The 57671-nt window shown below is 60.6% G+C and carries 44 protein-coding genes (1 of these 44 running past the window's edge); 28 read left to right on the top strand and 16 right to left on the bottom strand.

All coding sequences use genetic code 11. The features are described 5' to 3' along the window. Positions 1-174, bottom strand: partial view of a ThuA domain-containing protein gene (locus tag WAW39_RS13225; protein ID WP_422319552.1) — the 5' end (the start) only. The gene continues 738 nt to the left of window position 1, outside the view; the window shows 174 of its 912 coding nt (coding positions 1-174); it begins with the start codon at positions 172-174; the stop codon falls past the left edge of the window. Positions 175-305: 131 nt separating this feature from the next. On the opposite strand from WAW39_RS13225, the gene WAW39_RS13220 reads away from it, so the two are divergent. Genes WAW39_RS13220 through WAW39_RS13205 form a run of 4 tightly spaced genes read left to right on the top strand, consistent with a single transcriptional unit; the run spans position 306 to position 3988 of the window. Beyond that, positions 306-1325, top strand: coding sequence for a potassium channel family protein (locus WAW39_RS13220; RefSeq protein ID WP_422319550.1), 1020 nt, complete (start codon positions 306-308; stop codon positions 1323-1325). A gap of 54 nt (positions 1326-1379) precedes the next feature. Continuing rightward, positions 1380-3407, top strand: coding sequence for an FAD-dependent oxidoreductase (locus tag WAW39_RS13215; RefSeq protein WP_422319548.1), 2028 nt, complete (start codon positions 1380-1382; stop codon positions 3405-3407). 37 nt (positions 3408-3444) lie between these two features. After that, the gene (locus WAW39_RS13210) at positions 3445-3702 is read left to right on the top strand and encodes a DUF4160 domain-containing protein (protein WP_422319546.1); all 258 of its coding nucleotides are present in this window, start codon (positions 3445-3447) and stop codon (positions 3700-3702) included. 4 nt (positions 3703-3706) lie between these two features. After that, positions 3707-3988, top strand: coding sequence for a DUF2442 domain-containing protein (locus WAW39_RS13205; protein WP_422319544.1), 282 nt, complete (start codon positions 3707-3709; stop codon positions 3986-3988). Here the strand turns inward: WAW39_RS13205 and WAW39_RS13200 are convergent. Both WAW39_RS13200 and WAW39_RS13195 read right to left on the bottom strand, forming a co-directional pair. Next, the gene (locus WAW39_RS13200; protein WP_422319542.1) at positions 3978-4991 is read right to left on the bottom strand and encodes a YndJ family transporter; all 1014 of its coding nucleotides are present in this window, start codon (positions 4989-4991) and stop codon (positions 3978-3980) included. The genes WAW39_RS13205 and WAW39_RS13200 overlap by 11 nt on opposite strands. After that, positions 4988-5521 (bottom strand): DUF1990 family protein, encoded by a 534-nt coding sequence (locus tag WAW39_RS13195; RefSeq protein ID WP_422319540.1) that lies wholly within the window; start codon positions 5519-5521, stop codon positions 4988-4990. Before WAW39_RS13195 ends, WAW39_RS13200 begins: the two co-directional genes overlap by 4 nt. 131 nt (positions 5522-5652) lie before the next feature. Here WAW39_RS13195 and WAW39_RS13190 point away from each other — a divergent pair, with 131 nt between their 5' ends. The 4 genes from WAW39_RS13190 (at position 5653) to WAW39_RS13175 (ending at position 10582) form a co-directional block, all read left to right on the top strand. Next, the gene (locus WAW39_RS13190) at positions 5653-6315 is read left to right on the top strand and encodes an HAD family hydrolase (RefSeq protein WP_422319538.1); all 663 of its coding nucleotides are present in this window, start codon (positions 5653-5655) and stop codon (positions 6313-6315) included. After that, positions 6312-7664, top strand: coding sequence for a non-reducing end alpha-L-arabinofuranosidase family hydrolase (locus WAW39_RS13185; protein ID WP_422319536.1), 1353 nt, complete (start codon positions 6312-6314; stop codon positions 7662-7664). The genes WAW39_RS13190 and WAW39_RS13185 overlap by 4 nt, the downstream gene beginning before the upstream one ends. Positions 7665-7736: 72 nt before the next feature. Further along, on the top strand, positions 7737-9137 hold the full coding sequence (locus WAW39_RS13180; protein WP_422319534.1) for a DUF2851 family protein: 1401 nt from the start codon (positions 7737-7739) through the stop codon (positions 9135-9137). 23 nt (positions 9138-9160) lie between these two features. Further along, positions 9161-10582 carry a pectate lyase gene (locus tag WAW39_RS13175; protein ID WP_422319532.1) on the top strand — a complete coding sequence of 474 codons (1422 nt, stop codon included), beginning with the start codon at positions 9161-9163 and terminating at the stop codon, positions 10580-10582. A gap of 14 nt (positions 10583-10596) precedes the next feature. Here WAW39_RS13175 and WAW39_RS13170 read toward each other — a convergent pair whose 3' ends face one another. Next, the gene (locus WAW39_RS13170; protein WP_422319530.1) at positions 10597-11331 is read right to left on the bottom strand and encodes a CorA family divalent cation transporter; all 735 of its coding nucleotides are present in this window, start codon (positions 11329-11331) and stop codon (positions 10597-10599) included. 145 nt (positions 11332-11476) lie between these two features. Between WAW39_RS13170 and murC the strand changes: the two genes are divergently transcribed. Further along, on the top strand, positions 11477-13783 hold the full coding sequence (gene murC, locus WAW39_RS13165; RefSeq protein WP_422319528.1) for a UDP-N-acetylmuramate--L-alanine ligase: 2307 nt from the start codon (positions 11477-11479) through the stop codon (positions 13781-13783). Between the two features lie 6 nt (positions 13784-13789). Here murC and WAW39_RS13160 read toward each other — a convergent pair whose 3' ends face one another. Both WAW39_RS13160 and WAW39_RS13155 read right to left on the bottom strand, forming a co-directional pair. Beyond that, positions 13790-14479, bottom strand: a complete 690-nt coding sequence (locus tag WAW39_RS13160; RefSeq protein ID WP_422319526.1) for a hypothetical protein — start codon at positions 14477-14479, stop codon at positions 13790-13792. A gap of 51 nt (positions 14480-14530) precedes the next feature. After that, on the bottom strand, positions 14531-20521 hold the full coding sequence (locus WAW39_RS13155) for a beta strand repeat-containing protein (protein WP_422319524.1): 5991 nt from the start codon (positions 20519-20521) through the stop codon (positions 14531-14533). 216 nt (positions 20522-20737) lie between these two features. Between WAW39_RS13155 and WAW39_RS13150 the strand changes: the two genes are divergently transcribed. The 4 genes from WAW39_RS13150 (at position 20738) to WAW39_RS13135 (ending at position 25632) form a co-directional block, all read left to right on the top strand. Further along, entirely contained in the window at positions 20738-22654 is a 1917-nt protein-coding gene (locus WAW39_RS13150; protein ID WP_422319522.1) for an O-antigen ligase family protein, read from the top strand. A gap of 46 nt (positions 22655-22700) precedes the next feature. Then, positions 22701-23297, top strand: coding sequence for a 3-isopropylmalate dehydratase small subunit (leuD, locus tag WAW39_RS13145; protein WP_422319520.1), 597 nt, complete (start codon positions 22701-22703; stop codon positions 23295-23297). Positions 23298-23324: 27 nt separating this feature from the next. Then, a complete protein-coding gene (locus WAW39_RS13140; protein WP_422319518.1) occupies positions 23325-25079 on the top strand; it encodes a putative manganese-dependent inorganic diphosphatase in 1755 nt (584 codons plus the stop codon). A gap of 256 nt (positions 25080-25335) precedes the next feature. Further along, on the top strand, positions 25336-25632 hold the full coding sequence (locus WAW39_RS13135; protein ID WP_422319516.1) for an endonuclease domain-containing protein: 297 nt from the start codon (positions 25336-25338) through the stop codon (positions 25630-25632). A gap of 85 nt (positions 25633-25717) precedes the next feature. Here the strand turns inward: WAW39_RS13135 and WAW39_RS13130 are convergent, their stop codons facing one another. The 4 genes from WAW39_RS13130 to WAW39_RS13115 form a co-directional block, all read right to left on the bottom strand. After that, a complete protein-coding gene (locus WAW39_RS13130) occupies positions 25718-26386 on the bottom strand; it encodes an esterase/lipase family protein (protein ID WP_422319514.1) in 669 nt (222 codons plus the stop codon). Between the two features lie 23 nt (positions 26387-26409). Next, positions 26410-27039, bottom strand: a complete 630-nt coding sequence (locus WAW39_RS13125) for a hypothetical protein (protein ID WP_422319512.1) — start codon at positions 27037-27039, stop codon at positions 26410-26412. 180 nt (positions 27040-27219) lie between these two features. Beyond that, complete coding sequence (locus tag WAW39_RS13120) at positions 27220-32319, bottom strand: DUF1549 domain-containing protein (RefSeq protein WP_422319510.1); 5100 nt, start codon at positions 32317-32319, stop codon at positions 27220-27222. 123 nt (positions 32320-32442) lie between these two features. After that, the gene (locus WAW39_RS13115; RefSeq protein WP_422319508.1) at positions 32443-35946 is read right to left on the bottom strand and encodes a beta strand repeat-containing protein; all 3504 of its coding nucleotides are present in this window, start codon (positions 35944-35946) and stop codon (positions 32443-32445) included. Positions 35947-36132: 186 nt separating this feature from the next. On the opposite strand from WAW39_RS13115, the gene WAW39_RS13110 reads away from it, so the two are divergent. The 7 genes from WAW39_RS13110 to WAW39_RS13080 all read left to right on the top strand — a co-directional run bounded on the left by WAW39_RS13110 (position 36133) and on the right by WAW39_RS13080 (position 44607). After that, positions 36133-37611: a Wadjet anti-phage system protein JetA family protein gene (locus WAW39_RS13110; RefSeq protein ID WP_422319506.1), complete on the top strand. Its 1479-nt coding sequence runs from the start codon at positions 36133-36135 to the stop codon at positions 37609-37611. Positions 37612-37672: 61 nt separating this feature from the next. Further along, positions 37673-37942 carry a hypothetical protein gene (locus WAW39_RS13105; protein ID WP_422319504.1) on the top strand — a complete coding sequence of 90 codons (270 nt, stop codon included), beginning with the start codon at positions 37673-37675 and terminating at the stop codon, positions 37940-37942. Then, positions 37942-38496, top strand: a complete 555-nt coding sequence (locus tag WAW39_RS13100) for a hypothetical protein (RefSeq protein ID WP_422319502.1) — start codon at positions 37942-37944, stop codon at positions 38494-38496. The genes WAW39_RS13105 and WAW39_RS13100 overlap by 1 nt, the downstream gene beginning before the upstream one ends. Positions 38497-38530: 34 nt before the next feature. Then, the gene (locus WAW39_RS13095) at positions 38531-39184 is read left to right on the top strand and encodes a DUF4194 domain-containing protein (protein WP_422319500.1); all 654 of its coding nucleotides are present in this window, start codon (positions 38531-38533) and stop codon (positions 39182-39184) included. Continuing rightward, positions 39181-42519: an SbcC/MukB-like Walker B domain-containing protein gene (locus WAW39_RS13090; RefSeq protein ID WP_422319498.1), complete on the top strand. Its 3339-nt coding sequence runs from the start codon at positions 39181-39183 to the stop codon at positions 42517-42519. The genes WAW39_RS13095 and WAW39_RS13090 overlap by 4 nt, the downstream gene beginning before the upstream one ends. Further along, positions 42516-43718: a Wadjet anti-phage system protein JetD domain-containing protein gene (locus WAW39_RS13085; RefSeq protein WP_422319497.1), complete on the top strand. Its 1203-nt coding sequence runs from the start codon at positions 42516-42518 to the stop codon at positions 43716-43718. Before WAW39_RS13090 ends, WAW39_RS13085 begins: the two co-directional genes overlap by 4 nt. 49 nt (positions 43719-43767) lie before the next feature. Continuing rightward, entirely contained in the window at positions 43768-44607 is an 840-nt protein-coding gene (locus tag WAW39_RS13080) for an NYN domain-containing protein (RefSeq protein ID WP_422319495.1), read from the top strand. A gap of 41 nt (positions 44608-44648) precedes the next feature. Here WAW39_RS13080 and WAW39_RS13075 read toward each other — a convergent pair whose 3' ends face one another. Continuing rightward, the gene (locus WAW39_RS13075; protein ID WP_422319493.1) at positions 44649-45872 is read right to left on the bottom strand and encodes a bifunctional folylpolyglutamate synthase/dihydrofolate synthase; all 1224 of its coding nucleotides are present in this window, start codon (positions 45870-45872) and stop codon (positions 44649-44651) included. 111 nt (positions 45873-45983) lie between these two features. Between WAW39_RS13075 and WAW39_RS13070 the strand changes: the two genes are divergently transcribed. Both WAW39_RS13070 and WAW39_RS13065 read left to right on the top strand, forming a co-directional pair. Then, positions 45984-47519: an ArnT family glycosyltransferase gene (locus tag WAW39_RS13070; RefSeq protein ID WP_422319491.1), complete on the top strand. Its 1536-nt coding sequence runs from the start codon at positions 45984-45986 to the stop codon at positions 47517-47519. Further along, a complete protein-coding gene (locus tag WAW39_RS13065; RefSeq protein WP_422319489.1) occupies positions 47516-48115 on the top strand; it encodes a phosphatase PAP2 family protein in 600 nt (199 codons plus the stop codon). Before WAW39_RS13070 ends, WAW39_RS13065 begins: the two co-directional genes overlap by 4 nt. Before the next feature lie 265 nt (positions 48116-48380). Here WAW39_RS13065 and bioD read toward each other — a convergent pair whose 3' ends face one another. From bioD to cdaA, 5 genes are read right to left on the bottom strand one after another with little or no spacing between them, the layout of a single operon-like run. Next, complete coding sequence (gene bioD / locus WAW39_RS13060) at positions 48381-49004, bottom strand: dethiobiotin synthase (protein WP_422319487.1); 624 nt, start codon at positions 49002-49004, stop codon at positions 48381-48383. A gap of 2 nt (positions 49005-49006) precedes the next feature. Beyond that, complete coding sequence (locus tag WAW39_RS13055; RefSeq protein ID WP_422319485.1) at positions 49007-49177, bottom strand: hypothetical protein; 171 nt, start codon at positions 49175-49177, stop codon at positions 49007-49009. Positions 49178-49189: 12 nt separating this feature from the next. Next, complete coding sequence (gene glmM / locus WAW39_RS13050) at positions 49190-50551, bottom strand: phosphoglucosamine mutase (protein ID WP_422319483.1); 1362 nt, start codon at positions 50549-50551, stop codon at positions 49190-49192. Positions 50552-50585: 34 nt separating this feature from the next. Beyond that, a complete protein-coding gene (locus WAW39_RS13045; protein ID WP_422319482.1) occupies positions 50586-50897 on the bottom strand; it encodes a hypothetical protein in 312 nt (103 codons plus the stop codon). Further along, positions 50875-51681, bottom strand: coding sequence for a diadenylate cyclase CdaA (cdaA, locus tag WAW39_RS13040; RefSeq protein WP_422319480.1), 807 nt, complete (start codon positions 51679-51681; stop codon positions 50875-50877). The genes WAW39_RS13045 and cdaA overlap by 23 nt, the downstream gene beginning before the upstream one ends. A 105-nt stretch (positions 51682-51786) precedes the next feature. Between cdaA and priA the strand changes: the two genes are divergently transcribed. The 6 genes from priA to WAW39_RS13010 all read left to right on the top strand — a co-directional run. Continuing rightward, positions 51787-54123 carry a replication restart helicase PriA gene (gene priA / locus WAW39_RS13035; RefSeq protein ID WP_422319478.1) on the top strand — a complete coding sequence of 779 codons (2337 nt, stop codon included), beginning with the start codon at positions 51787-51789 and terminating at the stop codon, positions 54121-54123. A gap of 74 nt (positions 54124-54197) precedes the next feature. Further along, on the top strand, positions 54198-54692 hold the full coding sequence (locus tag WAW39_RS13030; protein WP_422319476.1) for a hypothetical protein: 495 nt from the start codon (positions 54198-54200) through the stop codon (positions 54690-54692). A gap of 11 nt (positions 54693-54703) precedes the next feature. After that, positions 54704-55240: an STAS domain-containing protein gene (locus tag WAW39_RS13025; RefSeq protein WP_422319474.1), complete on the top strand. Its 537-nt coding sequence runs from the start codon at positions 54704-54706 to the stop codon at positions 55238-55240. Positions 55241-55275: 35 nt separating this feature from the next. Further along, a complete protein-coding gene (locus tag WAW39_RS13020; protein WP_422319472.1) occupies positions 55276-56724 on the top strand; it encodes a PP2C family protein-serine/threonine phosphatase in 1449 nt (482 codons plus the stop codon). 30 nt (positions 56725-56754) lie between these two features. Next, complete coding sequence (locus WAW39_RS13015) at positions 56755-57321, top strand: nucleotide exchange factor GrpE (RefSeq protein WP_422319470.1); 567 nt, start codon at positions 56755-56757, stop codon at positions 57319-57321. Between the two features lie 18 nt (positions 57322-57339). Continuing rightward, the coding region (locus WAW39_RS13010; protein WP_422319468.1) for a DnaJ domain-containing protein at positions 57340-57671 on the top strand (332 nt) is incomplete at its 3' end.

Genomic DNA, 57671 nt, shown 5'->3' with positions numbered 1-57671 from the left:
ATCCGCCGCGCCCTGCTCCAGGCACTTTTTCAGCAGCTGGATGCCCGCATTGTGCTCATGCTGCCCCGGACCATGGGAGGGCTTGCCCGCGATCATGACGATGGATTTTTTGTCCGCTGAAAATGCGGAGCCGAGGAGTGAAAAGGCCAGGAGGGCGGTGAGCAGATGCTTCATAGATTGGGGTTGGAACGTGGAATGCAAACGGCCCGAGCGCACGCGGCATTTCAACCGGCAGCGACGAACTTTGACGGCTACCCCGGGGTTCTGGCACGCCTTCCGCTACTCTTTCCCGTCCGCCCAACCGCATGCCCATCGCCAAGAGCCGCCCGCAGACCAATGTTTTCTATGCCTTTGCCTTCGTCGGCGTGGTCATGGCGGTCTTCACCGTGGGCTACCGGGTCGCGGGGTGGTCGTGGAGTGATGCCTTCTACATGGTCGTCATCACCGCCTTCAGCGTCGGCTACGGCGAAGTGGTGCCCATCACCGATCCCTGGCTGCGGGCGTGGACGGTCACCCTGATTCTCTTTGGCTGCACCGGCATCATTTTTGTCACCGGTACCTTGGTGCAGTGGCTGACGGAGGCACAGATTCAACGAGCTTTGGGAGGCAAACGCATGGAAAACGAAATCGAAAAACTGAGCAACCACGCCATCATCTGCGGCTACGGCCGCATCGGCCGCATGATCGCCTCACAGCTGCAGGCAGGCGGCATACCCTTTGTCATTGTCGATCAGGCAACTGACCGCGTGGCGGAAGTGCGGGATGCGGGCTTCCTCACGCTTCAAGGCGAGGCCACCGACGAAGCCGTGCTGAAACATGCCGGCATCAGCCGCGCCCGCGTGCTGGCCACCGTGCTGCCCAATGACGCCGCGAACGTCTTCATCACCCTCAGCGCACGCAACATGAACCCCGCGATTCAAATCATCGCGCGCGGCGAAGTCCCCTCCACCGAGCGCAAGCTGCTGCAGGCCGGGGCCAACCGTGTCGTGCTGCCCGCGCACATCGGTGCCGACCGCATCGCCCACCTGATTTTGCACCCGAACACGCGCGACCTGATCGGCGGCAAGACGAAGGCCAGCATCGACTTTGACCACCACCTCACCGAACTCGGCCTCGACATGGAGGAGATCGAGATCCGTGCGGACTCGCCATGGGTTCACAAGCGCATCTCGGAAGTCGAAACCGGCACCGCCGGGCGCATGCTCCCGGTGGCGATCCTGCGCAAAGAGGGCGCCACGGATTTGAACCCCAGCCCCTCCGCGATGCTCATGCCCGGAGACGCACTGGTGGTGATGAAACGCGTGCTGCGGCGGTCGATGAGCTAGAAGACTTTATTTTCCAGTCAAGCTGGCTCGCTGCCTGCGTCTGCACTGCGGACCATGCCCAAGCAACCCGACCGCATTTTCAAAGTAGCCATCATCGGCGGAGGGTTTGCAGGAGTGTATTGCGCACGCGAACTGCTGCGGCTCACTGAAGATGTGGCGAACATGACCGTGGGCATCATTGCCAGCGAGAATCACATGGTTTTCCAGCCCATGCTGCCGGAAGTCGCAGGCGGGTCGCTCTCCCCGCAGCATGTAGTCAATCCCATCCGCATGATCTGCCGTGGCGCGGAGGTGCTGAAAGGAGAGGTCACGCACATCGATCTGGAAAACCGCATCATCACCCTGAACGGTGGCATGTTTACCCCTCAGGTCACGGTGGGGTTTGAGCACATCATGCTGGCACCAGGCGCCGGAGTGGACCTCAGCCGCATTCCCGGCATGGGAGAGCACGCTTACCTCATGCGTACCGTCGGCGATGCGATGAAGCTGCGCGCCGCGATCATCAGCCGCCTGGAGGAGGCCAATCTCATCACCAATCCCAAGCTGCGCAAAGAACTGCTCTCCTTCGTCATCGTCGGCGGCGGTTACTCCGGGGTGGAAACCGCCGGGCAGATCCAGGATTTGATCCAAGGCGCACGCCGCTTCTACGAAAACATCGAGCCCGATGAACCCAGCGTCACACTGATCCACAGCGGCGACCGCCTTCTGGGAATGCTGAGCGACAGCCTCGGTACCTACACCGGCAAATGTCTCACCGAGATGGGCGTGAAGATCATCTTCAAAAGCCGCGTGCGCGCTGTCACCGCACGCACCGTGCAGCTTGGCGATGGCGTCTCACTTTCTGCCACGCTCGTGGTCTGCACGGTGGGCAATGCGCCGCATCCACAAATCACGGCCCTCGGTGCCCATGGCGGGCTCCCCGTGGAGCGCGGCAAGGTCGTCGTCGAATCCAGCGGCCAGGTCAAAGGACTCACCAATGTGTGGTCGGCCGGTGATTGCGCCGTGTTCCCCAAAGCCGATGGCGGCAACTGCCCCGAGACCGCGCAGTTTGCCATGCGCCAGGGGGCGCTCGTGGCCAAAAACATCGCCGCCAGTTTAGCAGGGCGTCCCTTGAAACCGTTTCGTTTCACCGGCCTCGGTGAACTCGCCACCATCGGCCATCGCAAGGCGGTGGCGCAGGTCTTTGGCATGCGCTTCTCCGGCATCATCGCCTGGTTCATGTGGCGCAGCATCTACCTCATGAAGCTCCCCGGCTTTGACCGCAAGCTGCGTGTCATGGCGGAGTGGACCTTTGAACTGTTCTTCCCGCGCGACATCAACCTGCTCACCCCTAGTTTCTCCTCGCCACTCGGTGAGATGCACCTCGAACCCGGTGACTCCCTCTTCCATGCCGGCGAGCCTGCCCAGTCCTTGTACGCTGTCAAAAAAGGCAACGTCAACATCACCGATGCCCAGGGCCAGATCGTCAAAGCCGCTGGCCCCGGCGAGCACTTTGGCGAACGCGCTTTGTTGAGTGATGGCATCTGGCGTTTCGATGCCACCGCCACGGAATCAAGCGAGCTCGTCGCCATTGATGGACAAACCTTCAAGACCCTCGCCCAAAGCATCGGCTCACTGGACGCCCTCTTCCGCGGCACCGCACAGCAGTACCATCTGCCGGAGGAAATCCAGAACACGGTGGACATGATTCCCGAAGCCACCCGAAAAGCCTGCGCCGCAGATGTCATGACACGGAACATCGCCTTCCTCGATGCCAGCGTAACCGTGCAAGATGCCGTGGCGGAGTTTCAAGCTCATCCGCACAGCACCTACCCCGTCACCACAAACGGCTGCGTCATCGGCCTGCTTCGCCGCTCCGTTGCCTATGAATGGCTCAAGAATCACGGCCTCACCTGCGTGGACAAGCTGCAAGCGCTGCCATTGACCAAACCTTTCTGCGTCACCGCAGACACCCCTGTGCCCGTGCTCGTCGGCACCCTGATGCGCAGCGGCGTCAGCAAGGCGGTCGTTGTCGATGAACAAAAACGCCTCCTCGGCATGATCACCTTGTTTGATCTGCTCAAGGGTGCTCAGAACGTGTGAGGCTTGATCAAACCTGAATTTGCCGCCACTGTTCGGCATGCCTGAGATCAGCCGATTCTTCGGAATCCGTGTGGAGATGTTCTATGATGAACATCTCCCTCCCCATTTCCATGCACGTTATGAAGGAGAACGTGCTGCATTCACCCTCGACGGCACTCTCATGGAGGGGGAAATGACCGGTCAGGCATATCGGCTCGTTCGAGAATGGGCCGCCATTCATCCTGCCGAACTCAATGAAAACTGGAACTTGGCAGAACAGCATCTTCCGCTGAAACGTATCCCACCCCTTTCATAATCTCATGATCACCGCCGATTCCACCGTTTCTCTCGAAGCATGCGAGGTCGCCGCCTTGCAGATGACGGGTCCACATCGTGTCAGCCTGCGTTTTCGTGATGGGTATGTCACAGAACTCGACTTCGCCGAGTATGGCAACGAGGGCGGCCCTCTTCGGCGTGCATTATCTGATCCGACATTGTTTGCCGAGGCCTTTCTCGCTTATGGCATCGTGTCATGGCCAAACGGCTACGATATCGCACCTGAAACGCTGCGCCGCTACGCGCAACAGGGCTTCATTGGCTGATAGGCTTCGCAGCACCCCGCCACGCCAAAATACCACACAGCCCAAAGCCAAACGCATTCAGCGTCCCATGGATCGCCCACATCTGAGGCATCGTCAGCGCGAAGTTCGGGATCACGTAGCGCAGACCAAATCCGAGAGCCAGAACCATAGCAGCAAACAGCGATGCGCCTGAAATGAGAAAGCCGATGCGTGTCCAAATCGAGCGCTGCCGTTCCAGTCCCCGCCACACTTGTGAAACAGCGACACCCAACGCGCCCAGCACCAAAATTACCACGCCAAACGGTTCCATGAACCTCAACACTCCAAAGTGAGTGCCGGTGATTCCCACGGCCACCAGCGGCACACCGAGCAAAATCGCCGCACATGAAAAGCGCGTCCAGCATCCCGGATTCGCCTTGGCATTAAGTCCTGCCATCAGCGGCAGTGTGAATCCGGCGTGATGAAAATGCGCCGCCGTGAGCAGCACGATCAATGGATCGAATCCCCAAGGTGCCCAGTTGGCACGATGTGCAACCAGCCATGCAGCACCGATGGAGGGAAAGACCCGCGCAGATTCCAAACACAGGCGAGCAGGTTCAGAAATGCCGTGGCGGAGCCAACCCGTCACGACAGGAAATGCAGCACGCGCCTGGACCCAAAGCCAGGGAACTGACAGCAGGAAACCCAAGGGAACGATTCTTCTCATCGAAGGATCATCGGCAATCAGCACTCTGGGATCCACGGGTCTCACCAGCAAAGAGAGCCCCAGCAGGTAGGCCGAGATCACCTCCATCCACGGTGTTTTTGATCCACCCACTTCACCACCAAGGGGCATCAACACCAACACGGAGAGCATGAGCAATGCGTGAATCCAAATGTCCGGCTCGTTCACATGAATCATCCAAATCGGCCCGTCAGAATCAACCATCCCCATGCCACAGCACCCCGCTGGACTGGCCCACAAGACAGCATAATGCAGGACGACAATCGATGCCCATGCGATCAATCGAATCCAGACGTTCACGCAACTGCCTCCCTCATCCTCGCTTGCGAATCCCGCACAAACCGGCACTGCCACCACCGCGCCAGCGGAAAGCCAAGCCACGCCATCCAATGCCGCGGATGTGAAAACGCACGAATCGCATACCACACGCTGCCATCAGCCCGATGCTCAATGATGAACTGTTCCTCGCCACACTCTGCGTGCTCCGGCAGGGTGCCATAGACAAAGCCGTGTGTGTGCTTTGAATCGCAGCGCCGCAAAATCCGGCAGGGGTTCACCCACCACAGGCCGCAGATGCGCGTCACCATCGCCACGATCTGCCCGACCTCCTGGCCTTTGACTTCCAGTCGGCTGACCTCCGCCCACGCTGGAAACATGCCCCAAGCATCCAAAGCTTCGCACGCCTTCCGATACACCTCCTCACCACTGCCCAGCCTCACCGCATGCTCGTCGGCGATGAATCCGTCCGCCAGTGGCGGCGTGTAGCTCAGAGGCTCATTCCTCCATGACTCCAGCAGTCCTCGCAATCGTTCGGGGGCGGGTGGTTTCAAGCTGAGCATCGTGGCAATACGCTGCCATGGCCTTGGGGGCGAAAGAAACAAAAAAGCACAAAAAGTGGACCTGCCAGTTTCACAGCTTTCGAATCTTTTGCATCTTTCGCTACTTTCGGCCATCCATCCGCATGCCCCCACCCATTCGTGCCGTCATCTTCGACTTCGACGGCCTCATCGTTGACACTGAAAGCACCGGTTACCATACTTGGAGAGAAATCTTCGACCAGCATGGCCATGAGCTGCCCGTGGAACGCTATGCACAGGCTGTGGGCACCGACTTCATCACAGGCATTTACGATCCCAAGCGTGATCTCGAACAGCTCACCGGTCGAGACTTCGACTGGGTGGCCATTGAAACTGATCGCAAAACCCGTGAAAACGAACTGCGGAAGCATCTTCAGTTGCTCCCCGGTGTGGCCGACCGCCTGCAGGAAGCTGCCTCCCTCGGCCTGCGCATCGCCATCGCCAGCAGCAGCCCACGGGTATGGATCGATTCCTGGATGGACCAGCTCGGTCTGCACGCTCATTTTCACCACATCTCCACCGTCGATGACACCGGCAAGGTGAAGCCCGACCCGAGCCTCTTCCTGCATGCCGCCGAAAACCTCGGTGTTGCACCCGAGGAAGCCGTCATCTTCGAAGACTCCCTCAACGGCCTCCGCGCCGCCATGTCCGCCGGCATCCGCTGCATCGTCGCACCGGGGCCCATGACGCAGCACCTGGATTTTACTGGCGCGTGGAAGCGTGTTGATTCCCTCGCGCAAGTCTCTCTCAAGGAACTCATGGCATGAAGCTGTACACCCTGCTCTCCCTGTGTCTCATCAGCACGCTTCACGCGGCTGATCCAGCTTGGTTGAGCACCGGTGAATTCCAGTGGCAGAGCTCGCCTCCGCTCATCGGCCCCGCAGCAGATGCTTCCGATCCCGATGTGGCGCTCAAAGACCCGACGATGGTCTTTCATGAGGGAAAATGGCACCTGTTTGCCACGCATCGACGCGCCTCCGGCAAGGTGGACATGCAATACCTCTGCTTCGCCGATTGGAAGGATGCTGGCAAAGCCACGCGCCACACGCTTGAGTTCCATGATCAGTATCATTGCGCTCCCCAGGTGTTCTTCTTCACACCGCATCAAAAGTGGTATCTCATTTACCAGCTCGCCGATGAGCGCCGTGCGCCCAAGATGGGGCCGTTTTTTTCCACCACATCTACCCTCGCCGATCCAAAGTCCTGGACCCAGCCGCAGCCCATGATCGAAACGCTGCCCGAAGGCGGCGACAAGATCCGATGGATCGACTTCTGGGTCATTTGCGACGCCACCAAGGCCCACCTCTTCTACACCAGCGACGACGGCCATTTCTGGCGGCGCGAAACCGCCCTCTCCAAATTCCCGCTCGGCTGGTCCAAACCCGAACTCCTGCTCAAAGACACGAAGGACGAGCTCTTCGAAGCCTCGCACACCTACAAGCTCAAAGGCCGCGACCAATACCTCACCCTCATCGAGGCCATGCGGCCCGGACAGCGCTACTACAAAGCCTGGCTGGCAGACAAACTCGAAGGCCCTTGGAAGCCGCTTGCCGCCACACGCGATCACCCTTTCGCCTCCACCGCCAACGTCTCGCAAAAGGAGCCCTGGACCACCAGCGTCAGCCATGGCGAACTCATCCGCAGCAGCAACAACGAAACACTCGAAGTCGATCCCGCAAATCTCCGCTTCGTCTTCCAAGGCGTCGATGCCGAAGGCTACCAGGCGCAAAAATACGGCAGCATCCCCTGGCAGATCGGGATTCTCGATCTGCAAATGAGCCATCTGGAGCAGAGTTTGAACAGCATTGTCTTTCCAACACTCGACATTCAAGAGGTCGATGTGGGAGAAGCTACCTCTTACCTGCAGATCAAAAGCCGTGAATTCCAGATGGCAAAACCGGCCGGATTGAATCTCGTAGGTCGATACGATGAAAAATCCTCCGCTGCCAAAATTTCCCTGAATGCCGAAAACATCTCCTATCGGGAGGCCCTTGAGGAGATCGCCCGTCAGTCCGGCATGCGGCTGACCCTCTTTCAAAAAGGAGCGGTGCTGAGTCCCAAGTCAGAAAAAGTTCCCGAGAACCCCTGGCAAGACCGGCAAAAAACTGAACCTTGAGCGGACTCAGCCTTACAAATCCAGTGGCATTCCGCGCCAGCCCCTCCTTGGTGTCCCGCACGCCCAACCGCCATGACGCCGCTCCCGCTTGCCGACCGCTATGCACGTTTTCGCGACGCCGTGTTTTCCGGCGTGGCCGAAACGCTGCCGGGTTTTGCCGAGCCCATGACGGAGATGGAACTGCAAAGCCTGTGGTTCTCCGGTGCCTTTGGCAGTGAGTTCACCACCACGGATGGCAAGGCGGTGCGCATCGCTGATTTCGGCGTGTGGAATTCCGGGTCCGGGCCGGACTTCAACGGCTGTGCCATTGTGATCGATGGTCAGACCCTGCGCGGTGACATCGAGCTCGATCCCGATGCCCGCGACTGGGAACGGCATACGCATGGTGCCAACGAGAACTTCAACCGCGTCATCCTGCACCTTTTTCTACACGCGCCGGAAGAGCGTTTCTACACTCGCAACAGCGCCCACCACGCTGTGCCACAAGTGCTGCTGCAGGCCGGCATGCTGCCGGAAGGCATCAAGCCCAAGCGCAACCTCGCTCAAGCAAGACTGGGCCGCTGCGCCGTCCCCCTGCGGGGCATGGAGTCCTCACAGGTACAGTCTATCATCGAATCCGCCGCGCAGCACCGCCTTGAGCTCAAATCAAAACGCCTGCACCGCAGCGTGGCCGCTCAAGGGCGCGAGCAGGCGATCTATCAGGCGCTGGCGCAGACGCTGGGCTATCGCAAAAACCAGCAGCCCTTCGCCATCCTCTCCCAGCGGCTGCCGTTGAAGAAAATCACCCAGCTTGATGCCGCCAAGCGCGAGGCATGGCTCTTCGGCGTCTCCGGCTTCCTCGAAAGCGTCCGCAGTGACGACACTGAGCCAGCCACACGTTCCTACCTGCGCGAGCTCTGGAGCGAATGGTGGAAGCTGCGCAGCGGTGTGGAGCGCTGGCTGGATGACCGCCAGCTTCTGCGCTGGAAGCTCAATGCCATCCGCCCCGGCAATCATCCGCAGCGCCGTCTCGGCGCGCTCGCCGCGCTGCTGCGTTCCTGGTCCTCCATCGTCACCCCTCTGGCCGATGCCACACGCTGGAGCCAGGCCGCATGGCGCGAGTCCCTGCTCGCTCTCTCCCATGATTTCTGGGCCACTCATTACACACTGCTCTCAGAAACGGCGGAGCGACCCGTCGCATTGATCGGCGAAACGCGCGTGCAAGAGATGCTAGCCAACGTCGCCTACCCGCTGCTGGTGCCGGAGCGCACACGCCTGTGGGCCGAGTATCTCGAACTCCCCGCCCTGCTGGACAATCAAAAGGTGCGCCGCGCCGTGCTGCGGCTGTTTGGCGAGGACCCGCGCAGCCGCGACTTCACCAAAAAGCTGCACCACCATCAGGGCCTGTTGCAGATCTATGAAGACTTCTGCCTCGAAGACGACTCCGCCTGCGCCGACTGCCCCTTCCCGGAAAGATTGAAGGAGTGGAGCTAGAGCCGACGTTTTCGCGTCCAACCATGCGCTCGCTTCTCGTTCTCGCCCTCTCCTCGTCGTTCGCTCTCGCTGCAGATCTGCCTGATCCCGCCGTCATCACAGCGGCCATGAAGAAGGCCGTCACTTACGCTCACACGAATCTCGCCCGCGAAGGCGGCTATGCCTCCTCCTACGACAAAGAGGGCAAGATCGGCGAAGTCGAGCACGCCAAATCGCCCACCATCATCTCCATCCAGCCTCCGGGCACCACGACGATGGGACTTGCTATCTTGAAGGCGTATCAGGCCACAGGCGATGAAGTGTTCCTCACCGCAGCCAAAGATGCGGCCAAAGCACTGCTCAAATGCCAGCTCGCTTCCGGTGGCTGGGACAGCGACTTCGATTTCGATCCTGAGAAGGCCAAAAAATACTACCTGCGCAGCGATCTCGAAGCCGGAGACAAGGAGCCCGGCAAACGCCGCAACAGCACCACCCTCGATGACAACAAGACCGAATCCGCGCTGCTCTTCCTCCTCGAAATGGTCCACGAGCCCGCCTGCAAAGACGATGCCGAATTGAAGCGCTGCACCAAGTTTGCCTTCGACGCCCTGCTCGCCGCCCAGGCCCCCATCGGTGCCTGGCCGCAGCAGTTTTCCGGCCCGGCGGACACAACCGCTCCGGTGCTCAAAGCCAGCTATCCCGAAACATGGAGCCGCACCTTCCCTGCCATCAAATACACCAGCTTCTACACGCTGAACGACGACAACCTGCAGCAGATCGCGAAGGTGCTGTTCCGTGCTTACGACCTCGAAAAGGACGAGCGCTACCTCGCCGCCCTGAAAAAACTCGGCGACTTCTTCCTGCTGGCGCAAATGCCCGAACCGCAGCCCGTTTGGGCCCAGCAGTATGACCGCGACATGCATCCGGTCTGGGCGCGCAAATTCGAGCCACCATCCGTCACCGGCAATGAAAGCGTCGGCGTCATGGAAGTACTCCATCAGCTCTGGGTGCTCACCGGGGATGATAAATACCTCAAGCCCATCCAGCCCGCCCTCGCCTGGTTCGAACGCTCCAAGCTGCCCGACGGCACGCATGCGCGCTTCTACGAACTGCAGACCAACAAGCCCCTGTTCTTCGTCAAAGACACCTACGTGCTGACCTATGACGACAGCAACATGCCCACGCATTACTCCTTCAAGGTCAGCCAGCAGAGCAACCTCGACACCTTCAAGAAACAGCTCGCCAAAGGCCGCGAAGAACTGCAGCTCAACTTCGCCGGCCCCCAGAAGCCGAAGGACTGGGCCAGCCGCGCCAAAGCCGCTGCGTCAAAAGCCAAAAAAGCCGCCGAGTCCCTCGACAGCGAAGGCCGCTGGATCAAAAACGACGAGATCGACGGCGCGGAATTCGTCAAAGGCATGATGGCCATGGCAAACTACGTCGAGGCGCGGAAGAAAAGCGGAGAGTAACCAGTTGCCAGAACTTATCGTCTTGCCACCACGAATGCGCTCATCACCAGACCGATGACAACCCCCACCGCCGCGATGAGCCAGAAGTTCGTTGGCGTATCGGCCACATCCGCCCGCACATACATGCTGAACAGACCCGTCAGCGCTGTAAGCGGCAGAAACAGGGCGGCCATCACATTCAGTCGGTGTGAGGTGTTCGCCATGATCTTCGCGCTTTGCGCCTGCGCCTCGGCTTGCTTCGCCACGGTGAAGTTCAGGCCAAACTGCGCGTCCTGCAGCAGCAGTTCAGCAGTGCGCTCCACACTCGCCGCCTGATCTCGCAGATTGATCACATCGCGGTCGGCTTTAATGAATTCACGCGCCTGCTGCAGCGCACGATGCAGACCGCGCGAGCTCCGCAGCACAGGTGCGATGGCTTCGAGCACCTTGTGGTACTCGGCGGCCGTTTGAGCCGCGTGCTCCTGCTTGTCCAGTTCATCCAGCCTCGCCACATACGCCGTCAGATGATTTTGCAGCGCGAGACTGCCCCCGCTCTCTGGGCTGGATTTCCAGGCACCGTCCGGCTGCCGCCAAAACAATGCCGGCCTCCGATTTAGCTCATCAGGGCCGGGGATCTGGTGAAGAATAAGCAGCAGGTGCTCCTCCTCATAGATCGCACGCTGCGTCCCGGCTTCCCGGCCCACCCGGTTGCGAATGGCCTCCGGAATGCTGGCCCAAAGTTTCGGAATGATTTGAATGTCTGGTTTCATGATTGGGATTTTTTCAATCCCGCCACCATGAGAGCAGACCCCGCTCGTGGAGGCGATGACAAAAAGCGGCCAAGATTTCAGGCCCCGAGTAGTCCCCTTCTTGCCCCCACGCGAATCACGGCCTAGCTTCTGCGTTCATCCCATCATGACCCACGCCGTCCTCAGCCTCCTCAAAGAAAGCCGTCACCCTATGCGCATCGACCTCATCGGAGTCGCGGGCTCGGGCATGAGCGGTCTGGCGCTGCTGCTGCTGGGTCTTGGACACAAGGTCAGCGGTTCGGACAAGGCGACCACGGTGGAGACGGACCGCCTGCAAAAGCTCGGCCTGCAGTTCTTCCATGGGCACACGGAGAAAGAGGTCGAGGACTGCGACATGGTCATCTACTCCAGCGCCATCAAGCCCGGCAACGTGGCCTACGAGGCAGCTTACAAGCAGGGCATTTCTCTCATACGCCGTGCGGAAGCGCTGGCTGCCGTAATGGCGAACAAGAAAGGCGTCGTCGTCTGCGGCACCCATGGCAAGACCACCACCTCCGCGCTCACCGCCCATGTGCTGCGCCAGGGTGGCCTCAAGCCCAGCCACTACGTCGGCGCGGAAATTCCAATCCTCGGTTCCAACGCTCACTGGGACACCGAGGGCGAGCTCTTTGTGGCCGAAGGCGATGAAAGCGACGGCACGCTGGTCAACTTCCATCCGGAACACGCCATTGTGCTGAACATCGAGCCCGAGCATCTCGACTTCTATGACGGCATCGAGGCCATCAAGACCGTGTTCCGCCAGGTCCTCAGCCAGACACGCACCCACTGGGTGTACTGTGCCGAAGATCCCGTCGCCAGTGAAGTCTGTGCCGGGCCCCAAGGCGTGAGCTACGGTTGGAGCCGCTCGCACGATTTCTCGGCCAACATCCTCTCGATGAAGCCGGATCATTCCGAGTTCGAAGTGTACCAAAAAGACCAGCTTCTCGGCTCGGCCACTCTCGGCATCCCCGGAAAGCACAATGTCAGCAACGCGCTCGCGGCCATCGCCCTCGCCACTCGCTGCGGCGTCACGTTTGAGGCCATCCAGCACGCGCTGCGCACCTTCCGCGGTGCCAAGCGCCGCTTTGAAATCCGCCACAGTGGCGAGCTCTTCACCGTCGTGGACGACTACGGCCATCACCCCAGCGAAATCGCCGCCACTCTGGCCACGGCGAAGGGCTTGAATGCAAAGCGCATCGTCTGCTTGTTCCAGCCGCATCGCTACAGCCGCACGCAGCTCTTGAAAAAGGAGTTCGGTGCCAGCTTTGGCGACGTGGACGAGCTGTTCGTCACCGATGTCTATCCCGCCAGCGAAAAGCCCCTCCCCGGTGTCAGTGGTGAGACAATCCTCGAAGAGGTGAAGCTGCAGAACGATCACACCAAGACCGGCAGCACACCCACCATGCCCATCGCACGCGACAAGGTGGGCAACGCCCTCCGCCCCGGCGATCTGCTCATCACCCTCGGTGCTGGCAACGTCCACGAAGTCGGTCGCTGCATCGCCCGCGATCTGCCCGTGCTCGAAAAACTCTGCGCCATCCTCGATGCCAACGGCGGCGGCGTGGCACGCCTCTATGAGCCCATGAACCGCCACACCACCTGGCTCATCGGTGGTCCCGCGCAATTCTGGATCGAACCGCGCAATGAAGCCTCCTTCGCGGAAGTCGTGCGCTACCTGCGCTCGGCCTCGATTCCTATCCGCGTCATCGGCCGCGGCTCCAATCTACTGGTCAAAGACGGCGGCATCCGCGGCGCGGTGATTCACACCAAAGGCGATTTCGAAAACGTGACCGTGAACGGTGACCTCATCACCGCCGGAGCCGGAGCACGGCTCAAGAAAATCGCCAGCGCCGCCCGCAATGCCGGCATCGGCGGCTTTGAATGGATGGAAGGCATCCCCGGCAATCTCGGCGGTGCCATCCGCATGAACGCCGGCGCGATGGGCTCCGAAACCTTCGACCAAATCGTCAGCGTGCGCTTCATCGACACGGACGGCAGCATCAAGGAAAAGCCGCTGGCCGAGATCACCCACCACTACCGCAGCGTGCCGGAGTTTGAGGAGCGCTACGTCGTTTCCGCCGTGTTCAAAGGCACCCCTGCCCCACAGGCCGAGATCGACACCAAGCTCGCCGCCTCGCACCAAAAACGCCGCACGTCCCAGCCCGTCGGTGCCAGCGCCGGCTGCACCTTCAAAAACCCCGAAATCTGCGGTGCAGGCAAACTCATTGACGATCTTGCCCTCAAAGGCCGCAACGTCGGCAAAGCGATCGTCAGCGACGTCCACGCCAACTTCATCGTCAATCAAGGCGGCGCCACCGCCCGCGAAGTCCTCGACCTCGTGGCCCAGATCAAAGACACCGCCATGCACGAGCGCGGCGTGACTCTGGAGATGGAAGTGAAGGTCATCGGCGAAGACCAGCCGCTGCCGCTTTGATACGGTTTAGCCCAGAATTTGACCGGAAATTTGATCCGTAGAGACAAACTCCCGCACCTGCATTGCAGGGTCACTACCCACGAAGCATGCGGGAGCGATCATCGTTGAGTTAATGATACGAGATGCCTGCTGGTCTGGCACCGGAATCAAAGCACCATGTAGCACACCATAGGTCGCCCCATGCATTCCTGGCTCTGCAATGCTGTTGTTGATGAGGACAATGCGGGGGCAGTCCTCATACCAGTTCGTGGTGTTGGAGACGTAGTTGCGCAGCAATTCAGCACCGGCGCTGAACATAGGATTATGCTGGCTCATAAACTCCGCAGGAGACAGCCCCATGTCACATGCGCAGCGGCTGAAGTCCGCAATTTGAAACTCACTGCGCACTTTCGTGGGCTCGTAGCCGAGCATGAGAAACGATCGCTCAGGAGCACCGTCGAGGTGCAGCTTGGTGCTGTTCTGCTGGTCGAAGCGGCCCAGTGAAAGGTATTCAAGCGCCTCGCCCCATTTCATCGCGTGAAGCTCGGAAAGTCGTTCTTTGAGCACTGTCATGGATTGGCGCAGCTCCTGGGAACTGAGATCCTGAGGCATCACCAAAACAGCAAATCCGGGCTGACCAAGTTCGGTGCGGAACACGCGTTCAAAGACCGCCTCAGCGATTTGAAGAACGTCAGTGCATTCGATAAGATGGTTCAAGGCTGATCCCATGAAAGACGAGAGACCTCTCACCGCCCATTCGCAAGATTTTTAAGCACCAGTGGAGCTCCGCTTGCGCTTAAGCCCCACCATCACCAACCCGGCCATCAACAGAAACATCCGGCCAGGTTCAGGAGCGATGGCAATGTAACCGGTCTGCCCAAGCTGGGAGGTGTCCCAGGTAAGACCTCCACTGAGGGTGGGCATGACAAAGGTATCAAAGACTACCGTCCGGTCGGAGAGCAGCACAGTGCCCCAGTCGATGAGCTTCCAACTGTCGCCAACAGCCCAGGTGCTGATGCCAGTGCTTGAGACTTGCAAGGTGCCGCTCAGGGTCACAGCTCCCCCACCCACGATCAGGAGATCGGCATTGGTGCCGGGATTGACTCCGCCCGCGTTGCCCCAGAGATCGAACTGCAAGGTGCCCGCAGAGAAGAGACCGCCGTTCAGGGTCATCGTCTGTCCCGCGCTTCCATTGTAACCCACCGAAAGCGTACCTCCGACGTTAATGTTCGTGGCACCTCCCACCAGACCCGTTCCTGAAAGCGTCGCCCCATTGGCAATGGTGACAGCACCCGTGCCCGTGGCTGAGCCAGAGCTGTTCATGACACGCAGTGTGCCCTGATCCACAATGGTGCCGCCGCTGTACGTGTTGCTGTTCCCGGAGAGCACCACCGTGCCACTGCTGCCGAGAATCAAGGAGCCTGTTCCCGTCATCGCCTGCGCCAGGGTGGCCTCGCTCGTGCGATTGATGATCAGCGTGCCGTTGTTCACCACCTGCCCGCTGCCAACGCCCCCAGTCACCAAGGTACCCGCATTGATCGTGGTGCCTCCGCTATACGTGTTGTCGCCTGACATGACCTGGACACCCGTGCCGCTTTTCACCAACGCCAGCGCGCCGTCCGTACCGACGCCATCGCCATCACGCACGACACCGGTGAATGTCTGAGTGGTGCTGTTGGCCACGTTCACTGTCAGCGTGGCTGTTCCGGCCACACCAGACTCGTTTTCCACCACCCCGCCGCCCACCAGTGCATTGCTGCTGATTCCTGCCAGGGTTTCGCTGTTGCCAGCCAGCCTCAACACGCCCGCCGTCGCTCCTGTTCCCGCCAGCGTGGCAATCGTGGTGTCGGCAATCTGATTGGCTGCTGCCAGCAGCACCATGGAGGAAGCGGTGCCATCACCAATGCTCAGGCTGCCCGCAATGGCATTGACGCCTGCCGTCTTGTTCAGCCTCAGCGTACCGCCCAGCACGGTGGTGACACCGGTGTAGGTGTTGGCCGCAGTGCCCGCCAGCGTCTGCTGTGCTGCCCCCACCTTGGTAAAGACCAGAACCGAAGAAGTACCCGTACCATTTTGCATCACTCCAGTGAAGCTTTGGTCCGTCGTGGTGTTCACGATCAGTTTTCCGGTCGTGCTGGCCAGCGCGTTTTCCACCACACCGTTTTGAGTGCCTCCGGCACTGGACAGACCGCCGATCGTTTCGGTGTTGCCATTGAGCCTGAAGGTCCCGGTTCCGGCGACAGTGCTGTTGCCTGTCAAAGTGACCACGGCGGTGTCCTGAATCTGCTCGCTTCCACTGAGCAGCAGGATGTCAGCCGTCGAACCACTCCCATCTCCGACAGTGATATTCCCAACGACAGCAATGGCACCGCCAGTCTTCGCCAGAGACAGAGTGCCAGCACTGATGGTGGTGGTGCCGGTGTAGGTGTTCGAGAGCGAACCATCCAATGTAAGGACACCCGTTCCCGCCTTGGTGATGCCCAGCGTTCCCGTGCTGCCATCTTGAATCAGGCCGCTGAAAATGCTGGTCTCATTGCCATTGCCGGCCGTCAGCACAGCATTGCTGCTGCCTCCATTGCGGAGCGTTCCAAGTCCGGAAAGTCCTCCCAGCGTCTCATTGGCGCGCACCTCGAAAGTACCCGCCACGGCCACATCAGTACTGTCCGCAATGGCCTGCGCAGCATTGGTGCTGTTCACACGCAGCGTCGCTCCGGTACCCACTGTGATGTTTCCCGCACTGGATGACAGCGTGCCCGTCCCGCTGATTTCCAGCGTGCCGCCATTCACCGTGGTAGCCCCTGTGAAAAGGCTGGCTCCAGTGAGCACCAGCGTGCCATCTCCCGCCTTGGTCAAACTGCCAGCCGTGGCCGTGCTGCTGACCACCGGATTGGCAATGCTCAGCGTCCCCTGGCTGACCTGCACGATGAACTCATTGGCAGTGCCCGCGCCCACGACTCCGCTGCCAGTGATGCTGTAGGTGTCGCTCGATAAGGTGGGCGCATACAGCAGACCGCCGCTTGTGCCGGTGAAGGTGATGGCCCGCGTGTTTCCATCCAGCGTCACTCCCGTGCCAGTGATTTTGAGACTGTTGACCGTGAGCGCACCCGTCAAGGAAGTGCCGGAAGTGAGAAGGTAGTTCGTTGCCGTATCGCCCCCCGTGGTGGGCAGGGCAGTGTAGTTGGAAAACGCCACCAGATTGCCCGAGACATCCCGTGTAGCCCAGTCGGCTCCGTTGAAGACCGCGTAGCCTCCCAGAATGCCTGCCGAATTGTTGAGTGCATTGGTGGCGGTAAAAGAAGCCGTGCCGGAGGCCACCAGATTGAGAGTGCTGCCCGCAGTCCGGCTGATGCTGGCACCATTGAGCGTCACGACCAGACTGGTGGCTCCATTGGGTGTCAGAGAAAGAGTATTGGCTCCGGCCGTCAGCGCCAGGCTTGCCAGCGTCTGGGTGGGCGAACCGCTGCCACCACGGATGCTCAGCGTGCCACCGCCGAGAGAGATGGCGGAGGAACTGCTGAGTATATTGGAAGTCGGCGCGCCCGCCGCGCTAAAGTCCAGCATCAGCGTCCCCGCATTCACCGTCGTGGTACCAGCGTATGTGTTGGCCCCCGTTAGCACCCAGGTGCCTGTCCCTGTTTTAGTCACCGAGGTGAGTCCGCTATTGTCACCTATGACAGCCGCGATGCTGTTTTCCCCCGTGTTGGTGCCCGTCAGTGTCAACGTCCGCGCTCCCAACTGCGCATTGAACCCCATGCTGCCGGTGTTGGTGAATTTCACCGTGCCGCTGCCTGACGCATCGATCACGCTGCCCGTGGCTGTGCCCACACTAAACAGACGATCCGTAGTGGTCGCAGCTCCCGTGTATTGCAGTGTGCCGCCATTGAGCACCAGATTGGCCGCCGCATTGCTGGAACTGCCCAGCGTGCTGGCCGCGCCTCCATTCGTGAGTGTGGCGACTTTCAAAGTGCCGGCGCTGATCACCGTCGCGCCGCCATAGCCGTTGCTGCCTTGCAGCTCCAGGATGCCCGTTCCGGTCTTGATCAGTCCTCCCGTAGTTCCATTAATGGAGGCCACGTTTTTGAGAATACCTGACTGGGCAGTAAAGGTGATCGTGTTGGAAAGACTGCCTATCGCATTACCTCCCATGTCCAGCGTGGCACCGTTGAGTGTCACTGTGGCAGTGCTGGTACCCGCGCCCCCCGCACGCGTGATGGCACCATTGAGAGTGATGCTGCCGCCATTTAAGTTGAGAACCGCAGTGGCGGTTCCACCCGCAATGGTGGCAGACGCCATCGAAATGCTGCCGATCGTGGTCGTGTTGTTCCCGCTAAAGGTCAGAATCGCGGAGGCGGTGCCAGTGTTTGTGGTATTGCTGGCCAGATTGACAGTACCCAGAGCAATAGTTCCTCCAGCCAGGGTCATGGTACCAGCGATAGCACCAGAGGCCGTGTTGGCGCTGAGCTTTTGCGCGAGGTTGACCGTGGCGGCCTCCAGCGTGCCAGTGTCGAAGTCAAAAGTGACTGTCGTTATCCCGGTGCCTGCGCTGCGACCGGCAACATTGAGTGTGCTCAGTTTCAGGTCCGCATTGTGGCCGCGTGAGTCAAAGGTTGCCCCGAGCGATCCAGCGGTGGTCGGCACCACAGAGTTCCCCACATTCAATACGGCTGCCCCGACGCCATCCGCCGCACGAATCTTGAGCGTTCCGGAGCTGGTGGCAAAACTGAGCACGCCAATGGCCCGCGCTCCTCCCCCGATCGGACCAAGGTCCAGCGTGTTTGCGTTCAAGACCGTGGCCCCAACCCCGAAGGAGATTGTCTGAGTTCCGCTGCCTGATTCACCGCCGACAGAAATACGGTTCGCGGTGATGGTGCTGTTCACCGCCAGTTTCAGCACCGAGGTGGAAACATTCCCCGTCGTGTTGTTGTCTCCCACTCGAAAAACGCCGCTGGCTGTCCCCATGTTTGCTGTGAATGAAGACATGCCGGTGAGATCCAGAATGGCGGTGTTGTAGCTGATGTTGCCCGTGGCCATCCCCAGCTGAAAGGTGCCGCCGGAGTCATTGATGACCAGCGATCCCCCACCGTTCATCGTGGTGTTGGTGACGCTTGCAGCCACGTTGCCACCGATGCTCACGTCCCCATTGATGGTCAACGTCTCGCCAGAGGTCACGGTGATCGCATTCACAGCAGTGGTGTTTGCCAGCACCTGCAGTCCGCCGATGGCCTGGCTGGTGCCAGTGGTGTCCAGCGCGGCTGCCGTGCCGGAGCTGTCCCCCAAAATTAAGGCCGAGCTGGAGGAAAGACCACCGCTCACGCCCGTGCGCAGGCTGCCTGCATAAATGTAGGTGGCCCCCGTGTAGGTGTTGTCCTCCATGAACGTGAGTCCGCCCGTGCCCGCCTTCGTCACGGTGACCACTCCCGTACCATTGTTGGTGATGCGCGCGCCAAGGGCCAGCATGCCGCCGCTGTTTTGATGAATGACCAAATTCCCCGCCGCATTCGTGCCCTCGCCTGCGCTCAGCGTGCCATGCTGCACCATCGCCGTCTGACTGCCACTGAAGAGGATGCCCCCGCTTTCCACCCGCAGGGTGCGTCCGCCCAGATCCATCGTGAATGCACTCCCCGGGGCGAGGTTCAATGAGTTGATCTGCCGGCTGGCACTCAGCATCGAAGGGCTCGCCGTCAGTTTGACATTGGACGTCGCTGTCCAGGTATCCTGGTCCGTTGTGATGTAATCACCTGCCTGCATGGCGCGCACCGAACCCACCGTGGCGTCATATTTCGCAAACTCATTCCCCACCGTGGCATAGCCGCCCATGATGCCATCGTTGTTCGGGGCTGAGGTGAAAACAATACGGTTGCGTGTGTCGTCGCCGAGGCCCGTACCGCTGAAATTCAACACACCGTTGGTCCGCGACAGGGCACTGAAGGTGATCGCCGAAGTCTGTCCGCTGTCCGCCTGGCTGCTCGTCAGCGTGTTCACTCCTCCGGCAAGCGTCAGCACCCCGACGGTTTCACTGTAATTGGCCGCTCCGCCCGTGTTGATGAACTGAATGTTGCCACCGTTCAAAGAAACAGCCTGAGTGTCTGCCAGTCGGGCAGTACTGTTGGCGGCGGCGGTGTTGGAGAGGCGGAAAGTCGCCCCATTGGTGACGGTGATGCCGGTGCCCAGCGCCAGACTTCCGTTGGCACCGCTGATCGTCAGCGCGCCATCCAGCACACTGGTGAGTCCGTTGTAGGTGTTGGCTCCCGTCAGTGTCATGGCACCTCGGCCGACCTTCACCAAATTTGCCGTGCCAGAGACGACTTCGATCCCCTGGCTGATCTCCAATTCTCCCGCAGCATTCACAATGTTGAAATTGCGACTGGTGCCGCTGCCTAGGCGCAGCACAAGATTGATGGTCTCCTTGGTGGCCGAGCTGTCAGTGGCATCACCTCCCAGCACCACCGCATTGCCACTGACCACAAACGCACCGGCTGTGGAGGAAAAGTTGAAAGTAGCGTAGCTAGTACCCGCCGTAGTATCGTTAAAAGGGGTCAGCCTTGTCGTGCCTGTGAAGTTGATGCTGGTGGCAGCGGGCGGTGAACCACTGCTCCAATTGGCGGCTGTGCTCCAGTTGTTGTCCGCACCTCCCCCAGTCCAGTTTTGGGCTCGAACCAGGGAGGGGCATAGCAAGCTGCTAAGAAGCAGGAAAAAAGCACAGGTGCAGGCGTACCTCGCGGAGCCGCTCCGCAGGGCGTTGGGGGACTTTGAGGGCATTTTCGAAACAGGGGTTTGCCCTCAGGTTCCAAGCATAACACCGGCCATAAACAGTGCTGAACCCATCAAATGTCCGCTTTGATCATAATAGTATCACAACGCGGCATCCTCTAATAACCGCCTCTCCATGAGCTTGAGTCAGAAAACTTTTCAGTGTCCAACATCGGAGAATCGGTGTTCAGTTTCCGCTTGTTCCGTCTCCGGGCGGCCTTTTGCATGCAGAAACTCGCTCTCATTCTCTTTCTCCTTGGCCTGTTCGTGACCGGATTGCTCGGCACGGAGACACGTCTGCTGTTCTTCTGGCCCGGGTGTCTGCTGCTGGGTCTCGCGGGTTTGACCGCCGTCCTGCGCTGGAAATTGCGCGTGAGTTTTCAACCCAGTGACTGGTGTTTGCTCACTATGCTCCTGCTGGCAGGCTACGTGGGCTGGCGTGCCTGGGCTTCCCCCGTGGAGATCTATGCACGTGAGGACGCCGCTGTGCTGCTGGCAGGTTTCGTGGCCTATTTGTTGACGGTGACCGCTGTCAGCGACTCGAAATGGCGGCTGGGCATCGTCTGTGTGCTGCTGGTGCTGGTGGCAGGAAATCTGACCGCCGGCTGGCTGAACTTCAAAGGCCGCTGGGATTTCCATCTGGTGCCGGGTTTCTCGCGCTCCTTCCCGCCCGGGCGCATCGGCGGCTTTTTCAACAATCCCAATCATCTCGCCGCGTTTCTGTCCTTCACGGCCTTCCTGTCGGCAGGCCTGATGCTGTTTGCGCGCATTCACATTGCCTCGCGGCTGCTGCTGGGTTTTGCCATTTTATCAATGCTCGCAGGAGTGGCCCTGACAGCCAGCCGGGCGGCGATGCTGGGTTTTGCCGTCGGTGGCGTGGTGTTTGTGCTGCTCACGCTATGGATCGTATGGAGCACCAAGCGGTCACTCTTCAAATGGCTGATCATCGCCCTGCTGCTGGTGGGGGGCACCGCAGGCGGCGCTCTCTACAAAGTGAATGAGGACTCCATGCTCAGGCGGCAGCTGACCAGCCCCCTGGGCGAGGACATGCGCGTGAACATCTGGCGCGCCGCGCTGGCACAGAATGCAGAGTCACCCTGGATCGGCGTGGGATCACGCATGTTTTACGAAGGCAGCATCACGCATCGGGATCCAGAATCTTCGCCATACATGGGAGATGCGCTCTTCGCTCACAATGAATACCTGCAGACGCTGGCGGATTACGGCTGGGCCGGGCTCGCGCTGGTGCTGCTCGTAGTGCTGGCACACCTGCTGAACGGCCTGCGTTTCCTGCGCTGGTTCACGGTCGAAAAATTCCCCGCCACAGGCATGCTCAGCAGCAATGCGCTGGCGCTCACGCTCGGCGGCATCGCCGCACTGCTGGCCACGCTGGTGCAGGCGGTGTTTGAATTTCAAGGACACATCCCGATCACCGCCCTGGTCGGCGCCATCCTCCTCGGCCTGCTCGCCAATCCCGGCATCGAGAGCGAGGTGTTCAAATCCCGCCGCATCTGGGGGCTGCGCTCCCTCATGAAAATCGCCATGCTGTCAGCCTCCGCCGCTCTGCTGGCTGCCGCCGCGATCTTCGGCACGGCGGATGGTTATGCCGCCTATGCCCGGCTCCAAATCAAGGATGGCGAAACCGGCAAAGCTCTGGGTCATTTCGCCCGCGCCACGCTCATGGACCCACGCAACGCCGTGCTGGCCTATCAGCACGGCGTGGCCTTGATGGACTCCATCCATTCCCACATGACCAAGGATGTCTACCTCCGCACCGTGGACTCCTCGCTGAAAGAACTCACCCGTGCGACCACGCTCAATCCCTACAATTACCTCTACCACCTCGCCTTGGCGGATGCCCTGGATGCCGCTGGCAAAAACGACGCCGCTTTTCAGGCCATCCAGCGGGCGCTGATCCTCGCCCCGCTCTACGAGGAGCCCCGCCTGGCCCTGGGCATGCACTATCACCGCATGAAGCACTATCAGGAGGCTGAATTTGCCTACCTCTGGGCCGGAAAAGCGAAGGCCCTGAACCCCGAAGGCACCACCAACTGGCTGGACAGCTACCGCGAACTCCTCCGCCAGACCGCCTTGGAGGCCGATCAGGCACGGACCGCCCTGATCCAGCAGCAAGGACGCTGAGATGTGCATTGCCCTCACGCCGAATTCCGTTACTGTCGCACCCCTCATGGCACTCGCAAAAATCACCCAAGTTACCGGCTGCGGCGTTTACGTTCCTGGCTCGGACATCGACACTGACCGCATCATTCCGGCACGCTTCATGAAATGCGTGACCTTTGACGGACTCGGTGAATTCGCCTTCTACGACGTGCGTTTCGACAAGGACGGCAAGCCCACCGGCCACCCCCTTGACGATCCTCGTTTCAAAGGCGCCAACATCCTGCTCTCCGGCACCAATTTCGGCTGCGGCAGTTCCCGTGAGCACGCCCCTCAGGCCCTCTATCGTTTCGGTATCCGTGCCGTGATCGCCGAGAGCTTCGCGGAAATCTTTTTCGGCAACTGCACCACACTCGGCATCCCCTGCGTGTGCGCGAGCGCTGCAGACATCCGCGTGCTGGCCAACGAGATCGAGCGCAACCCGAAGCTCGAAGTCACCATCGACGTCGCTGCTGGCAAGGTGTTTTTCGAAGACCAGGAATTCGCCATCACCCTGCCAGGGTCCGCGCTCGAAGCACTGACCACCGGCAAGTGGGACCCCATCGCCGAACTTCTTGAAAACAAGGACGCTGTGCATGCCCGCATCACGGCACTGGGTTTCGCCTGAGTTTGTCCCATCCTTACCGCCTGACGCATGGCCGCCACTGAAACAGCCGCGACGGATAATTCGTCATTAATCGTCCGCATTTCGTCGGCCTTGCGTCCGTCCCCCTCTCCGGACACAATCCACGTCATCGGGCATCGCAATCCCGATACGGACGCCATCTGTTCCGCCATCGGCTATGCGGCCTTCTTGCGGGATGTGCGCGGGATGAAGGCCGAAGCCGCCTGCTGTGGCGAACTCAGTGTGCGCACCAACTGGGTGCTGCAAACCGCAGGCGTTCCCGGCCCCAAGCTCCTGCTCGATGTCCGGCCCACCGCCGCCTCCATCTGCCGGCGCGATGTGTTCACCGCCAGCCCGCACCAGACCTTCCTCTCCGTGTATCGGATGATGATGGATCACAACTTCCGCAGCATTCCCATCGTCGATGACGAAGGACGCCTGCTCGGTATGCCGGCCATTCAGGAGCTCGCGCAGCTCTTTCTGCCGGCGCAGACAAATGACAAAACGGACCAGGCCAATCGTGAAGTCCGCAGCAGCCTGCTGAACATTGTCAATGCTCTCGACGGCATCCTGGGTGGTGCCGCCGCCGATCTGGAAACAATTCAGGATTTCGTGCTCGTCGTCGCGGCATCCAGCTTGGAGACCACGCACAAACGCACCCGGCAGTTCCCGGCAAACCGCCTTGTGATGATCACGGGCGACCGCCCGGAGATTCACGAACTGGCGATCGAGATGAATGCGCGCTGCCTCATCATCACCGGCAAGTTCAAAGCCACCCCCAGCATCCTGACACGCGCCGCACAGCAGGGGGTCGCCATCATTTATTCCCCCTACGACACCGCCAGCACCTCGCAGCTGCTGCGTTTCTCACGCCCCATCGGCGAGGCGCTGACACACGAGTTCCTCTCCTTCGGCTCACGTACGCCGCTGCGCGAAATCGTCCCGGCAGCACAGCATTCCGGCCAGCCGCTGTTTCCTGTGGTCGACGAAGAAACTCAGAAGCTCCTCGGCGTCTTTTCCAAGTCAGACCTGATCGACCTGCCACGCATGAAGCTCGTGCTGGTGGATCACAATGAATTTGCCCAGGCCGTCGCCGGTGCCGATGAGGCTGAAATCATCGAAGTGATCGATCACCATCGTCTCAGCGGCAATCTCCGCACCAAGGAGCCCATTCGTTTCATCAACGAGCCCGTGGGCAGCAGCTGCACCATCGTGGGCATCATGTACCGCATGCGCTCCGCCGCCCCTGACAAGGCCACCGCCATCTGCCTTTGCGCCGGCATCATCTCCGACACGCTGCACCTCACCAGCCCCACCACGACGAGCACCGACAAGGAAATCCTCGAATGGCTCAGCGCCATCGGCGGCATCGACAGCGCCCAGTTCGTCAAAGACTTCTTCGCCGCCGGCTCCATGCTGCGCGAGCACACCCCTGACCGCGCCCTGGAAAGCGACCGCAAAGTCTTCGAAGAAAACGGCTGGCACATCAGCATCTCCCAGATCGAAGAACTCGGCCTCGACGAATTCTGGAAGCGCGAAGCCGATCTGCAGGGCGCCCTGCAATCCCTGCTCACCAAGCACAATCTCCACTTCGCCTGCCTCATGGTCACCGACATCACCCGCCACCACAGCGTCCTGCTCGTGGCCGGAGACCAGCGTGTCATCGACGCCATCGACTACCCGCAGGCCAAAGAACACGTCTACGACATGGCCGGCGTCGTCAGCCGCAAAAAACAGCTCTTCCCCTACATGAGCCACGTCGTCACCAAACTGGCAGCTCCATAAGGTAAGGCCCAATTTGATCGGAATATCGGCCCCTCACCCAGCCTCTCCCCGAAGATTTTCTTGGAGCAACGAAGTTTCGGGCGGGGAGAGGAGAAGCGCGTTAGACCGCTTTGAAAGTGAGTCAGAGCCGCAACGCATTCCTCCTCTCCCCGTCGAGAGTCTGCATTGCTGAATGTGACCTTCGGGGAGAGGTTGGGTGAGGGGGCGGCCCAAAGCATCCTTGACGCCCTCTTACACCTTATGATGTATTTCCCCCATGCTCACGCGCTTGGAAGAAATTCGCCATGAAATCACCGGCGAACACCTCACCCTGATCGATTTCGCCCGCAAGCTCCGTCAAGACGCCACAGATCCCGAAGCTCTCCTGTGGGCTTGTCTGCGGGCCCGCCGCGTGAACAAACGCAAATTCCGCCGCCAGCATCCGGTGGAACCTTACGTTCTCGATTTCTACTGCGCGGATTTGAAGCTCGCAATCGAACTGGATGGCGGACAGCACAACACCACCGAAGGAAAGCAGCACGACAAAACAAGAGAAGCCTTCTTACGATCTTAAGGCATCGAGACGCTAAGATTCACGAATGACGAAATGATGAGGAATACCGACGGCGTCATGAGCGTGATTTGGAATCGCACCACCCTCACTCTGCAAAACTCCCAGTCCTCAAAAACCGGTGCACCGCCCGGAAAACCGCAGGCTGCAGAATGATCGTGGCATGATTCGTCGGCAGCAGCGTGAAGTCCGCCTCGCCCTCCCCATGCGAACTGGCAATCGTGACGACCCCATCAGATTCAGCGCCCAGCAAACGCCGAAAAACCGGCAACGTGTCCTTGTTTCCCATGATGACACCCGTCTCAGGCGGCAGCGGCCCCAGCGTGTTCGGCGTGCTGTTGACATCGGTACCCAGCTCCGCTGAAACCGGCCCCAGCAGCCAGCGCACCCAGCGCCACTGGCCCAGTTCATCAATGATCTGGCTGCCCTGATTCGGCGGTGCCAGCAGCACCGCACGCCCCAGCGGAAAGGCCGGATCACGCTGCGCCGCCCAGGCCCGAAACACAATGCCCCCGAGCGAATGCGTCACAAAATGCACCCGCGCCCCCTCGGCAATCTGCAGCCGCTCCAGCGCCGGGTTCAGATGCTTCCCCACCGCATCCGCAATCGAAACACGGTGCGACGGATAGCCAATGCTCTTCACCCGATACCCGCAAAACTTCAGCCACAGCCCCACCAGCCACATGCTGCGCCGCGAACGCCCGAGACCGTGGATGAGGACGACTATGGGAATGGAGGAAGATGCGGCGGCGGGCATGATTCAATACAGTTCGGTTAGTTTCAGTCGTCGCAAAGGATCACATAGGTTCCCGGCAACCAGACAAATTGGCGACCCAGTTCCATGTCAGGCCTGATTTCCGATACTGGTTGCTTGAAGACCACGAGTTCGTGATGTCCTACCAAGGCACCTCCCCACGAGAGCAGTACATAATAATAATGTTGATCGGCAGGTCCACCTAATCTGATCTGGGCATGACCTGGCAGCCCCCAGGGTGAGTCTCCCAATCTAGCTGGCAGTTCATTGCGTTCTAGATCGATTATGTATCGACCATCATTCGGATATTTGGAATTTTCGAAGGCTAGATGCCTGAGTTTTTGGATGGTTTCGGCGCTGCTAACGCTCTGAATATGATGACGCAGACCCCAATCGTTGGCGAATCCTAGGAAGCTAATGGGGGTGATCAATGTAAAGGCCAGCATCAGGAGCCTGAACATCCAACGCACCCCTCGTCCAAGGCCGCCTCCTTTCCAATGTAAGACGAAGGCAATGCCGCAGCCCCATGATGCAAGCACCCCAACCAGCGGGACCGGGACGGGTAAAAATAAATAACCCCATCTTGCGGTGATATAAGCAAGCAGCCATGTCAGCGGTGGAAGAGCCAGCAGCAGCGCCCCTATCGTTCGATCCACGCGAGTGAAAGTGTCCAGGAATGATCGCCGCATGGTTCCAACCAAGAGCGGTTTCGCTTTGGCGCAACTTGTGAACATCTACTTGTCCGCGTCTTCGGCCTTCCGGTGTTCGATCCGGAAGATGCGCATGGCAGAGGGGAGTCCAGTTGCTGAGCAACTGGGCTGTTTTGACAAAGCGCCTTAGTGATTAAACAAGAACGCCGGTGAGTTGATCAACGCCCACGCCAGATCCTGCGCCGCCGTGAGCCGCTTGTTGCCCAGCTGCTTTTGACTCAGGTCGGCATCACGTCGCAGCTGCACCAGTTTGGGATCAATCTGGACCGGCTTCTGCGTATCGATGTGCTTGGTTTCCAGCGCCACGAGCTGCTCATCCACGGGCAGCGGCCTGCGAGCGTTGGCCAGCACCTTTTTCTGCGTCTGGTAGTCCTTGAACTGGTTGAGGAAGTGCTGGGTCAGCAGCGCATTCTGCTCAGGCGTACGCTTGGCGGCCTTCAGCGCGGCGGCGACAGCGGCGGGAGTGCCAAAGCGAACGGTCGGGCTGGTGGTGACCCACAGGCGGAAACGGCCCGGGTTGTATTTGCCGTTTTGGAAGTTGGAGGTCATCACGATGGTAAATTGCGAACCGCCGTCATTTGCCACAGGCTTGGCGAATTCAAAGGTGGCCTCATGGCGGAATCCACCCTGAGGGCTCACAGCCCAGCCGCGGTCACGATTGCCTTTCTTGAGAGCTTCGGTCACGACAAAGTTGGTCTGCTCAAAGTCGGCCTTCGGATTCTTCAGCAGCTGCTCTTCACCACCGCGCTTGCTGCGCTTGGCGTCCATGGGATCCGTGCGGACGGTGAGTTCACCGAGCACAAAGTTGCCATCGGGAGCAAGGCCGGGACCGTTGCTGGGCAGGCGGTCATCAGGCAGCATCTCCAGCTTGATGGCCGTGATGTTGGTGAGTGTCGTTTTGCCGATGAGCATGTAGTTGCCTGCGGTTTCGCGGCCTGCAGGCAGCGCGGTGGCAAAGAGGCTGCCATCCGGCTGTACTTCGAGTTTCTCCACGCCTGCGGCACGCTGCACCTTGATGCTGTCAAACGGCTGCCATTCCGTGGTGAGATCGAGGTAATTTTCCCACGCCGGCTGATTCGCAGCGGCGGTGTCCTGCACCGTCTTCACCTTGGCTTCCGCAGCGGTGATGGCGGCCTTGCGTGCAGCCTCCTTTTTGGCGATCTCCGGAGCCATCTTGGCTTTGTAGGCTTCGAGTTCTTTCTTCGCGGCATCAATGGCGGCCAGGCGCTCCTGCTCGGCTTTGGCAATGATCGGCTGCTGCTCCGCCTCCTTGGCCTGGAGCGCGGCGGCGAGCTGCTTGTTCTCAGGATCAAGCTCCTGCATGGAGGCCAGCGCGGCGTTGATCTCCTTCTCATTCGCATGGCTGTTGAGGATGCGCAGGAAGATCGCATCCACGAGCTGGCGGTCGTCTTTGATCTCGCTGGTCAGTTTGGCAATGGCGTTGCCCGGATCACTGATGGCATCACCCACGGTCGGGCCGCTCATCAGCGCCATCACAGGGCCCAAGTTCACCTCGTTGCTGCGTTCGCACTCGCACACGGATTCGCGGGCAGGTTTGCCGAAGTTGGCCAGGAATCCGTCCTGCAGCTTGACCTGGCCATCGGCCAGAGCGGCGGCGCGGGTGCCTTTGGGCATGCCAGGGATGTTCGGCATGCTGCCGGTCACGGCAAAGACGGAGTCAAACAGCACTTCAGCAGGCAGGCGGCGTGCCTTGGCGTGGCTGTAGTTGGTCTTGTCGTCCTCGTTCCACTTGTTGGTGGCCAGGCTCAGGTTGTAGGTGCGGCTGGTGGCGATGATCTTCATTAGGTGGCGCACGTTGAAGCCGCTCTGCACAAATTCGTTCGTCAGGTACTGCAGCAGCTCAGGATTGCTCGGCGGATTGCCGGCGCGGATGTCATCCAGCGGTTCGATGACGCCAGTGCCGGTAAGATAGCCCCAGATGCGGTTGGCATAACTCATGGCAAAGTAATCATTCTGCGGGCTGGTCATCCACGTGGCAAACTGCTCACGCCGGGTGCTCGCCGTTTTGCTGACGAGTTCCGTTTCAAACGGCACCTGAGGCGCGACGGGCTTGTTGGTGCGCAGATGCAGCACGTCACCGTCTTTCTTGTCAGCCACGATTTCAAACAACGGCTTCGCGCCTTCAACGGCCGTGCCCCCGATAGTCTGGCCTTTGGCGGCAGGATCACCCTTGAGATCAATCTGCGCGAAGTAGGACGCGGTTTCATAGTACTGGTCCATGGTCCAGCGCTCGAAAGGATGGTCGTGGCACTTGTTGCAGTTGAAGCGGGTCGCAAGGAAGAGGTGCGTGGTGTTTTCGCTGATCTCTTCGGCGGTGCGTACCGTCTTGAAGTAAGCCGCAGGCGGGTTGTCCTTGTTCGAGCCCGTGGCGGTGATGATGCGATACGCGAAGCGGTCGTACGGCGTGTTGTCCGCGACCTGCTGCTTGATCCAGGTGCGCAGACCGCCGGCACCTTCGGCACCAAGGAATTTCGCGTTCACCTGCAGCATGTCGGCCCACTTGTTGGCCCAATGCTCGACGAAATCAGGATTGCCGATGAGCTTGTCCACCACCTCGCTCCGTTTGGTGCGGGTGTCACGCTTGTCAGCCAGGAAGGCGTTCACCTCCTCAGGCTTCGGCGGCAGGCCGGTGAGATCGAGATGGACACGGCGCAGGAAGTCCTCGTCGCTGCACAGGCCGCTCGGCTCGATCTTCATGCGCTGCCATTTCTGCGCCACGAGTTCGTCGATCTTGTTCCACTTCTCCGGCTCCTTCCAGGCAAAGCCCGTGCGGTCGCCCATCACCGTGATGGTGGTGGCAGCATAGGCTCCTTCAAAGCGCGCAAGGATCGGCGCCTCACCACGGCGCAGACTCGTCATGAGCCCCTTCTTGTCGGCCTCGATCACATCGCCATTGCCGCTGTCCAGGAAGGCCTCGGCGGTAACGTCTTTGACATAGCCATCTGCATAACGCGCGATAACACGCAGCTGCTGGCGGCCGCCAACACGCTCAATGACCGGATTCTTCGGCGACAGTTCGATGCTGGTGACGCGTGGAGTCTTCAGGTCAAGCTTGGCCCCTTGGCCGATCCAGGCTTTGAGCGACTCATAGTAAAGTTCTCCCGGAACGGTGAGCTGTCCCCCTTCATGCGGCACGCTGCCGCTGGCCTTCAAAAGCATCAGCGAATGCTCCGGCGAGGCGACGTTCGCACGGCGGCTGGAGAGATCATCCGCAAAGGCGAGCACATCGTAAACGGGATCATAACCACGCAGCGAGAGCTTGAAGCCCGCCTTGCCTTCCTTCGCGCCGTGGCAGGTGCCTTGATTGCAGCCCAGCTTCGACATGATGGGCATCACATCGCGCACGTAGTCCGGATGGAGCGCCACGTTCATGCCGCTCACATTCACCGGGATGTTCGCCGTCTTGCCCTGGAAGGAGATCTTCACATTGGTCGCTCCATCCTTGTCCGGACGCACCATGCCGCGTGTGTTCACATCCACGACTTCGGCATTTTCAGAAGTGATCTTGGCCATCCGCGTCACATCCGCGCGTGTGCCGTCACTCATGCGGGCGGTGACCAGCAGCTGCGCGTATTCGGTGGGCTTGCCGATCTTGATCGTGGTCGGTTCCACGTCAATGGAGGCAACCGTCGGCCCCGCGTGCAGGGTCTCGATCTTGTTGTCCTTTTCAATCACCACACGCACGCTGTCATCCACGATCACGTCCGTGGCGGCGAGGATCTTTTCCTTTTCCAGTGGCACCGAGACAAACTCCTTCGCGATGGCACCCGTCGTCGCATCGATAAGACGAATCTGTCCGTCCTGACCCGCAACCGCGACCGTTTTGCCATCCGGGCTGAAGGTCACGCTGAAGATGCCGCAGGGAATCGCCGTGCTGCTGAGCTGCTTCACATCTTTGGTGACCCAGGCATCCAGCTCCGGGCCCTTGCCGCTCACCGTTTCGACGATCTTCTTCACCGCCTCAGGCATCTTGCTGTCGTAATCGCTGGCATAAATGTTCACCGCTCCGGTTCCTTCATACGAGGTGCCCGCTGCGATGCGCTTGCCATCAGGCGCAAAATCAACGCCAAAGATGCGACCCTGCATCGCGGGGAATTTGCGGATGAGATTCGCATTGTCGCCGATCACACGCTTCGTGATGCGCTCCATGCGGTAGATCGCAGGCACGCCATCCGTGCCACCGATGAGCACTTCATTGCGCAGCGGATGCCGCGCCAGCACCTGCACCCCACCTTTCAGCGCGCCAGGAGTGATGGAAGTCACGTTATCAACAAAACGCTGCGTCGCCACTTCGGTGAGCTTCACGCTCATGTCACGACCGCAGGAAACGACATGCTTGCCATCTACTCCCCACACGGTGTCCAGCACCCAGTCGCTGTGCCCGCCCATGAAGAGCGTTTCTTTGCCAGTAGCCACCTCGATGGCACGTACCGCATTGTCTCCACAGCCAAATGCCAAAAATTTGCCATCGGGCGACCAGCTCGCGCCATACAGCGTGTCAAAGGTCAGCGACTTGGAGAGCTCCAGCTTCTTCGCCGCCACGTCCCAGATCTGGATTTCACCCATGCGCGCCGGGCTGCCGCCAGTGAGCGCGATCTTCTTCCCATCCGGAGACCAGGCCAGCTTCTGAATGCGCTCCGCCAGACCGACGAGACGTGAAACAATGCCGCTGCCGTCCGCCTTGTGCACCAGCACTTCATGATAACCCGCCACCGCGATCATGCTGCCATCCGGCGAATAATCGATGGAGGTGATGGCCGGTGCCTTCACGTACACCGGCGGGTGCGCCATGTCATATTGCGCCTTGGCAGACGCCGGCGTGTCATCCTTCGCACCTTCCGCGATCCAGCGCTCGATCAGGGCGATCTGCGTTTCATGCAGCGGCTCCGCCTTCTGCGGCATCTCCACCTTGCCCTTTTCATCGGGTTTGATCAGCTTCAGCAGATTGGACTCCGCCGCCTTGCCCGGCACCACCGCGTGGCCCTCCTCGCCCCCTTTGAGCAGCGCCGCGAACTCCGTCATGATGTAGTCGCCCTTCTTTTTCGCCGGCTGATGGCAGCCATTGCACTGCGCCTGAAAGATCGGGCGGATGTGCTTGTAAAAGGAGACCGGCTTGTTCGGGTCGATGCCCTCGTCCTTCTTCGGCGGTGCAGCATGCACGGCGGCGGCGAGAAAGAGTGCAGGAATGAGGAGACGTGTCTTCATGGGTTGGCAGGCGTTTTTTGACAAAATCAGGGCAGCCCAGCACAACGCCGGTCCAATGGGCCGTCTTGCGCACCGCCCTCCTCAGGGTGGAATCGTCCATGCCCCAGAGTAGCCGATCACATGTCACCTCCCGCGGCGGTTCCGCCTGAGGGCGAAAAGGACCAGAGAAAACATCAGGCAGGTAGCGCGACCGGGCTCAGGCACCACAACAAGCGTCCCGTGGCTCAGAAAGAGACTGGTGTCCCAGACGTACCCCGAGCCGAGCGAGGGCAGGATGAGATCCCCTCCAGTGGCAGAGGCATTGAAACCGTTGTTGGTGAGGCTGCCCCAGTCGAACAAGTTGAAAACGTCTCCGAAAACAGGGGTGTAGCCCGCATTGGTGACGCTGATGGTGCCGCCAGCGTTGAGGGTGAGCGCACCGGTGATCTCCACGTGGTCGTGGTTCCCTGGGCTGCCAGTCAGCAGGCTGGCATTCGTGGTGGGCAGAGCCGCCAGCCAGGTGGTCAAGTTTCCACTGTAGCTGCTGGCCGCGTTTCCAGTGCTGCCCGTGATGGTGAAATCCAGGCGTGTGGCACCCGTGGCGAGCGTGAGATTGTTGGCAAAAGTCAGCGTGCCATTCTGGTCCCCTGCCGTGGCGATGCTGGCGGCATCGCTGCTGCCTCCAGCGCGGATGATACCGCTGCCGCTGACTGCCCCGATGCCGTCGGTGACGGTGAAGTTCCCGCTCACCGTGCCGCTGCCGGAGACGGTTCCATCATACGAGTAGGTGCTGCCCGTGTTGTTGTTGAAGGTGGCACCGCTGGCGACATCCAGCCACACCGAGTCATTGATGGCCCCCGTGATGGTGGTGGCCGTGGGTGTGGTGGCAATGCTGGTGCTGCCGAGTCGAAGAATGCCGGCCTGCACGGTGGTTTTCCCGGTGTAGGTGTTGTTTTCGTTCAGGATGAGGATCCCCGCGCCAGTCTTGTTGATGCTTCCTGCGGTGGCGGTCGCCGTGGTGGTGGCGATGGTCTCTTCAAGATTGTTGCTCACGATGTTCAGGTTCACCGTGGTCGTGCCTCCGGTGATGGCAAAGGTGCGTTCGGCACCGTTGAGATTGAGATTGGTGACGCCGATGGTGGAGGTGTCGCGCGTGATGAGGCTTGTGCCGGAGGAAGTGAGCGTGCCTTGGAGAACGAATTCACTGCCTTGATTGCCGGTCGCCGAAGCACGATTAAAGGTAAGCGTGTTACCCAGCAGGGTGATGCCACCGCTGCCGACCACAAAGCGGGTGATGCGGGTGGCACCGTTCCCGCCCACCAGCAGAGCGCTGGTGCCTGCCCCTGCAAAGGTCACGGTATTGGCGGTGGTCACGCCGTTGGAATTGATGGTGTAGCGGTTTCCTGTCTCTAAGAGAGTCGTAAAATTGCTGCCGCCACCGGTGACATTCATGATGCCGTTGATGGTGATGAAGCCAGCGGTGCTCGTTACGGTGCCGCCGCTTTTGGTGAAGTTGTTGAAGGTTTCGGACTTGCCGTTGAAATCCACAAATCCGCCGGTGGAAATGATCACGTCAGAATTGGCGTCATTGAGCTGGTTGTTCTGCGTCCACTGCACATAGCCGCCGTTGTTGATGTAAAGGTCGCCAGCCAGGGCATCGCTGCCAGCCGTCTTGCTGAGGTAAAGCCGGCCCGCGTTGACGTTCGTGTCGCCGGTGTAGGTGTTGGAATTGACACCGGTAAAGATCAGATTACCCGCTCCCGCCTTGGTGATGCCACCGCTCCCGCTGATGACGAGGTTGATGGTCGTTGCATCGCTGGCATCCGCGGTCGTGGGCGGGGTGGTCGGTGTGGGGTCGTTGAGAGTGAAGGTGCGGGTGGAAGCGCCCAGATTCAGCGTACCCACTGAGCCTGCCACCAGCACACCATCCGAGGTCTGATAGCTGATGGAATTGATGCCGCTGGCCGTGAAGTCACCACCAAGATTGATGCTGGCACCAAACTGACCCGCAGCCGCACGGCTCATGTTGATGGTCTGTCCGTTCATGGTCAGCCCGCCGGAGCCGATGTTAAGCTGGCTGACGCTCACCGTGCCGACACCGCCAATGAGAACGGCCACACCAGTCGCGCCCGTGAGATCCACCGACGCAGCGCTGAGACTGGAACTGGAGCTGATCGTGATCGCGGAAGTGGTGTACCCATTGCCTGAGACCTTGAGGGCGCCGGTAAAAGTGACGTTGCCCCCAATGCCGGTGAGCAGGCCCGTCGTAAGGCTGCTCGGATTGGCGGTGGTCGTCGTCTGCGTGTAGGACGCCAGGGTTTCCGCCTTGGAATTGAAATTCATCTGCCCACCACTGTTGGTCATGTTCAGGGTGTCCTGAAACTGCTCGTTGTTGTTCAGGCTCACGGTGCCTCCGGTGATGCTGAGGGTCGCAAGCTTGATGGCATTGGTGCCGGCGGTGACACCGAAGTTCAGGGTGCCGACGCCGCTTTTCACCGTGGTGCCGGTACCGAGCACGGTGAGGGAGTTGCTGATGGTCAGGCTGCCACCACTGATGTCGAGAATTCGGTCTGCTCCAAGATCCACCTGCGCCACGCTGCCTGAAAGCGGAGTGGTGGCGGCGTCCGCCTGAATGATGCTGGTGCCACCCGTATTGCTCAAAGTACCTTGCAGGTTGAGGCTGTTCCCCACTCTTCCCGCAACACTGGCCAGATTGAGCTGGATGGTGCGGCCATTGAGCGTCAGCCCGCCGCTGCCCACGGTCACTGTGGTAAGCGTGCTGCCATTGCCGCCCACCAGCAGCCCGTTGCCGCCCGTCAGACTCATGCTGCCCACGCTGAGCTGACCGCCGCTGTTGACGACATACTGGTTGCCGCCGGTGACGCTGAAAGCTCCGCTCACGGAGATGCTGCCCGCGTTGCTCCCACTGGAGAGCCAGCCACCGGAACTCTGCGTGTAGCTGGCAAACGTCTCGCTGGCATTGTTAAAGTTCAGCTGCCCGCCTGAGACGAGGATATCCGCAGCATTGGCGATCTGGTTGCTCGCATTCCAGACCACGGTACCGCCCGCTATCGTCAAGTCGTCGGCGATGGCATCAATCCCTGCGGTCTTGTTCAGAGTCAGCGTCCCGGCATTGACCACAGTGGTTCCCGTCAGGGTGTTCGCACTGCCACCACCCAGAGTGAGCGTCCCCGCTCCCGCCTTCGTCACGCCCACGGTTCCTGCAAGTGCGCTGTTGATGACTGCCGTGGCGCTGTTCACGGTCAGTGTGGGCGTGGTGCCGTCCAGCGTGATGGTGCCGCCGCTGAGCGTGTAGCTGCCGGCATTGGGTGTGTTAAACGTGATGCCATTGGCCAGCACGGAGCCCACCGTCACAGTGCCCGCCGTGCCCGCACCCGCCCCGGCTGTGCCGCCGCCAAAGATCGCGATGTCCGTGTTTTGCCCCGGCCACGCGATCAAACTCCCGCCGTTGTTCCACACGGCGTTGGTGCCGTTCCAGCCCAGCGTTCCTTCGGTGATCACCCCGCTGGCAGTGCCATCCGTGTCATAGGTGTAGGATGTGGCCATCAGTTCCCCCACGCTGCTAGCAAGCAGTGACAACAGCAGCATCTGCCGCATACGTGTGGTGAGCAAGGTCGGGATCATCATCAAAATAGAGGGGGAGCAGGAAGGAGAGCGGCTTAGACGCTCAGGGGGCGGTTATGTTGAAACCGCCCAACGCTCACGCAATGCTTGTTCTCCATTTTTTCGCATACGAATTTCCTTTATTCCGGGGATCGCAGCTCATCGAAAAAGTTGCCCCTGCATGGTGCCTCCCCATGATGCGCAGACTGAATGCTCCCCGAATCTCTCAGCACCCGACTCAGCCGCAGCGTGTCGGCGGATTTCTTCCGCCCCCTCGCACGGCCCTCTGCGCCGGTTTATGTGGATTGCGCGGACCGCTTGATCGCGGAAGCCGGTGAGGCCGGACGGCTCTCCCAGCGCGAAACCAACGAGATCATTCGCGAGGTCATCGCCCGCCATCCCCTGTCCTTGCTGTCCGAAGATGAGGGGTCAGCCCTCCGCGATGCACGCCAGCGCGCCGGTCAGTTTTTCAATCGCCTCATCGCCGCCGGCTGGCTGGAGGATCAGACCCTCGGCCTGCATGAGCGCTGGGCCGTCATCACCCCCGGCCTGCGCCCGCTTCTGCGCATGCTGCGCGACCTCGCCGAGGACCGCGTGGCCGAACTCAAAACCTTCGCCGACACCCTGCGCGGCCTCTGCCAGACTCTGGAGGAGCGCGGCGTGCTCGATCCCGTGCTCCAGCAGCCCGATCAGCTCCGCTCCACCGTCACCGATCTCTCCCAGCGTCTCGAACGCGCCATCGAGCAGCTCCACGCCGTGGAAAAAATCGTCACCAGCTTCGAGCAGCGCCAGCGCCAGAGCGCCACCGCCGCCGACACGCTGAGCCTCCTCTACGAGGAGTTCGGCCAGGGCCAGCACATGGTCTGCTACGATGCCCTGCGTCGCGGCGGCTTGCTCATGCGCATCGAACAGGCCCGCAGCATCATTGCAGAGCGCCATGACGATCCGCTCATGCGCGAACGCCTCTCCGAAGGCCTGCGCGAGCACTACGGCTACGACTCCACCGAGTCCTACGACCTCGCCATCTCGCTCCTCACGCGGCTCGACCGCGATCTCGGCGGCCTGAAGCGCCGTGCCGAGGCCATCGACCTGCGCATGGCCGCCTTCAACCGCCTCAGCCAGCAGCGTTATCGCTACCAGACCGAGCTGCGCGGCCGCCGTCCGGAGATCATCAAAGCCTACTGCGACTCCATCAACACCGCCCACGCCGGCGGTCGCTTCTCCGAACTCGGCGCCAAGCCCGCCGACTTCGCCCCGCGCTGTGTCGAGACCCGCTTCTTCTTCGGCACCGAATCCCTCTACAAGCCCCGCCGCACCAAAGCCCCCGTCGATCTCACCTTCGGCCAAAGCGGCGCCGTCAAACAAAGCGAAGACGACGTCCTCGCCGCCTGGAAGGAGCGCCAGCGCCTCGCCCTCACACCCCAGCGCGCCGCACGCCTCGTCGCCAAGCTCATCCCCAATAAAAAAGGCACCACCAGCACCGAAGACATCCACCTCGAAACTACCGACGACCTCCTCGACCTCCTCGCCGTCGTGGCCTACGAGCACGCCCCCGCCCTCGCCGGCAAACGCGTCCGCTGGAGCGTGGACGGCCTCCGCCGCCGCAACGGCCTGGAACCCCACATCATTGAGCACGACACCCACGCCGGGCATCGTATTGAGCGGTTTTCAGTGAAGCGGGAGAGTTGAGCTGGCTGATCAATTCCGGGCTTGGCAGCCAATGGTGACGGACTATTTTAATGCGACCCTCATGACTACCCTGCCGACATCCACCTTAGATCTCCAGCGGTCCATCCGCAGAGAGAAGGTGATGCGCGCGCGTTCCATGAGCGAGGAGGAGCGTCTGGTGGCCACTCTGGATCAGATCGACCTCGCGTTTGAGTGGATGCGGGAAGGAATACGGCAGGAATCGCCGGGTATCACGGATGAACAGGTTTGCCAGATTCTCACGGAAAGGCTGGACCGCCAGCGCCGACGAGAAGATCGCGGGCTGTATGTTCTGGCCACAACCAGCGCCTGATGGAACAGCATTTTGTCATTGCAGTCATCGAGGCACTGGAAGCCGAGCATGTGTCTTACATGCTGGCAGGCTCATTTGCCTCCATGGTTTACGGCATCCCGCGCTCCACCAAGGATGTGGATTTTGTCGTGGAGCTGGAAGAGCCCGCTTTCAGCCGCTTGATCAAAAGGCTGGAGCCAGGATTCGATCTTGATCCCCAGCAGTATCTGGAAACGTCCACCTGGACGCGCCGCTACATTCTCAAAGCAAAACGCTCGGCCTTTAAGGTCGAGTTCTTTTTGCGGAACGATGATCCACACCATCTTAGTCAGTGGTCCAGAAGGCGTACCGTATACAATTCCATTCTCCAGCATCACGTCACCATGCCCACGGCAGAAGACGTGATCGTGCAAAAGCTGCGCTGGGGCAGGCCTCAGGACCGGATAGATGCTGAAAATGTGATGGATGTGCAGTTCCCACAGTTGGACTGGTCCTACATCGAACATTGGTGCGGACAGCATGATCGCCTCGGATTGCTGCAAGAGATTCGCTCAGGTCTTGAACCATTGCCTTGAGCAGTCCTGCAATCGTTGCATCCTCTCCTCCCCCATGTCCGCCTCCACCTCCGATCCCCTCTGGCCGCGCTCCTTTTGGAGTGATGTGCCGGATGCTGACCGCGCCGCGCTGCGCGAGGTGCTGGCCGAGCTGCTCGGCCGTGGTGTGCTGCTTGGCGATGAAGGCAGCGGACGCGAACTCTACATGCTGGCACGCGATCACTACCGCACCCATGTGGAGGATTACCTCGCACCTCTCGCGCTGGAACTGATCGTCGATGACGAAAATTCAATGCTGCAGGCCAGACCGCGCACGGAGTCCTGCCTCCTCCTCGGTCGTTTCGACAAGGACGAAACCCTGGTGCTCCTCGCACTGTGGCGGCTCTACGATGATGAAATCAGCAGCGGCAGCCAGGAGGCCGTCATCGTCACCGTGGATCAGCTCTGGGCCGCGCTGAAAGTTTACTTCGACAAGGTCGCCACGCCGGAAAAATCCCAGATCGAATCCTGCCTCGTTCGCCTGCGTCGGCATCGCCTCGTGCGCACGCTCAAGCCCGAAGGCATGACGCAGGCCGGGGAGATGCAGATCGAAATCCTGCCCAGCCTCTCCCGCGTGATCCCGTTTGATGACATCGCCGCATGGCAGGCGCGCGCGGAGACCTTTCAGCCGCCCAAAGACGGCAGCGCCGCTGAGGAGGTGCCCGCATGAGCCAGTCACGCATCACCTTGAGCCGCATTCTCGCGGTCAACTGGTACGGCTACCGTCAGATCATCGACGTCTCCGGCCTCTCACTGATTACCGGCGCCAACGGCAGCGGCAAAAGCGCCCTGCTGGACCTCATTCAGTTCGTCATGCTGGGCGAACAGCAGAGCAAATTCAACAAAGCCGCTGCCGGTGCGGGCAGCGGACGCAGCCTGCGTGGCTATTGCCTCTGCGACACCAACACCACCGGGCGCGACGGCCACGAGCGCTACCTGCGTCCCAGCAGCGTCACTCTCGCCGCACTCGAGTTCACCTGGCCCGCACAACCCGGTGAAGAAGAGCCGCGTCGCGAGACGTGGGGCGCACGCATCGAATACGAAAGCCCCACCGCCAAGCCCTCGACCATCTGGTTCTGCGCCGGCCGCCGCCTTGCATGGCAGGACTTCCTCAACAGCGAAGCCGGACCTCAGGCCATGCAATTCCTGCAGGAGGACGAATTCCGCACCCGCGTGAAACGCGAGCTCGACGGTGACGTTTGGGACCGCCAGAAAGCCTATCTCGATGAGATGGCCATGCGCAGCCACCTCGGCTTCGATCCCGAGCAGATGGGCAAGACGCTGCCCCGAGCCATGGCCTTCGAGCCCGAGAGCAACTTCGAGAAATTCGTGCGCGAATTCCTTCTCGAACCCGGCATGCCGGACGTGAAGGCCGTGAAAGCCAGCGTGGATGCCCACCGCCGTGCGCAGGAGCGGCTGGAGAAAATGCACGATCAGCTCGAGCGCCTGAAACGCATCTCCACGCATCATCAGGACTGGATCAACTCCAAGCGCGAGTCCGCCCTCTACACCCACCTCAGCGATGCTTTGAAGCACGAGGAAGCACTGGAAAATCTCCAGCGCAGCCGCGCCGAACTGGACGAAAAACAGGCCGATTACGAAGACAATCGCAAAACGCACGAGCAGACCCTCGAAGAGCGTGACCGCCTGCGCCGCTCGGTGGAGGCAGCACGCGCTGCCCTAGGCGACAAAGCCGTGCGCATGGAGGAAAACGACCGCCGCCGCCGCGAGGTCTCCAAGGAGATCACGCGCCTCGAAGCCGCTGCAACCAGCCTGCACGAGCAAATCCGCTCTCATCTGCGCCACTGGCAGGACTGGACGCTGCACGCCGCTCGTCTCGGCCTGCAAGACACCACCGATGCCTCCGCCGCCATCTCCGGCATGCAGAGCAAAGACGAAAGCAAAGCCCTCGCTGCGGCGCGTGATTCCTCCCATGCCTTCATCAAGCTGCGCGACGAAGCCATGGAGCAGCTCCGCCCCGTCGAAGCGCGTCTGGCCGAACACGAAATGCGCAAATCCGCGCTGCACAAAGATCTCACGCAGCTCCGCGAAGGCCAGGCTTCGCCCTCCCCTCTGCTCAACGCCTTGCTGTCTCGCGGTCAGAAAGCCGTCGCGCTGGGCCGCGTCGTAGAAGTAAAACCCACGGCCGAAAAATGGTGGCCGCTGCTGGAGAGCGTGCTCGGCGTGAACCGCCGCGCCGTCATTCCCGAAGACTTCCGCGCCGCCTGGGATCAGGCCCAGCAGACACCCAGCCCCAACGAACTGCTCATTCATCCCGAGGAAGCCGCCAAAACGATCGCAAAGGTCGAGAAAGGCTCCCTGCGCGAGATGCTGGAGACCCAGCACGCAGTCGCAGGCAAAGTGCTCGATCACCTCCTCGGCGGCATCGTCGCTGTGAACAAAGCATCACAGCTCGACAAGCACGAACGCGCCCTGTCACTCGACGGCTGGCTCAAAGACCCACCGCGCCGCCTGCGGCTCACACCAGAAAAAGAACTCACCCTCGGCGAAGAAGGCCTGCGCCGTCTCCGTGACGTGCGTGAGAACGAACTCCGTGAAACCGACGCCGTCATTGAAGAAGTGCGCCAGGATCGCGATGACCTCCGCGCCTTCGTCAATCGTGGCATGGAGTGGCGTCTGGACCGCTTCAGCGTGCCAGACGGCGCGGACGAAGTACCTCTGCTTCCCAAATTCCGCAAAGAACTCGGCGAACTCCAGGCCACCTGGGATCTGCTGGCCACGCCGGACAACGTGAAGGCCATGGAAAACCTTCGCGTGGAAAACGCCTCGCTGGAAGGCATCCACGAACGCATCGGCAGCCTCAAATCCGCCATCACCGCCTTCGAACTCGCCAAGGCCCGTCTCGAAGAATCCATCAGCGAAGACATCTTCCAGGAAGAGCAGACCCGCATCGCCCGCCAGGCCTCGCGCACCCTCGTGCGTGGCTCATCCGACGATGAGATCAACACGCGCATCAATGCTGAACGCCAGAAATCCACCTCCTGGCGCAAGTCCATCGAGATGGCCGCTGCCTTGGCCATTCAGCTCGATACGCACGCTCAGGAGGCCCGCCGCCTGCGCGATGTGCAGCGCCAGGAACTCGTCGCCGCCCACGCCGATCTCAGCGACGCTCTCGATGCTGAAGCCGAGGACAACGAAGCCTACGACAAGCGCCGCGAAGATCTCGAAACCCACGAACTCGAGCGCTACAAGACCGCCGCCCTCGAAGCCAAGCGCGAGTGGGAAGACCGCCTGCAGCACCAAGTTCTCGACGTGCTCCGCGAAAAACTCAGCGAAGCCGACCGCACCAAGCGCGAGCTGAACCGCGCCATGGATCACGAGATCGGCGGCTGGCGCTACCAGCTCACCAGCCGCGCCGACAAGGCACACACCGCCATCTGGACCCTCGTGGAAAAAGGCCTTCCCAGCGGTTCCGAGATGGAGCTCTTCAACGCCGCCGGCCGTGAGGACATCGAGCGTGCCAAGAACGAACTCATGGCCGCCATCGACGCCGCCGACAATCCCGAAGACAAACGCCACCAGCGCGCCCTGGATTACCGCTACTACCATCACTGGGACATCGAAGCCAAGCCTGCCGGTCGTGGCGATGCCGCCGCCATCAGCTTGAACAAGAGCGCCAAGAAACAAAGCGGTGGCGAAAACCAGGCACCCTTCTTCGTCGCCACCCTCGCCGCCTTCCGTCGTGTGTACGATCTCGGCCGCCGCGACGATCCGCAGAACCTCGGCCTCGTTGTCATGGATGAAGCCTTCAGCAAGCTCAGCGGCGACCGCATTGACGACTGCCTCGCCATGGCCCGAAACTTCGGCCTGCAGCTCATCATGGCCTTCCCCGAGGACCGCCTGCCCACCATGTTTCAGCACGCCGACACCGTCGTGCAATGCCGCGTCGAACGCACCTACGACCCGGATACCGAGCAAATCCAAAACATCGAAAACTGGGTCGTTCGCGTCGAAGGTTCACGTCTCGCAGAACTGATGGAATGAAATGGCTCGCCCAGTTGCACCAAGACTGGATGACCGCCCGAAAACGGCGCGTGACAGCATCGGTGCAGCCATTCCGTCGCGACTGGGAACATCTGCTTGAAGATGCCGGCATTCGTTCAGCGGAAGATCAAAAAGCCGCTCTGCGCGAGGCACAACAGCTTGCCAAATTTCAACTGATCCCCCGCAAACGAAACCCACGCTTCATCGACAAGATCGTCGTGCCATTGGAGTCAGAAGCCTGGCTGCACGATCAGTTCGGCACCCAGCCCGGCGCAGCATCCCAGCAGCAGGCGCTCGATGTGGTGCGCGCTTGGTCAGCGAAATCACACCCTCTCATGCCAGAGGTATGGACCTCCCTATGCCAGCGCTTGGAAGCCGCCTTCACCATACCACGAGTCCTCGAACCCTTCCGCTGGCTGGAACCGGCACGTGTGGATGAACTGCTGAACTTGTTGTTCCAAATCACCAGCCGCGAATGGCCCGCCGGCACACTGATTCGCGATGCGAGCACGCATCTCGGGTACGACTCCAAACACCTCGAAGAGCAGCAAAGCTTCCTCGAACGCGCCTTGGAAACACTCTTCGGCCGCGAGACACCGCTGGAAGCAGTCGGCATTCAAACGAGCAACAGCACCCTGCACTACTGCGGTCCGCTGGTCCTGCATTTCGCCGACCACTCAAAGCCTCTCGACCTCCGCTACGAATCCACGCTGTCCATCGCAGAACTCGAACAAACCACTCACATCACCACCACCGCACAGCGCCTGCTCACCGTCGAAAATCGCAAAACCACCTTCCTCCAGCTCGCACATGCAGATGCGCAGCGCAGCACCTTGATCGTCGCCACCTCCTTCCCCACGCAGGCGGTGAAACTCCTCCTGCAAAAACTGCCACGCGCTCTGCCTCACTACCATTTCGGCGACACCGACCCCAGCGGCTGGGACATCCTGCGCAAACTGCGGGAACTTGCTCCTCACCCCGTGCTGCCCATTCACATGTCATGGCGGCGTTCCACCCAAGCAACGCCCCTGACCCAGCGCGATCACCAGATCATCGAGCGCCTCCTCGCCGACCCAAGCATGGCAGACTGCCACCCAGCTTTGCAAGCCATGCGAAACTCTGGCACGAAAGGCGACTTCGAGCAAGAATCCCTCGGGCGCCCCTCCTTGCCGGAGTGGCCATTTTATGAGAACACGTGACTGGAACGCCAGTTGACCCGGAGCCTCCGCAAGCGGACGATCTCGCACCATGGCCACCCCCTCCACCGATCGCGCTCAAACGACCGACCGCACGCACACCATCGCTGTTTTCTGCGACTTCGAAAACCTAGCCATCGGCGTGAAGGACGCCCAGTATGACAAGTTCGACATGAACAAGGTGCTCGATCGCCTCCTGCTGAAGGGCAGCATCGTCGTGAAGAAGGCCTACTGCGACTGGGACCACTACAAAAGCTTCAAGGCCGGCATCCATCAGGCTTCATTTGAGCTGATCGAAATCCCGCATGTGCGCCAGTCAGGCAAAAACTCCGCAGACATCCGCATGGTCGTGGACGCCCTCGATCTCTGCTACACCAAGCCTCATGTGGACACCTTCGCCATCGTCAGCGGCGACTCCGATTTCTCACCTCTCGTGAGCAAGCTGCGCGAAAACAACAAGACCGTTATCGGCGTGGGTGTGAAGCAGTCCACCAGCGGCTTGTTCATCGACAACTGCGACGAATTCATCTTCTACGACGACCTCGTGCGCGAAGAAGAAAAGACCAAAAAGCGCATCGCCCGTGCCAAGCCCGCCCCCTCCACAGCCAAACCATCCGCCACTCAGGAGCGCAAACCCGGCGGCGATCCCGAAAAGGCGATCCAGCTCGTCGTGGAAACCGTCGAAGCCATGCTCGGCCGCAGCGGCAGCGACACCGTCTGGGCAGGCCCAGTCAAACAGGCCATCCGCCGCCGCCAGCCGCAGTTCGACGAACGCTTCTACGGCTTCAGCACCTTCAGCGCCCTTTTGGAGGCCGCCGCAGATCGCGGCCTGATGAAGCTCGAGAAAAACGAAAACGGCTACCGCATCAAAGTCTCAGCCTCCGAAGAATAGTACGACAGACACTCCTGTCTGTCGATCAGCGGCACCGCACCTCATTGCGCACTCTTCTCAAATGCGGCAGCCTTGTTCTCCATCAGCGCCAGCGCCTCACCCGCCAGATAAAGCGAACCCGCGATCAGCACCCGCCCCTCCGCCTTCACAGCGCCCAAGGCATCAACCACACGCGCATGCGTCGTCACAGCTCGGGCCTCAAGTCCAAGCCCATTCCAAATCTCCCGCAGCGCCTCCGGAGTCAGCGCACGCGGTGACTCAAATCCCGTGAAATGCCAGCTCGCAGCAATGGGCGCCAGCTCTCGCAGCACCGCAGCGGTATCCTTGCCAGCCACAGCGCCAAAGATGATCTCCGCCTTCTCATTCGGAAACTGCTCGCCCCAAGTTTGCGCCAGCACTCGCGCAGCATCGATGTTATGCGCCCCGTCAATAATGCAGCCGCCCACTTTTTGAAACCGCGCCGGCCATTGCACCTCACGCAAACCGCGCGCGATCACCTCCTCATCCAAGTTGAATCCTGCCGCCCTCAGTGCCGCCACCGCCATGGCCGCGTTCCAGCGCTGATGCGGACCCGCGAGCCCCGTCTCTCCACGCCAGGGCGTTTCGACAATCGTGAGCGGCGCTTCACGCTCGGCAGCAACGCGTGAAATCACATCCAGCACCTCAGCCTCCTGCCTCATCGTCACCACCGGCACCCCCGGCTTGATAATCCCCGCCTTCTCCGCAGCAATCTTCGCCAGCGTATCCCCTAGCATGTCCATGTGATCCCAGCCGATGGGAGTAATGACACTCACCGCAGGCGTGACGGCATTCGTCGCATCCAGGCGCCCCCCCAGCCCTGTCTCCAGCACCACCCAGGAATTGCCACGCTGCACGAACCATTCGAGGGCAAGCGCAAGCGTCAGCTCAAAGAACGTAGGATGCGGGTCCCACCCCGCCACCCGTTCACGCAATCGCACGACACCTGCCGCAATCTCCTCCGGCGTGATCATTCGCTCAGCATCACGAATCCGCTCACCAAACTGAATCAAGTGCGGTGAAGTAAACAACCCCGCGTTGATGCCAGCCGCCTTTAAAATCGAATGCATGAAGGCGCAGGTGGACCCCTTCCCGTTAGTCCCCGCCACGTGAATGAACTTCTGCCCCGCCGCAGGCAGCTTCAGTTCGCTCAGCAGCCGCTGCACATTGTCCAGCCCCAGCTTGATGCCGTAGAACTGGGTACTGTAGAGCCAGTCGATTTCTTTTTGCGCCGTATCGTTCATCATTCCTTTTCCGCACGGTGCCTGCGCCGCAGCAGGGTGCAAGCAGCCAAGAAACAAGATCGACAGATTGGATTCCCGTTTCCCACCCGGCACTCACGGCTATCATGCACACGCATGTCTGTGACTCCCGCTTCTGACTCCTCGACCTGGCTAAAACGCTTCTGGTGGCTGCTCGCCGCCGTTTTCATCGCGCGCATCGGCGTGATGCTGCTCTTCGTCCATGGTGCGGATCTCGCGGGAGACGAAGCCTACTACTGGGACTGGGGCCGCAGGCCGGACTGGTGCTACTACAGCAAGCCGCCCATGATCGGCTGGATGATGGGCGTGATAGGCGCGCTCACGGGCAATGCCGAGTGGGGCATCCGCTTCGCGGCTCTGCTGCTGGGTACGGCCACTCTGGTCATCATCCACCGTATCGCTCTGGTGCTGTTTGATGCACGCACAGCTTTCCTCACCGCCGTGCTGGTGCTTCTGACCATTGCCAATGCCGGGTTGAACCTCCTGTTCACCATCGATGCTCCCCTTCTTCTGTGCTGGACGCTGGGCCTGCTGCTCTTCTGGTATGCCGCGCAAAAACCAACGTGCAACACGCGCTGGCTGGCACTCGCTCTCGTGATCGGCGTCGGCACCCTGAGCAAGCAGATGATGCTGGCCTTTCCGGCGCTCATGCTGGTTTTCGCCGCCGTTTCACGCGAAGACCGCGCCCTGCTGCGCAATCCGCGCATGTGGCTCTCCATTCTCCTTGGCATGGCCTTCATCATCCCCGTGCTGCAATGGAACCAAAACCACGCCTGGATCACCTTGGAGCACACCAAGCATCACTTCGACACCTCAAACCTCAGTTTCGGCCGCTGGTTGAGCCGCACCTTGGAAAACGTCGGCCTGCAGGCGCTCATCTACACCCCGGTGACGTTTGTCGCGCTCGTTGCAGCCATGAGAGCAGCGGTGAAGCAGCGCAAAAATCTCTCCCGCCCGCTCCTGTTCCTCACCCTGGCCTCCGCTCCGGCGCTGGCCTGCTTTGCGGTGCTGGCATTGCGTCAGCGTATCAATCCAAACTGGCCCGCCGCCTTCTTTGTGCCTGCATTCGTTCTGGCGGCGGCATGGCTGCGCGGGGCCGCGCCGTTCAAGCTGCATCCCGGCTGGGAACGCTGGTCCCTGCGGATCGGCGGCGCCTTGGTTCTCATCGTGCATCTCGCGCTCGTCATCATCTTCACCACGGAGCTGAAAGGCATCAACAAGCTCGCCAGCCTGCGCGGCTGGAATGAAGCGGGCATCGAGGCTCAGAAGTTCCTCGATCAGGTGCCAAGGCCGCAGAACACCTTCGTCATGGCCCTCGGCCATCGCTACCACGCAGCAGAGATGGCCTTCTACATGCCCTCGCATCCTCGCCTCTATCGCTGGGAGCCCAGCGACTCGGTGCAGTCCCAGTATGAAATCTGGCCCGGCCCCGAAGAACGCATCGGCGACGATGCCCTGATTCTCGAACCCGGCCCTGTTCCCGCTCTTTTGCAAAACACCCTCTTCACCACCGCCTTCGAAAAACTCGAATTCCGTGGCAGCATCCGCGTCCCGCTGGGGAAAGAAGTGCGCGAGTTCAGTGTCTATCTCGGACACAATTTGAAACAGTGGAAGCCTGTGCCCACAAAATGAACGCCTGGGATCTCAGCCTTCTGCATCAAATCAACGCCGCCTGGTCGCACCCGGTGCTCGACTGGTTGATGCCCGCCCTTTCCGCCATCGAGGCATGGCTGCCCCTCATCATCGCCGCCGTGCTGATCACCGCATGGCGCGGCGGCAAACGTGCCCGCATCATGCTGCTCTGCCTCGGCATCGCCATCGGCCTCGGCGACGGCGTGATCTCCAACACCCTGAAAAAGACCATCGGCCGCGTGCGTCCCCGCGATGCCCTCGCTGACATCACCATTCGCGATCTCGGCACCGCTTCACCCGCCTTCATGCGTCTGTTCGAAAAGCCGGTGGTCAAACCCAGCGAACCAAACGGCGCAACCACTGGCAAGTCCTTTCCTTCCAGCCACACCGTCAACATGTTCGCAGCCGCCACGGTTATCGCCTGCTTCTACCGCCGCGTCGGCCTGTTCATGTATCTCCTGGCAGCCGCAGTCGGCTATTCACGCATCTACTGCGGTGCCCACTGGCCCAGCGACATCCCGCCCTCGATGGCCATGGGCGTTTTGGTGGGCCTTGGTGTTGTGCTCATTTCGAGGCGCTTCCTCCGTCAGACGTGACTCGCTGTCACCGCGCATTCATGCAAACAGCACCCACGGCGCCTACGGATAATTTTCCTCCGCCGCCTCCATCACTCCAATGTCTACGGCGAAGCCTTGGTGCAGGACCTTCCAGCCACCCGTACCGTCTTTGGTGAAAACGACTTCCCGCCCGACCTCCGCACTCACAGGTGCCCGCATCGCATTTGCGCTCGGCGCTTCCAGCCTTCGGCTCGTAGCTCTACTTTGGTAACTATGTGCGGCAGCCCCTGCTGTGATCGGCTCTTCACAACGGCCACTCGATCTCCGTCTCGCCGTGCATGATTTCTGCAAGGACAGGCACGTCCAGAAAATGCTCCAGCACCATCCGGTTGCTGATGCTGGCGGCATCGCGCTCTTCCTGCACATAGTTCAGAATCACACCAGCGCATGTAAGCCCGCGCGCCTGGATGTTGCGCACGGTCAGAATCGTGTGGTTCAGGCAGCCCAGCTTGTTGTTCACCACCACGATCACCGGCAGCGCCAGCCGCTGCGCAAAATCTGCCATCGTCGAAAACTCATTCAGCGGCACTTCCCACCCCCCGGCACCCTCGACGAGCACATGCTCATGCCGCTGCGCGATTTCCTGAAAACGCGCAATGACCTCGTTCAGCTCAAAGCGGCGGTTCTCCATCAGTGCGGCGGCATAGGGGGCGGCAGGCACCTTGAACCACACCGGATTCACCTCCTCGACCGTCAGACCTTCGCTGCTCGCATTGGCCAGATGAATCGCATCATCACGCGACCCACAGACAAAGGGCTTGAAACCGGCCACGGTTTTCCCGCTGCGCTTCAATGCTTCGAGCAGCAGACACGTGACGTAAGTCTTGCCTGCGTCCGTGTCGGTTCCGGTGATGAAATAATGGCTCACACTCACTCTTTGTTTGAGATCTCCCACGCCTGCTTCAGCAGCCATCCTCCGCTGGCTATGGCGATGAAGGCGCCGATCAAGCCCGCATCCTTGCCGGAACTCATGGCGATGATCCCGCAGCCAAAAATGATGCATGCCCCAATCGCCAAGGCCGCCGCGAAGTGGTTTTTCATAGCTCGATGAGTTTAGCCGATCTGAGCAAGAACTGCAGACGCAATCTTATCCGCCTGCGCTTCAAGATACTCCACATCGCGGCCTTCAACCAGCAGGCGGATCAGCGATTCCGTACCCGAGTAGCGCAGCAGCACACGACCGTAGTCGCCCAGTTTCTTCTCCGTCTCCTTGATGATCTTCTGCGCCTCGACGAGCTGGTCCACCGGCGGCTTCGTGCGCACGCGCAGGTTGCGCGAGCACTGCGGGAATTTTTTGAGGCACTTGCGCAGCTCGCTCAGCGGCTCGCCCGTTTCCTTCATGATGCGCAGAATCTGCAGACCCGCGATCAATCCGTCCCCGGTCGTGGCCCAGTCGCCAAAGATGATGTGGCCGCTCTGCTCGCCGCCGAAGTTCAGTCCGCGTGCGCGCATTTCTTCGAGCACATAGCGGTCGCCCACACCCGTGCGGATGACACGGCCGCCCAGACGCGAAACGAGATCGTCCAGCCCGTAGTTGCTCATCACCGTGACGGCCAGCGTGTTCTGCTTCAGCGTGCCTTTGCGCAGCATGGATTCTGCGGCGATCGCCATCAGTTCATCACCGTCCAGTGCGATGGCTTCTTCATCGCACAACGCGCTGCGGTCCGCATCGCCATCATGCGCGATGCCGGCCTGCGCCTGGCACTGGCGCACGATGCGTTCGATCTCATCCGCGTGCGTGCAGCCGCACTCTTCGTTGATGTTAAAGCCATCCGGTTCGGAGTGGTACACCTGCACGTCGGCACCGAGCTGCTCCAAAGCGAGCGCGCTGGTGAAGGACGAAGCGCCATGCGCGTTGTCCAGCGCGACACGCATGCCGTCGAGCCGCACGCCTGCCATCGAGGCAATCGCGTGCGCCACATATCGGTCCACGCCGTCCGCCAGCTTGGTGATGCGGCCAATGCCCCGGCCTTCCGGACGCGGCGTGTCTTCATTGCCAAGCACCAGGCGCTCAATCGCGACCTCCGTCTTGTCATTGAGCTTGTGACCGTCGCCATGCACGAATTTGATGCCGTTGTCCTTGAAAGGATTGTGCGAAGCCGAAACGATCACTCCAAAGTTCGCGCCGAGCTGCGCGCTGAGCATGGCCACCGCCGGCGTGGGCACCTGTCCCACGAGGATGACATCCACCCCCGCGGAATTCAGACCCGCCGCCAGCGCGGACTCAAGCATTTCGCCAGAAGCACGCGTGTCGCGGCCCAGCACGGCTTTGGGGCGTTCACCGCCCTCCGGTTTGCCGCCGAGCACCACGGCGGAAGCCTGCGCGAGGCGCATGACAAACTCAGGGGTCATTGGGTGACGATTGGCCACGGCACGGACGCCGTCGGTGCCGAAGAACTGGCGCTTTTCAGACATAGGACGGCGCTTCTAGCGCAGGACTTCCAGAGTGTCAAAGCCCGGCGCTGCCACTCCCTGCCGTCCCCGGCGTGCGCGCAGGCGGAATCGAAGCATTCGGCGGCGAAAGCATGGGCTCCAGTTCCGAGGGGAGCTGCACCGGCGCAGGAATCACCGGCGTGAGCTGGGAAGGCGCCGGAGAAGACGGCACGGGAATCCTCGCGGGTGGCGGCATCGAGTAAGACGGCATGTTGCGGGCGTCCTGCGCCTTGATCATGAACCAGAACAAAAAAGCCAGCACCAGGGAGATGATCTTCTCCCGCCAGTTCCGCATGATGAATTCTTTAAGCTGATTTCCCCAGTTCATGACTGCCCTCCGGTGCGGATTCTGAACCTGTCGCGACGCCGTTGTTGAGAATTTCATTGATGCGCTGGCGCAGTTTCATCGGCTCCAGATCATGCTCCAGCCTGCCCTGAAAACACAGCGAGAGCGCCCCGGTCTCCTCGGAAACGACCAGCGCGATCGCGTCCGTCTCCTCCGAGATGCCCATGCCCGCCCGATGTCGCAGGCCGATGGCTCGGTCCTGAATATCACGCTGGCTCACCGGAAAAACACAGCCTGCGGCCGAGATGCGGCCCTGGTCAATGATCGCCCCTCCATCATGCAGCGAAGTCTTGGGCTGAAAAATCGTGGTGACCAGTTCATTCGAAATGACCGCATCCAGCTCCACGCCAGACTCAGCATAAGGCTTGAGATCAATGCCACGCTTCAGCGCAAACAGCGCCCCGCAGCGGCGTGACGACAGCTGCTGCATCGCCTCCAGCAGCACATCCAGCACCTCGGGATCGGGACGATTGAAGGAAAAAATACGGCTGCTGCCCAGCTCCGCCAGCACTCGGCGCAGCTCCGGCTGAAAAATGATGACCAGCGCGATCGCAAGGAAGACCGAGAATCGTTGCAGCAGGCTGCTGATGACGGACAGCTCCAGCAGCAGCGAGATCAAGGCCAGGCTCAGCAACAGCACCAGCAGCCCCGTCAGAATGCGTGCGCCACGCGTCGCCCGGAAAAACAGATACCCATGATACGCCAGGGCGGCGAGGATCAAAATCTCCACGCCGTCGCGCCAGTGTGCTGTCAGAAAGTTCCACATGCCGTTCGCTCCGTCCTGCTCCGTGAAACTATCGCACGGGGTGAATTGTTTCTCAAAAGAAGAATCGTTTTGGCCTGTGATTCACGGCAGCTAGGATGCACCCGCATGTCACGCACCAGCCCCAGCGCCACCCCCACGCCAAAACAGAGTGATCTGTTTGGCGCGCCTGTTGTGGTTGAGGCGCCCGCTCCACAGGCAGCCGTGCCAATTGCCCGCGTGCAGCTGGAAGGTGCCGCCGCCATGGAGCTCGACTACGCCATTCCAGAGAACCTTTCGGGCGAGATCGTCGTCGGCTCGCGCGTCATGGTCCCCCTGCAAAACCGGCGCATGAATGCCGTGGTGCTTGAGCTGCTGAAGGAGTCACCTCATCGTGGCCGGCTCAAGGAGATCGCCTCCATCGTGGCCAAGCGGCCCATGTTCACCCCCGGACTGCTCAAACTCGCACGCTGGATCGCGGAGTACTACCTCGTCTCCGTTCACACCGTGCTGCGCACCATGCTGCCGCAGGCGGTGCGGGACAAACCGGGCAGTTTCGTGATGGACAGCCATCTCAAACTCCTGCGCGAACCACCGCCGGACGCATTTGAAAAGCTGCGGCACAAGGCACCGATGCAGGCACGCGTGCTCGACATCCTGCGCAGTTGCAAAGGTGAGGCGACGCTCAGCCAGATCCGCAAAGACGTGCCCCGTGCCGCCTCCATTCTCCCCTCCCTGATCAAAGCAGGCTGGATCACCCGCAGCGAAGTCCGCGTGGAACGCGATCCGTTCCACGACGAGGCCTTCCTTCCCAGCCAGGCGCTGACATTCACGGATGAACAGCAGGCCGCCTATACCCGCGTCGCCGCAGCGATTGATTCCACCGAGCAGACCAAGCCCATCCTGCTGCACGGCATCACCGGCAGCGGCAAAACCGAAGTCTATCTCCAGGCCATCGCCCGTGTGATCGAGCGCGGTGGCACAGCACTCGTACTGGTCCCGGAAATCGCACTGACGCCTCAGACCATCGAGCGCTTCAAGGCCCGGTTCTCCGATCGCAGTGATCGCATCGCCGTCCTTCACAGTCATTTGAGCGACGGCGAACGCCACGATGAGTGGTACAAGATTCACGAAGACCGTGCCGACATCGTGATCGGTGCTCGCAGTGCGATTTTTGCCCCACTGGAACGCCTCGGCATCATCATTGTGGACGAGGAGCATGAGCCCTCGTTCAAGCAGGACGAAAAACCACGCTACCATGCGCGGGATGTCGCCGTGGTGCGTGGCAGCATCGAAAAATGCGTCGTCCTGCTCGGCAGCGCCACGCCGAGCCTCGAATCCTTCGAAAATGCTACGAGCGGCAAGTACGAACTGCTGAAGCTTTTGAGCCGCACGGACGGCCGCACTTTGCCACTGATCCGCATCGTCGATATGCGCATGGAACGGCGCAAAGGCACCGGCACCAGCGTGGCAAATACTGGCATCCTCTCTGAAAAACTCCGCACCGCGATCACCTCACGCCTGGAAAAAAAGGAGCAGACCATCCTGTTTTTGAACCGTCGTGGTTTCAACACCTCCCTCGCCTGCCTCGCCTGTGGTGAGACCGTGCAGTGTCAGGATTGCAGCATCCCCATGACGTTGCACAAGCACGAGAACCGCCTCGTCTGCCACGTCTGCGGTTCGCGGCGCCTGCCGCCGTCGAAATGCCCTTCATGCCAGGAGCCCGGCCTGAAATTCGCCGGTTATGGCACCGAACGCGTCGAAACCGTGGTGCGCGAAGTGTTCCCCCACGCCCGCATCGCCCGCGTGGATACGGACACCATCCAGCGCAAAAACCAGCTCCGCGACCTCCTGCGGGATTTCCGTGCGCAGAAAATCGATCTCATCATCGGCACCCAGATGATCGCCAAGGGCCTCGACTTTCCCAATGTCACTCTCGTCGGAGTCCTGAATGCCGATCTCGCGCTCAATCTGCCGGATTTCCGCGCGGCGGAGCGCACCCTTCAGCTCCTCGTTCAGGTCGCCGGCCGTGCGGGGCGTGGCGAGGTCAAAGGAGAGGTCGTCGTGCAAACCCACGCACCTCACAGCCCGGCGGTGCAGTTTTCCCGCCACAACGATTTCGAGGGCTTCGCCCAGCAGGAATTGGAGCAGCGGCGCGCCTTTCATTACCCGCCCTACACCCACGTGGTCATCCTCGCCAGCCGGGGAAAACACCAGGCCATGGCCGAATTTGCCCTGCAAACACTTCACAAACGCCTCTTGGAGGGCCTGCCCGAGGACGTCCTCATGGGCGAGCCTGCCCCCTGTGCCATGGCGAAGGCGCACGGGCAGTTTCGCTACCAGCTCCTTCTACGGGCGGCCAAAATCCGCCCCCTCTGCCGCCACATCCAGCAAGTTCTGCAGGCCACCACCCTCCCCCAGGACGTCATTGTGACCTGGGATGTCGATCCCGTGTCACTTTTGTAAATTATCCTTTGTCGATTCGAAGAATCGAAGGGAACGTTGACATCAAGCGTCCCGATTCAATATTGCCCCCCTACATGACGACAGAGAAACGCACCTCCTGCCTCCGCCTCGGATGTCTAGCCATCCTGGCCTTTGCGCTTTCTGCCTGTTCGAGCACGACGAAAGGTCCGGGCGGCCAGATCTCCAAGGTGAAGTACTACCACCTGATGCCGTTCTTCACGCCACAGACGACGAACCCGACCATTCTGTTTGAGCGCCAGCACTTCATTTACGGCGCAGTGACCAAGAAGGACATCATTGACCGCTTCGGCCACTACTACGCGTTTTTCTGGAAGACTACGGACCGCACCGGCCCGGTGACGGTCAAGTTCGAATACCAGCAGGCGAAGTCAGGCCTCAGCAAACGTGTTCAAGAGCAGGTCGTCGAAGACATTCACCGCAGCAACGTTTCCAAATTCCAGGTCGTCGGCCCAGAATACCAAAAAAGTGGCCGGGTAATCGCATGGCGCATCAGTATTTTGCGCGGCAAGGAAGAACTGGTCAGCCAGCAATCCGCGCTCTGGAACTAAAACCGCAACGCATGACTCCTCCCACTCATATTCTTGTTGGCACCATCGGCCGCGTTTTCTGGATGAGGGTGGATGGACGAGGCACCTTTCAAAACAGCCTGCAGGCAAAAAAGGCTCTCCAACGCGTCGTTGCCCAGGGCATGCGCAATCTCGTCGTCGATCTCGAGCGCTGTCCCATGATGGACTCCACCTTTCTCGGCATGCTCACGGGTGCTGCCTTGAATCTCCGCGAATCCGGTGGCGGCTCCTTGAGCGTCGTCAACGCCAACCAGCGCAATCTGCAGCTGCTCACCAGCCTCGGACTGGACCACATTCTTGAGCTGGACCGTGACGGCAATCTCTGGGAAGCCGAACGCAAGGAAGTCTGCGACGCGCTCCAGCATTGCGGCGAATCCACCGCTGAATGCAAGGAAGTGCAGACCCAGCACGTGCTCTCCGCTCATCAGGCCCTCGCTGAAGTCAGCGACGCCAACGAAAGCCGTTTTCACGATGTGATCGAATTTTTGGAAAAAGAGCTGGAGGCTGGCACATCTGCTGTTCCTGCCTAGGCGCCCCCGGATGAGCCGGGCCGCCTCCTACCCCCATGATCATCGCTCTTCTTGTCCTGATCGTACTGCTGATGACGGCGGGACTGGTAATGCTGGCAAAAATTGCACGTCAGCAAAAGCACGCCATCGCGGCGCTCCGGGCCGAGGAAGAGGCCATCGTGGCCGAAGAACGCCGCATGTTTCACTACCTGCACGATCTCGGCGAGGCCATCTGGCGCGACGATCAGCAGGCTTCCATGTACCGCTTGATTGTTGAAGGCGCCATTCGTGTGACTCAAAGCACCGGCGGTGCCCTTTACCTCTACGACGAAGCCACGCAGCAGCTCGTGCCCCGGCACTACTCCGATTTTTGTGCACCCCTCATCAGCCTGCCCGAGCGCGTGCGGCAGCAGATGAAGGAGAATTCAGCCACTCTCCTCAGCACCCTGCGCATGCATGCAGAAAAAGTGCAGTCAGGTCTGCTCGGCAGCGTTTTCATGCAGCAAAAGACCGAGTTGATGCCCGATCTCGGCACGGACAAACGCCTCGGCGAGCACTTGGTGCCTTCCCAGCAGCACGTCACCGCCATGATCGGCCCTCTGAGCTTTGGCGTCCGCAGGCTCGGTGTTCTGGCCGTCACCTCTCCCAAAGAAGGCCGCAGCTACAACGCCAACGACTTCGAAGTCTTCAATTCACTCATCGAGCAGTCCGCCTTCGCCCTGGCCAATGCCATGTCTCACCAGGAGGCGGCCAAGAACCGCATGGATCAGCAGGAGCTCCAAAACGCCAGCCAGATCCAAAAGGTGCTCCTGCCAGATCGCGATCCTCAGGTCCCAGGCTTCATCATCGCGGGCAAAAACATCCCCGCCCGCACCCTCAGCGGTGATTATTTTGATTATTTCACGCTGCCAGACGGTCGGTTCGGTGCCGTCATTGCCGATGTTTCGGGCAAAGGCCTCGGTGCTGCCATGATCACGGTCATGTGCCGTACCCTGATGCGCGCCAATGCCTCCAGTTCCGCCTCCCCCAGCACCGTCCTCGGCGCCGTCAATCGCCAGATCGCTCCGGACATCCGCGAGGACATGTTCATTACCATGTCCTACCTCGTGGTCGAGCAGGACGGCTCGAACCTCACCCTCTCGCGTGCCGGCCACAATGCCGCGCTGCTCTGGCGCAAGGCCACCGGCAAGGTCGAGGCCATCCACCCTCCCGGCCTCGGTGTTGGCATCGACAAAGGCGCAGTCTTTGAGCGCGTCACCAAGGACGCCAGCTTCGAAATGCAGACCGGCGACTGCCTCCTGCTCTACACCGACGGCGTCAACGAGGCCATGGATCCCAAAGGCATCGAATTCGGAGAGGAACGCGTGGAGGAGGAACTCGCCAAACATGCCCCGAACGGGCCCAAAGCCGTCATCGGCGGCATCATCCTGGATTTGGAACACTTTTTGAAGGGGCGGCGCTCCCATGACGACATCACCTTGATTGCTATCCAGAAGACGGCATAGTCGCGGCCCCCCAAATCACCGCGAAAACTTATGACCGAGCCGAGTCCCGATACGACCCAGCAAGCACCTGTTGAAGAAATCCCCAATCCTGAAGCCGCCGCTCCAGGGGAGGAGGCAGCCCCGCTTGACCCCATCACGGCACTGACCCAGGAAGTCGAGCGCTGGAAAGACATGGCCTACCGCAGTCAGGCCGAGCTGGACAACTTCCGCAAACGCTCCGCCCGCGAGGCCCAGGAAACCCGCGCCTACGCCAATAGCGATCTCCTCCGCGCCTTGTGCCCCATCCTAGATAATTTCGACATGGGTCTCGAAGCCGCCCGCCAGGAGTCCGAAAAATCCATGGTCTTCATGGGCATGAGCATGGTCAACCGCCAGCTCCAGGATTTCCTGCGCGACAGTGGTGCGCTGGAAATCGAAGCCCAGGGCAAAGTCTTTGACCCCAATCTTCACGAGGCCGTGGCCCAGGAAGCCAGCCCCACCGTTCCCGAAGGCACCGTCATCCGCGTCACCCGTCGTGGCTACAAGCTCAAGGACCGCCTCCTGCGTGCCGCCAGCGTCATCGTTTCCAGTGGTCCAACGCCCCCTGCAGAGGCGTAACCCCTTTTTCACACAGCTATGGCCGATAAACGCGATTATTACGAAGTCCTAGGCGTCTCCCGTGACGTCTCGGCCGAGGAGTTGAAGAAAGCCTACCGCAAGCTCGCGGTGAAGTTTCACCCCGACAAAAACCCGGACGACAAGTCGGCCGAAGGCAAGTTCAAGGAAGTGGGCGAAGCCTACGACGTCCTCAGCGACGAACAAAAACGCGCTGCGTACGACCGCTACGGCCATGCCGCCTTCGCCGGTGGCATGGGCGGGCCTTCCGCCGGTGGTCACGATCCCTTCGACATTTTCCGTGAAGTCTTCGGCGGCGGCGGTGGCGGCGGTATCTTTGAGCAGTTCTTCGG

Origin of the sequence: Prosthecobacter sp. (assembly GCF_049294395.1) — a bacterium.
Lineage (GTDB): Bacteria > Verrucomicrobiota > Verrucomicrobiia > Verrucomicrobiales > Verrucomicrobiaceae > Prosthecobacter.
Note: the sequence above shows the minus strand (reverse complement) of the source record. Positions and strands in the feature narration are given on the sequence as shown.

Bases quoted from the DNA above. Each gene is read 5' to 3' on its own strand.
- priA (WP_422319478.1), top strand. From the start codon at position 51,787: ATGTCACGCACCAGCCCCAGCGCCACCCCCACGCCAAAACAGAGTGAT.
- WAW39_RS13205 (WP_422319544.1), top strand. From the start codon at position 3,707: ATGATCACCGCCGATTCCACCGTTTCTCTCGAAGCATGCGAGGTCGCC.
- WAW39_RS13190 (WP_422319538.1), top strand. From the start codon at position 5,653: ATGCCCCCACCCATTCGTGCCGTCATCTTCGACTTCGACGGCCTCATC.
- WAW39_RS13140 (WP_422319518.1), top strand. From the start codon at position 23,325: ATGGCCGCCACTGAAACAGCCGCGACGGATAATTCGTCATTAATCGTC.
- WAW39_RS13030 (WP_422319476.1), top strand. From the start codon at position 54,198: ATGACGACAGAGAAACGCACCTCCTGCCTCCGCCTCGGATGTCTAGCC.
- WAW39_RS13135 (WP_422319516.1), top strand. From the start codon at position 25,336: ATGCTCACGCGCTTGGAAGAAATTCGCCATGAAATCACCGGCGAACAC.
- WAW39_RS13025 (WP_422319474.1), top strand. From the start codon at position 54,704: ATGACTCCTCCCACTCATATTCTTGTTGGCACCATCGGCCGCGTTTTC.
- WAW39_RS13055 (WP_422319485.1), bottom strand. From the start codon at position 49,177: ATGAAAAACCACTTCGCGGCGGCCTTGGCGATTGGGGCATGCATCATT.
- WAW39_RS13080 (WP_422319495.1), top strand. From the start codon at position 43,768: ATGGCCACCCCCTCCACCGATCGCGCTCAAACGACCGACCGCACGCAC.
- WAW39_RS13100 (WP_422319502.1), top strand. From the start codon at position 37,942: ATGGAACAGCATTTTGTCATTGCAGTCATCGAGGCACTGGAAGCCGAG.
- WAW39_RS13075 (WP_422319493.1), bottom strand. From the start codon at position 45,872: ATGATGAACGATACGGCGCAAAAAGAAATCGACTGGCTCTACAGTACC.
- WAW39_RS13015 (WP_422319470.1), top strand. From the start codon at position 56,755: ATGACCGAGCCGAGTCCCGATACGACCCAGCAAGCACCTGTTGAAGAA.
- WAW39_RS13185 (WP_422319536.1), top strand. From the start codon at position 6,312: ATGAAGCTGTACACCCTGCTCTCCCTGTGTCTCATCAGCACGCTTCAC.
- cdaA (WP_422319480.1), bottom strand. From the start codon at position 51,681: ATGTGGAACTTTCTGACAGCACACTGGCGCGACGGCGTGGAGATTTTG.
- WAW39_RS13095 (WP_422319500.1), top strand. From the start codon at position 38,531: ATGTCCGCCTCCACCTCCGATCCCCTCTGGCCGCGCTCCTTTTGGAGT.
- WAW39_RS13180 (WP_422319534.1), top strand. From the start codon at position 7,737: ATGACGCCGCTCCCGCTTGCCGACCGCTATGCACGTTTTCGCGACGCC.
- WAW39_RS13115 (WP_422319508.1), bottom strand. From the start codon at position 35,946: ATGATGATCCCGACCTTGCTCACCACACGTATGCGGCAGATGCTGCTG.
- glmM (WP_422319483.1), bottom strand. From the start codon at position 50,551: ATGTCTGAAAAGCGCCAGTTCTTCGGCACCGACGGCGTCCGTGCCGTG.
- WAW39_RS13105 (WP_422319504.1), top strand. From the start codon at position 37,673: ATGACTACCCTGCCGACATCCACCTTAGATCTCCAGCGGTCCATCCGC.
- WAW39_RS13155 (WP_422319524.1), bottom strand. From the start codon at position 20,521: ATGCCCTCAAAGTCCCCCAACGCCCTGCGGAGCGGCTCCGCGAGGTAC.
- WAW39_RS13210 (WP_422319546.1), top strand. From the start codon at position 3,445: ATGCCTGAGATCAGCCGATTCTTCGGAATCCGTGTGGAGATGTTCTAT.
- WAW39_RS13170 (WP_422319530.1), bottom strand. From the start codon at position 11,331: ATGAAACCAGACATTCAAATCATTCCGAAACTTTGGGCCAGCATTCCG.
- WAW39_RS13110 (WP_422319506.1), top strand. From the start codon at position 36,133: ATGCTCCCCGAATCTCTCAGCACCCGACTCAGCCGCAGCGTGTCGGCG.
- WAW39_RS13120 (WP_422319510.1), bottom strand. From the start codon at position 32,319: ATGAAGACACGTCTCCTCATTCCTGCACTCTTTCTCGCCGCCGCCGTG.
- WAW39_RS13090 (WP_422319498.1), top strand. From the start codon at position 39,181: ATGAGCCAGTCACGCATCACCTTGAGCCGCATTCTCGCGGTCAACTGG.
- WAW39_RS13065 (WP_422319489.1), top strand. From the start codon at position 47,516: ATGAACGCCTGGGATCTCAGCCTTCTGCATCAAATCAACGCCGCCTGG.
- leuD (WP_422319520.1), top strand. From the start codon at position 22,701: ATGGCACTCGCAAAAATCACCCAAGTTACCGGCTGCGGCGTTTACGTT.
- WAW39_RS13175 (WP_422319532.1), top strand. From the start codon at position 9,161: ATGCGCTCGCTTCTCGTTCTCGCCCTCTCCTCGTCGTTCGCTCTCGCT.
- WAW39_RS13150 (WP_422319522.1), top strand. From the start codon at position 20,738: ATGCAGAAACTCGCTCTCATTCTCTTTCTCCTTGGCCTGTTCGTGACC.
- WAW39_RS13020 (WP_422319472.1), top strand. From the start codon at position 55,276: ATGATCATCGCTCTTCTTGTCCTGATCGTACTGCTGATGACGGCGGGA.
- WAW39_RS13220 (WP_422319550.1), top strand. From the start codon at position 306: ATGCCCATCGCCAAGAGCCGCCCGCAGACCAATGTTTTCTATGCCTTT.
- WAW39_RS13070 (WP_422319491.1), top strand. From the start codon at position 45,984: ATGTCTGTGACTCCCGCTTCTGACTCCTCGACCTGGCTAAAACGCTTC.
- WAW39_RS13045 (WP_422319482.1), bottom strand. From the start codon at position 50,897: ATGAACTGGGGAAATCAGCTTAAAGAATTCATCATGCGGAACTGGCGG.
- murC (WP_422319528.1), top strand. From the start codon at position 11,477: ATGACCCACGCCGTCCTCAGCCTCCTCAAAGAAAGCCGTCACCCTATG.
- WAW39_RS13215 (WP_422319548.1), top strand. From the start codon at position 1,380: ATGCCCAAGCAACCCGACCGCATTTTCAAAGTAGCCATCATCGGCGGA.
- WAW39_RS13085 (WP_422319497.1), top strand. From the start codon at position 42,516: ATGAAATGGCTCGCCCAGTTGCACCAAGACTGGATGACCGCCCGAAAA.
- WAW39_RS13130 (WP_422319514.1), bottom strand. From the start codon at position 26,386: ATGCCCGCCGCCGCATCTTCCTCCATTCCCATAGTCGTCCTCATCCAC.